The sequence below is a fragment of the Bradyrhizobium sp. SSBR45G genome (assembly GCF_030159255.1).
Lineage (GTDB): Bacteria > Pseudomonadota > Alphaproteobacteria > Rhizobiales > Xanthobacteraceae > Bradyrhizobium.
Window position 1 is genome coordinate 113,220 of sequence record NZ_BSCT01000008.1, and the last position, 55,970, is coordinate 169,189.

A 55,970-nucleotide genomic window follows, 5' to 3' on the forward strand; every position below is an offset into this window, starting at 1 on the left:
CTACGAGTGGCGCATCGACAAGATCGAGGTCCAGACCGCGCCCTATGTGGAAATCAGCCCTCGCAAGTTCGCGCTCGACGCCACTAAGCTCGGCTGGCGCGAGGTTGCCGAGACCAAAGCGTTTGAGGACCCCGCCGGGGAGTATCTCCTCCATTGCACGCGCCTGAATGGCCCTCGCTGGCCGCGGAGCAAGCGTCTTCCATAGAGGCGACGCGCCGGGTCCAGACGACGGGAAGCCATGAACGTCTCGCCTCCGTTCTTCTCGTAGCGAAGGATGATTCTCGGGCCTCCGATTTCATCAGTTCGGATCATCGGAGACCACCGTCCTCCGGGCGATCATCTCGTGAAGATTCGTCCTGACCTCCTCGATCACTTCGGCCCAATCGCGTCTTTCGCGCTGCCGGAAAAGGCGCATCGTCGGGTACCAGACGCTGTCGTCACGCTCCAGCAGCCAGCGATAGTCCGGCGTGTACGACAGCAGCGTCCAGGTCGGACGACCAAGCGCGCCGGCGAGATGGGCGACACTGGTATCGACCGTGATCACGAGATCGAGGCAGGAGATCAGCGCGGCGGTGTCCACGAAATCGGTGAGCTGGCTGGTCAGGTCCAAGATCCGGCTCGCGTCCTGCAGCGCAGTCTGGTCCTCGGCCTTGGGCTCTTTCTGCAGACTGACGAACACCGCGTCTTCGTCAAGCAGACGGAGAACCGTGCGCAACTGGATGGAGCGATTGTGGTCGTCCAGGTGATTTGGATTGCCAGACCAGACCAGGCCGACACGCAGCTTTTCATGCGCGCCGAGACGCTCCTCCCAGAGTTGGATCCGCTCCGGATCAGGCGCCGGCAAATAAGAGACGGGTGCAGGAATAGTTTCCAGCGTCGTTCGAAACGCGAAAGGAAGGCTCATGATCGGGCAATGGACATCGACTGCTGCCAGGTCGGCCGCCTCCGACACCGGAATACACTGCGAAATCCCGGGCGTATTCGACAGGAGAGGAAGCAACGACTTCTGAACCGCAAGAATGACGCGGGCGCCCAGCGCGGCGACCATCGGCACGTAGCGGGCAAACTGGATCGTATCGCCCAGCCCTTCGTCGGCGGCGATGACGATGGTTTTTCCCGCGATATCGGGGTGCCCCTGCCACATCGGCTGCTGGAACCGGGGATAGGAACTCGGCAAATGCCAGCGAGCCTCTCGCCCCGCCCAGCCCGCATCAAAATTCCCCAGCAGGAGGTTCAAATGCGCCGCTCCCAGATCGGCCAGAGCGTCACTCGGATCGCTGTCCTTCAAACGCCTGTAGATCTCGAACGCCTCGTCGAAGCGACGAAGCTTCGTCAGGACGGCAGCCCTGTCGTGCAGCGCATCCCTGGAGCCAGGCTGCAGAGCCAGAGCTCGCTCGAACCATTCCAGCGCCTCTTCGTCTCTGCGCATCGTGCGCAAGACAATGCCGGTCTTGACGCAGATGTCGGAGTTGCCCGGTTCGATCTCGTGGGCTCGCCGGCAGAGCACAAGGGCCTCGTCGAAGCGCTTCAGCGCGTTCAGAAGCGCACCACGCATCAAGAGAGTCGGCACGTCATTGGGCCGCAAAGCGTCGCTCAGGTCGAGACAGGCGAGCGCTTCGTCGATCCGCCCCAACCGTTGAAGCGTGATGCCGCACTGGTTTGCGGCCTCCCAGTTCTGCGGATTCAGCTCCAGCACGCGCTGGAAGCTCGAGACGGCGTCGGCCAGCTGCTGCAGACGAACCAGGGCGTTGCCCCTCAGCATCCACAGATCGGGGCTTTCAAGACCGAGCGCCCTCGCCTTGTCGCAGACTTTGATCACCTCGTCTGGGCGCCCCTGGACCTGGAGCACCGTGCCGAGACTCAGGAAGTATTGCGGCTGAATGTCCTGCTGGATCGCACGGGATACCCACTGGAGTGCAGCATCGTATTGCCCTGCCTGCAGCGCGAGGATGCCCAGCAAGTTGAGCGTCGGCGCGTGTCCTCCATCGATCGCAAGCGCCAGGTGGCAACACCCTTCGGCGTCTGCGTGGCGGCCATTCGCGATTTCACGCAAAGCTGACTCATAGAGGATCGCAGCACCATCAGGCTGAACAGGTTTGGGCTTCGCCTTCGTATGCGAGGCCCGATGCTCTCGACGATTCATTGTAGCAAGTTGCTCCCGCTGCAAACTCAAACTACGTGATTCTCAGAGTGGCTGAAACTCAAATTCTACCTCTGAATGTGGCTATGCTCGCAATGGTTGTGCATCCGGCGTTGGACGTCATGACAGGCCGGATCATCAATCGCGATGAGATATGGAGGACATCTGCGGTCAGCCGACGTCGCTCCGTGATCGTGCGCCAGCCCGGGCTGGTAGCCGACCGGCGCGGCGTCCTTGACGCGGAGTCTCATTTTGTTTTTTGCACGTGCGATCCGTCAGCATGACTGACAAATCGACGGGAAGCCGCAGGCTTCGCGGCAACGCCGCGGGACAGCGGCGCAAATGCGAGCAATTACATCGATCCCGCTGTCGTTGCGCGGCGTTGCGTGGCACGCGGTGGCCTGTGCTGGCGCGATCGGGCTTGCTGCATTGCCGATGCGACGCAGGACGCATGCCCTAGGTCGTCGGGAGAACTTCCCTTCCGGTGCATTCCCCCCGTCAAGATTCGACGTTAGGTTGAGCCGTCCCTCGTCCCGTCGACACACGGCGCATCACACGAGCTCGGGGTAGCGGCAGACGATCCGGCAAGGCAGCCGCGACAACGCGGTGGCCATCAATCAAAAACGTAGCGGAGGAAGTGCCATGATGAAGCAACGGAAACGTCTGGCTGCGCCGGTCGCGCTTGCCATCACCACGATGCTCGCCGCGTCGGCGGCGTCGGCGCAAGCGGTGGATACGGCGCGCATCGAGGCCGGCGGTCAGAACGACTGGCTGACCTACCACGGCTCCTACAAGTCCTATCACTACAGCCCGCTCGCCCAGATCAACGCCAATAACGTCGCCAATCTCGGCGTTGCCTGGATGCACATTCCCGGACGCTCCACCCGCGGCCTGCAGTCGATGCCGCTGGCCGCCGACGGCGTGCTCTACTACACCGGTTCCTACAGCCGCGTGTTCGCGCTGAACGGCGCCACCGGCGAGGTGATCTGGTCCTACTTCCCGGAGCTGGATGAAGCACTGGTCGCGCGCCAGACCCACTCGCCCTACAATCGCGGCGTCGCGATCGGCGAGGGCAAGGTGTTCGTCGGCACCATGGACGGGCGGCTGATCGCGCTCGACATGAAGACCGGCAAGCTGGCCTGGGAAACCAAGCTGATCGACTCGCAGAAGCTGACGGTCGGCTTCACCGGCGCTCCGCTTTACGCCAACGGCAACGTCGTGATCGGCGCGCAGGGCGGCGAATGGCCCGGCCGTGGTCCGATCTTCGGCGTCAACGCCGCGACCGGCGCCAAGAAATGGGAGTTCCTGACGGTGGCGGGCACCGAGGAGGCCCAGAAGACATGGGGCAATGATTCCTGGCGCACCGGCGGTGGCGGCGGCTGGATGCCCGGCACGTATGATTCCGAGACCAGCACGATCTGGTGGGGAACCGCCAATCCGGCGCCGCTCTACGACTGGTCGGGCGGCGACTGGAAGACGCAAGGCGCCCGCCCAGGCGACAATCTCTATACGTCGTCGGTGATCGGCCTCGACGTCGACAGCGGCAAGCTGAAATTCCATCACCAGGAGCTGCCGCACGACGCCTGGGACTTCGACAGCGCGGTCGGCGAATTCCTGATGCTCGATCGCGACGGCAAGAAGCTGACGGTGCATCCCAACAAGAGCGGCTACATCTTCGTCTATGACCGCGAAGCCAAGGTGCAGAACGTCTGGCGCATCACCGAGAACAGCAACTTCGTCAAGAATATCGACCCCAAGACCGGCGAGCTGATCGGGCGCCGCGACTTCACGGCCGGCAAGGTCAGCGAGCCGCTCTGCCCGCACATCTCCGGCGGCGTCAGCTGGAACGCCGGCTCCTACAATCCGAAGACCGGCCTGTACTACAAGCTCGGCCAGGAATGGTGCATGACGCTCGACATCGTCAAGACGACGCCGGTGGTGGCACCGCAGGCGCAGCTCAACATCGGCGCCAACTTCGCGATCGCGAAGCCGCCGAGCGGTGAGATCTACGGCCATCTCGACGCCCGCGACCCCGTCACCGGCGCCAAGAAATGGGAGGTCCGCTTCCCCGAGCCGCCGCTCGCCAGCGTGCTCTCGACCGGCGGCAATCTCGTGTTCGTGCCGGATTCGCGCGGCACCGTGCATGCCTATGATGCCGAGAACGGCACCGAGCTGTGGAACCACTCCGACGGCACCGGCCACCAGGGCGGCATCATCAGCTACGCGGTCAACGGCAAGCAATACATCGCCATCACCGCCGGCTTCGGCGGCATGGCGGCCGACGACTACGCGCCGACCTTCGGCGGCGTCTACAAGAGCATGCCCAGGGATGACGGCGCGCTCATCGTCTACAGCCTGAAATAGGCTTGAGATCACGGGGGCCGGCGATGCCGGCTCCCGTGCCTCTCAGCGGCTATTGGCGGTATGGTGAAGCGCTGTCGCGACGAACAACCCTGGCAATTAGTTACTCCGTCATGCCCGGGCTCGTCCCGGGCATCCACGTGCTTCTCAGCGTGCTGAACAACGTGGATGGCCGGGACAAGCCCGGCCATGACGATGCGGAGGTGGGCGAGGGCACCGCTGCGATCGTCACATGCGATAGCCGTGGTGCCACTAGCCCTGCACGTCGGGGCGCAAAGGAAGCGGGATCTGCTTGATGAGACTTGGCTCGATGAGGTTCGAGTTGATCGGAATGGTGTTGACGACATCAGCTTGGACGATGATTGAAATACTGCGGCGAGCTGCTACGATCGGGCGGTTGCGGCCATTGATCATGGCTGCCGCGTTGACCGGCGCTGCACCGGCCTTCGCGCAGTCGGCCGCGCCCGCGCAGCAAGCCGAGCCGCTCGACGTCCAGCAATTGTTCGCATCGACCTGCGGCTGGTGCCACTCCGACGCCGGCCGTGTCGCCGGCAAGGGCCCGCAGCTGATGGATTCGCCGCGCAGCGACGACTTCATCCGCAATCGCATCAAGGTCGGCAAGCCCGGCGCGATGCCGGCATTCGGCGAGGTCTTCACCGACGCGCAGATCGACGCGATCATCGTCTACATTCGCGCGCTGAAACCCGATTAGGAGGTCGGCGTGCCGCGCGCGAAGCTGCCCACCGGACCGAGCGTCATCCTTTGAGGACCACGACATGACACGATTGCTCGCGCTGCTCGCCGCCATGGCTGTCCTGATCGGCCCGGCCGAGGCGCGCTCGCTCGACGCCATCCGCTCGCTCGGCCAGATCGGGCTGTGCGCCCATCCCAATTCGCTGCCCTTCGCCAGCAAGGCCGGCGACCCGCCGGGTTTCCAGGTCGAGATGGGCCAGGCGGTGGCGCGCGAGCTCGGCGTCGCGCTGCGGCTCGACTGGATCATCACCATGTTCCAGCTCCGCGCCGCCGGCTGCGACATCGTGATGGACGTCATCGCCGATCCGCAGGCGCTGGAGGAAACCCGGCTGAAGACCACCGGGCCCTATTATCACACGGGCGTGGCGCTGGCGGTGCCCCAGGCAAGCCAGCTCACCTCGGCCGCCGGCCTCGATGCGACGACCAAGGTCGGCGTGCAGGTCGGCTCGGTCGCGGCGATGCTGATCAGCCAGCGTCACGTACCGACATCGACCTTCGGCTTCGAGATCGACAGCCTTGACGCGCTGGCCAACCACGAGATCGCTGCCGCGGCGGTGACGCCGGCCAACGCCGCCTATTACAACCAGACCCATCCCGACAAGCGGCTCCGCATCATGGCCCTCGACGAGGGCGAAGCGAACCTCAACTGGAACGTGGCCATCGGCATGGTCCGCCCCGACGACGCCCTGCGCGAGGCCATCGAGGCGGCGCTGGCCCGCCTGCGCGCCGACGGCACCGTCGCGCGCATCTACGGCCGCTACGGCGTGACGCTGCAGCCGCCGAAATAGCCGGCGTGTTGCACGACCGCCGGGCGGATCGCGGATTGTGCTGGCCTGTTTCGTCGACGGCGCAGGGCAGGGGCCCGGCGCGTGCCGGGCGTCGCTTGCGATCTTTGATTGTCGGCGGTAGCATCCTTCCGTCTGAGCCCCGATCCCTGCCTTGGCGCCTCACGGCCATTTCCTTCCTCTCCCTCGTCCGTCATTGCGAATACAGCCCATGTCTTTGATGTCGTTCATGCCAGGCGCCTGCATCGAAGCTCGCGCCGCGACCGGTCGTCGTATGGCCGGGCTTTTGAGCATTCTCCTCGCCGTCGCTGTTGCATTGCTGTGTGAGCCGCCCGCGGCGGCCGAGGAGATGTTCAACTACGATGCGTCCAAGCCGATGCATTTCTTCAGGGCTGGCGATGGCGGCAATTGCAACGGCTGCTCGTGGATCGCGGCCGAGGGCACGATTCAGCGCGATACGCCGGAGGTGTTTCGGCAATTCCTCGCGAAGGGCTGGAGTGGCTATGAGATCGCGTTCAATTCGCCCGGCGGCGATCCCGCGGCGGCGATGCGGCTTGGTGAGATCATCCGCGAGCAGAACCTCCACACCTCCGTCGGCAAGACCATCGGACGGCTTGATCCCGAGGATGATCGCATCAACACCGTCGACGGCGGCCAGGACCCGGGCCATTGCGCCTCGGCCTGCGTCTGGGCGTTCCTCGGCGGCGTCAGGCGCGCCGCCAAGGAGGGTGAGCTCGGCGTGCAGCAGTTTCACGATCCCGAGGCGATCAAGGAGCCGAAGGCCAAGACCGCCAGCGCGATCGACCGCGCCGCCGATCAGTCCATGATAGGCGCGCTGATCACCTACGTCATGCGCATGGACGCCAACCCGAAGCTCATCGGCCTCGCCGCCGCGGAGACGCCGTGGCGCGAAGTCAGATGGCTGAAGCTGCAGGAGATCGTCGATCTCGGCATCGACACCAGCAAGGACTATTCCAGCCCGATGACGATCGAGCCGTTCGGCGCGGGCGGCTCATACGTCGAGATCATCAGCCGCACGACGTTCGCAAGCTTCCGCCATCGCCTGTATTGCCGGGGTGACGCCTCCAACGTCTACCTGGCGATGATCCCGAACTCGAAATACGACAGCAGAACGTTCGAGGCGACGATGCGCGGCATCATGGCGGAGCGGTCGGTCGACCTGATCAGTGACTCCGGCAAGCGCAGCTTCCCGCTCAAGCTGGCTGCCATCGAGTCTGCACCGCTCGGCATCCAGACCTCCGTTCAGATCGTCGGCGCGACGATGGCGGACCTGCAGACGGCCAAGCGCATCGAGATCGCCTACGACGGGCTCGGCAAAGTCGATTCCGAGATGGTGATGGGGCTGCAATTCGACCTCGCCGGCGACCGCCGCAAGATCGGGATCGTCGCGCGCTCCTGCGTGAAGTGAGGGGCGGCAACGAAGTCTGGGGCAGACGAGCCGTCTGTGCATGGGAGCAAGCCGGCAACTCCACCGTCATTGCGAGCGAAGCGAAGCAATCCAGGGCTCCGCGTGTGATCCTGGATTGCTTCGTCGCTTCGCTCCTCGCAATGACGGTGCGGACCCCTGGGCAAACGGGATGCCGCTCGAGGTTGCAGCCACGGTGAGCAGGCAGGCTTCGCCGGCCGAAGCCGGCGACGCCACGACGGCTATCCCTTGTAGCCCATCAGCAGGCGCGGCAGCCACAGCGAGAAGGCGGGGACGTAGGTCACGAACATCAGTGCGGCGATCAGCGCGGCGTAGAACGGCAGGATGGTGCGCATGACCGCGCCGACCGAGATGCCGCCGATGGCGCAGCCGACGAACTGTGTGGTGCCGACCGGCGGGGTGTTGAGGCCGAGCGCGCAGTTGATCAGCATCAGCATGCCGAACTGCACCGGGTCCATGCCGGCCTTCATGGCGATCGGCAGGAAGATCGGGGTGCAGATCAGGATCGTCGCCGCCATGTCCATGAAGGTGCCGAGCAGGAACAGGATGATGTTGATGAGCAGGAAGATCATCCAGGGCTGCGACGAGACCTTGCTCATCAGGTCGCCGGCGAAATCGGCCACCTCGTAGAGCCCCATCAGGTACTGGAACATGGTGGAGACGCCGATCAGCAGCAGCACCACGCCGGTCGTCTTGACCGCCTTGGCCGCGGCCCGCAGGAAGTTCGGCAAGGTCATGGTGCGGTAGATGAAGAACGTCAGCATGATCGTGTAGGTGACCGCGACCGCCGCCGATTCGGTGGCCGTGAACACGCCGGACAGGATGCCCGCCAGGATGATGCCGACGATCAGAAGGCCGGGCAGCGCCGCCGCGAACGAGCGGGCCACCTCCGCCCAGCCGGGAAACTTGCCGGCGGGATAGCCGCGCTTCACGGCGACCGCGTAGGCCGCGACCAGCATGCAGATCATCAGCACCAGCGCCGGCAGCAGGCCTGCGGCAATCAGCGCGCCGATCGACACCTTGCCGCCGGCGGCCAGCGCATAGATGATCATGTTGTGACTGGTCGGCATCAAGGCTCCGACCAGCGAGGCGTGGGTGGTGACGTTGACGGCGTAGTCGGTGTCGAACCCTTCCTTCTTCATCATCGGGATCATCACCGCGCCCATCGCCGAGACGTCGGCGACGGGAGAACCGGAGACGCCGCCGAACAGCGTGCAGGCGACGACGTTCGACATGCCGAGCCCGCCGCGGATGTGGCCGACCAGGTTCTTGGCGAGCTGCACGATCTTGTCGGCGACGCCGCCATGCAGCATCAGCTCGCCGCTGAAGACGAAGAACGGGATGGCGAGGAACGAGAAGATGTTCATCCCCGACATCATCTGCTGGAAGATCACCGCGACCGGCAGGCCTTCATAGAGAATGGTGCAGATGGCGGAGAGGCCGATCGCGAAGGCGACGGGGACGCCGAGGACCAGGAAGCCGAAGAAGGTGGCGCCGAGAATGATCAGTTCCATGAGGGGACGACCTCTTCACCGCGCAGGAGAGCGATGATGTGCTCGATTGAAAAGGAGACGATCAGCACCCCGGAGGCGACCAGCGGGATGTAGCGGACGACTTCGGGCAGGCCGAGATTGGGGATCTTCACGGTGCCGACGGAGGCGCCGAGGATCCAGCCGTTGTAGGCCATCGCCAGGCCGAACAAGGCGACCAGCACATGAATGACGAGCTCGATCTTCTCGCGCGTCGAGTCCGGCAGCATCACCAGAAGACTGTCCATGCCGATATGTCCGGCATCGCGAACGCCGACGGCGGCGCCGATCAGGGTGACGTAGAGGATCAGGACCAGTGCCAGGTTCTCGGTCCAGGTCGGGCTGGAGTTGAGCACGTAGCGTCCGAACACCTGGTAGAACACGATGGTGACGATGACGAGCAGGCCGGTGACGGACAGATACATGCCCAGCCGCGCGATGATGGCGTTGATCCGCGTCAGCGGGCCGCGCGACGGGCGCCCCTCCGGCGTCTCGTGGTCTGCGACATGTGGGTCCGTCATTCCTGCCCCTCCCCGTGCCGATGTCCGGTGCCGCCGTGCGGCGACACCGGATCCGGCCACTCTGTTGTCAGTTGGCGTCTGTTACTTCGTGTCCTGGATGCGCTTGACGAGGCTCGAAAGCTTCTCGTCGCCGGCGAACTTCTGGTACACCGGCTTCATCGCGTCGACGAACTCCTGCTTGTTGGCGATCGTCACGACCTGGGCGCCGGCGGCCTCGACGGCCTTGCGGGCGGTCTGCTCGCGCTCGTCCCAGAGCTTGCGCATGACCGGCACGGAGTCCTTAGCCGCCTTGCGGACCAGCGCCTGGTCCTCCTTGCTCAACGTATCCCAGACCTTCTTGGACATGACGAGGACTTCGGGCGCCAGCGAGTGCTCGGTGATGTTGTAGAACTTGGCGGCCTCGAAATGGCGGGAGGACTCGTAGGACGGCCAGTTGTTCTCGGCGGCGTCGACCAGGCCGGTCTTGAGCGCGGTGTAGACCTCGCCATACGGCATCGGCGTCGGGTTGGCGCCGAGGCTCTGGATCATGCCGACCCAGAGGTCGGACTGCTGGACGCGGATCTTCAGGCCCTTGACGTCCGCGAACGACTTGATCGGCGCCTTGACCGTGTAGATCGAGCGCGCGCCGCTGTCATAATAAGCGAGGCCGACCAGGCCGGCGGGCTCCATGGCGGCGAGGATCTCGTCGCCGATCGGCCCGTCCAGGACGTTGCGCATATGCTGCGTGTCGCGGAACACGAAGGGCAGGCACAGCGCGACGGTCTCGGGCACGAAATTGTTGAGCGGCGAGGAGTTGATGCGCATCATGTCGAGCGCGCCGATCTTGAGCTGCTCGATGGTGTCCTTCTCGGAGCCGAGGGCGCCGTTCGGAAACACCTTGACGCCGAGCTTGCCGCCGCTCGCCGCGGCGAGCTCCTTGCCCATGAACTTGACGGCTTCGACGGTCGGATAATCGGCGGGGTGCACGTCGGCGGAGCGGAAATCGCGCGCGCTCGCCAAGGGCGCCGAGACCGCCAGCACAGCGGCTGCGATGATACCTGTGAGTGTCTTCATCTGGGCTTCCTCCTGAGTTGATTATGTCTTCGTTGGGCAGATGCCGTGGGCCGTCTTGGGTCGCTCCACTGCAGATGCGAAGTCAAGCGCCAATCTCGTGCCTAGGGCGGGCGGCATTCTCTGTCAAAGCCAATTGCCGTATCGATCAATGCTAGAGTTGCATCGATCCAGGGGACGCGATTTGCTGCGATGCAAACAGAGGCCGGCCGCCCTCACCGGCACCATGACGCGGCGATGATAGGCCTCGCAAGATGTTCGAGACATCGGACAGGTCGGGAAGTGCCATTCCCGCGGAAGTTGATCGATATCTCGGCTCGCTTGAAATGACGTGCCGATGAGGCTTTCGCTGGTGACCGCCGCCAGATCGGCATCGTCGCGCGGTCGTATGTGATGTAGCCAGCTAACGGCGCACCGCGCCGCTCTTGCGCTGACGCGCCAACACGAGAAACTCGGCCTTGATGCGGGCGAACAGCCCTGGCGGGATGAAGCCGTAGCTGAATGTTGCGGGCTTGCCCGGAATCGGCGTCACTCCGGCATTTGGCCATTCATCGACGTTGTATTCGGAGACGATGACCCAGCTTGGGGCATTGTCGAGCCCGATCGCCTGCTTGACCTTGGACGGAATTTCGATGCCGACCGTCGTGTCGTCCGGGGGCGTGTGTGTGATCGGAAGCAGCACCACGTAGCGGGGCGTCGTCAGGCTGTCGGTCGCGGCGACAAGGCAGGTGGGGCGGTCCTTGCCCTGGTGGCGTCCTTGAGCTGCCTCGCGCGACCAGAGATAATCGTAGCGCACGACGAGGCCCGGCTTAGGCTCGGGGAATGCCATGCGACGATGTCACTTGAGCAAGTCGTCAAGCGACGCGTGTTCCGGGTCCATCTCGGACCGCTCGACCGCATTGATGACCACGGCTGCGGCGTCCATCGTCCGACGGCTGCGTTGAGCCGCGGCAACCAGCCAGTCATAGTGCTCTGCCGACATCAGGACGAACTCGCGCCGCCCATGTCGCGTGATCTCGACGGGTTCCCGTTGTGCTTGATGCTGGAATTCGCCGAACTTGCGCTGGAATTCGAGGGCCGAGGTTTGGACCATGAGCAGGACCTCCTAAGGGTGTCCAGATTATACGTATAATACGTAAATGATCAATCTCCCGTTCCGCCAGCTCGTTCTACTTCCCGTCTCGACGGGCCCTCGGACTAACCGGCGACACGATGGCCGCCCGCGCGGGATGAAGCGCGCAAGCCGCGCGGCCGTCGGCGTGGCTCTCAGGTCGGGGCACCGATCAATAGCCATCGATCGGCTTCGCGACGGCTATCGGCGGAGGCGTTGCGAGGTTGCGTACCTATTGCACGTTCGGGACAGATCCCGACGGATGCCCCCCCCCGCGCGTCGGTCTGAGGACTGGCCACGAGGTGTCGTCTTTGCGGGCGTTCATGGAAACGCGTCGCATCGCTGCTTGGCATCATAGTGATGAAGCAACAGGTAGTCGTCCCAGCCCGATTGACCCTGACAGGTGACGATCGACGAAGCAGACAAGAGTTGCCCCAGCGCGCCCGCTCCTGAGAGTCGTTCACTCAGGAGATGCCAGAGAAACTTTGGACAACCGGTCTCGAACGCCAGATTGAGATAGGCATGTTGGTCGAATCCGTCGTTGTGCCAGAAGCGACTTATCAGCCGGCTTTCGACCGATAGCCGCTCGCATTCCGAAATCAATGCGGGAATATCGAGCTCGGGCGATCGATGTGGATGGACCTGGAGACAAAGCTCCGTCATCGGGGTGCTTCTCCCTTGCGCTTTTGCAGATAGCCCCAGGCCTGCTCCGGATCATCGTCGCAGTATTCGCTGGTGTCGATCGAGCAGGCGACCCTGCCCCGCATTTCCAGCGACGCCGACCTCGTCGCCGAGCCTTGCAAGCTGTCCGTCAGGGGTGCGCAACTGGTTTGTTCTTTCTTTGTGAGCCGTCTGAGTCGTCGCTGCGATAGGGATAAACGGTGATGCCGATGTTCGCGCCGAGCCTGGCGATCCGGAGCAGCAGGTCGGCGGGGATCGTGGTGTCGAGCGCGCGGAATTTGCAGCCGCCCTCGAAGCCGTAGGAGAAGGTGCGTGACGTGCAGCCGTTCCAGAGCTCGGTTGCGGTCGAGGGCAATGACTCGACCAAGGTCAGGAATTGCTGCGTGCATCTGATCGGATCGGGCGCCTCCGTGCCATTCGTCTCCAGCACCAGCAGAAACTGCTGCTCGTGTTGCTGATGATGCAGCACATAGACGCTCTGATCGAGATGCGCGATCAGCGCAGTGAAGTCGGCAGGCGATCTCAGGACAAGATCAAGATTGAGGAAGTGGGACAATGCGGCCATGCGTGTTCACGTGGGTCGTGGCGCGGCCGTCGCGCAGCGTGGTTTGCGGATGATCATCATCGAAGCCCCCAGACGGCGTCGAGTCCGTCGAACAGCTGTTGCTCGACCGGGCCTGCCGCCGCGCCGAGCATCACGCGCACGCCTTTCAGATAGCAGCGAATCGTGTCCCGCTGCGTCCCCGAGAAGCCGTCCCAGAACGCCACCCAGTCCGGCCGGTCGGTGCGGCGCTTTCGCCCCGCCGGCAGCAGCAGTTCGAGCGCCCAATCGACGTAGCCGGTGTCGTGCAGCACGCCGACGAGCAGCGATGGCAAGGAGTAGCGGAGCGCATCGGGATGCAGATAGGACAAGACGGACACCGGCGGGCCGATCATCTGCCAGTCGTGGAGCGTGACGTCGACCCAGCGTCGCTGCGCCAGCCGCCGGCCGAGCTCATCGGGAATGTCGCCGGCGGGTCGGCCGGCGCCGCGCCAGAACGTCGTGGGCAGCGGCTCGGCCGGAAAGCTGGCCCGCAGCAGGGCGGACAGCTCCGCGATGGTGGTCTCTGGCGCCGGCTGCTGTGTCATGGGCTGCGAAACGGCCTCGAATTCATCCTGCTTGAAAAGCCTACACCCGGCCGATACACAACATCATACCGGACAGCCGAAAATCCGAGCCATTCTGGTGCTTCGGGGCCGGCGCTTCTCGACATGACGCTGGTTGTCCATTTGCCGAATCGTTACCACTTCGGGCGTAATGCGCCCGGCGCTCGCATCCCGCGCTGCTTTCGCCGCCGATTTCAATGTCGACCAGGATTCTGAACCCGATGACCGTCCGCCTGCACCGTGGCGACCTGCCCGATCTCTCCCGCTACACCTCGTCGGTTGCGATCGACACCGAGACCATGGGGCTCAATCCGCACCGCGACCGGCTGTGCGTGGTGCAGCTGTCGCCCGGCGACGGTTCGGCCGACGTGGTGCAGATCCCGAAGGGGCACACCGACGCGCCGAACCTGAAGGCGCTGCTCGGCAATCCTGATGTCACCAAGATCTTCCACTTCGCGCGTTTCGACGTCGCGACGCTGTTTCATACCTTCGGCGTGATGCCGCAGCCGGTCTACTGCACCAAGATCGCCTCGCGCCTGGCGCGCACCTATACTGACCGCCACGGCCTCAAGGATCTCGTGCGCGAGCTGCTCAATGTCGATCTCTCCAAGCAGCAGCAGTCGAGCGACTGGGGCGCCGACGCCTTGAGCGAGCCGCAGCTCGCCTACGCCGCCTCCGATGTGCTGCATCTGCATGCGCTGCGCGAGAAGCTCGACGTGATGCTGGCGCGCGAGGGCCGGCTGGCGCTGGCGCAGGCCTGCTTCGCGTTCCTGCCGCACCGGGCGACCCTCGATCTGGGCGGATTCGAGGCCGAGGACATTTTTGCGCATTCGTGAGGCGCACCGGCGGCCGGCCGTTCACGATCATTAATCTCTCTTAATGATCGCGCGCGCCCTGCGTCGCGATTTCGCGCCAGTTCCAGGCTGCAATGGCGAGGCCGCCCATGGTAGAGTGGTCGCTGTCGTGAGATCCGCCTCGCGTCGCGTCCCTGTCCCGGAGCTCTCGTGAACTCGGTCCATAACCCCGCCTACGAACACGGAATGGAGGCGCGCTTCAGGGTCGCTGCGCGCCACAGCCGCTTCGTGCGTGCGCTGCGGATCGCGGTGCCGGCGGCGGTCGGGCTAGCCATGGCCGGGGTGATCGGGATCGCGCTGCTGAACCCGTTCCACATGAAGGTCGATACCGGGAATCTCACGGGGAACCTCGTCATCTCCGGACGCAAGATCACGATGGAGACGCCGCATCTGACCGGCTTCACGCCGGACCAGCGGCCCTATGATCTCGTCGCCAACAGCGCGGTCCAGGACCTCACCGATCCCGATCACGTCGAGCTCAACATCCTCCGCGCCAAGGTGCTGATGGAGGATCAGTCGACGATGACGCTGAAGGCCAACACCGGCGTGTTCGACACCAAGCAGCAGCAGCTGGAATTGAAGAAGGACATCCTGCTGACGACCTCGACCGGCTATGAGGCGCGGCTCAGCCGGGCCTCGGTCGACATGGCCAAGGGGACCGTCAGCTCGGATGAGCGCGTCGACGTCAAGCTCACCAATGGCACGTTGTCGGCGGACCGGCTGCGCATCATCGACAATGGCGATGTGGTGCGCTTCGAAGGCAACGTCGTGATGAACCTCGACAACATGACTCCCCCGCCGGCCACGACGGCGACCGTCGATCCGGGCCGTCAGGCCCGCAACGTGAAGTGATCTCATGACGACGTGTCGTTTCATTCCCGCGGCGGTGTGCTGCGCCGTCGCAGGTGCGTTGGCGCTGCTCGCGCTGGCCGGTCCGTTGCACGCGCAGAGCGCGACTACGGGCGTGCCGAATGCGCTGCAGGGCTTCTCGCAGAACCGCGACCAGCCGATCCAGATCGAGGCGGCCTCGCTGGAGATGCGCGACAAGAAGAAGGAGGCGACCTTCACCGGCAACGTCAAGGTCGTGCAGGGCGATACCACCATGACCTCGAAGTCGCTGGTCGTGTTCTATGACGGCGGCCCCCAGAGCGGTGCTCAAGGCGGCGCGAAGCCGGCCAAGCCCGCGCAGGCGGCGACGCCGGGGCCGGACGGCAGCTCGGCGATCCGCCGGCTGGAGGCGCGCGGCGACGTCAAGGTGACGCAGAAGGACCAGGTCGTGACCGGCGAGACCGCGGTCTACGACACCAAGACCAACATGATCACGATGCAGGGCGGCGTGGTGCTGACCCAGTGCAAGAACGTGATGCGCGGCGATCGCCTGACGGTCGACATGACCACCGGCGTGTCGCGGGTCGAATCCGACGGCGGCCGCGGCGTCCAGGTGCTGCTGCCGCAGGCAGGTGCGGGCGCGGGAGCAGGCGGCGGCTGCGGAGCGTCACCGACCTCCACCTCTGCGCCCGGGCCGTCGCCCGGCCTCGGCGCACCGCTCTCGCTGGGCGCCAACAAATCGAAGTGACTTCAATTATTTAGCAAAAGGCTGCAGGCGCCCGTTGAACCGCGTCGCACCTGCCTCTATGTAGCGGAACGGGCGGTTCTGTCGCAGACCGGCGCAGCAGGGGCCGTCGACCCGGCGGCACGGCTGCGAAGGACGTATCCCGGACACGATTGCGATCTTGAACTCGGTCGCTGGCCTTGCGACCGCGACTTCGCCGTCAGACGACAAACTCCGGAGCGCGGGTCCGCCGCGCTTTGGTCAGCCTCGCGACCAGCGTGATCCGCGCGGCAGGTGAGATGCGTTCGCTCGCGGTGAGCGGGCGAGCCAGCGCTGCGGTCGGTGACGGGCAGCTTCGAAGGGCGTAAGCGAAGCGGGGATGGTGGATCTACTCGGCATGTTTCGTGGGCGTCCCGCCAAGCGCGGCCAGCGCGGCTCTGCGCGCCGGCGCGACGACATCACGTCCATGGACGACCCGTTCGGCAATTCGTTCAATGATGATCCGCTCGCCGCGCTCGCCGATTCCGTGCGCGACGACACGACGCCGCGGATCAATCCGCGCTCGCCGCAGAACACCGAGCAGATCCAGCGCAAGCGGCCAGCCTCGCAGCCGATGCCCGCCAAGCCGCGCAGCAACGGCAGCGGCGGACCGCAGCTGCTGCGCCGGCCGGGCTTCCTCGCAGTGCATTCGATCGAGAAGAGCTTTGGCAGCCGCCAGGTGGTGCGCGGCGTGTCCATCTATGTCCGCCGCGGCGAGGCCGTCGGCCTGCTCGGGCCGAACGGCGCCGGCAAGACCACCGTGTTCTACATGATCACCGGCCTGATCAAGGCCGACCGCGGCGCCATCGAGCTCGACGGCCACGACGTCACGCGGCTGCCGATGTATCAGCGCGCGCGGCTCGGTATCGGCTACCTGCCGCAGGAGGCTTCGATCTTCCGCGGCCTCACCGTGGAGCAGAACATCCGCGCCGTGCTCGAGGTCGTCGAGCCGTCGCGCAAGAAGCGCGAGCGCGAGCTCGATGCGCTGCTCGAGGAGTTCACCATCACCCGGCTGCGCAAGTCGCCGTCGATCGCGCTGTCGGGTGGCGAGCGGCGCCGCGTCGAGATCGCGCGCGCGCTGGCGACGCGGCCGAACTACATGCTGCTCGACGAGCCGTTCGCGGGCATCGACCCGATCGCGGTCGGCGACATTCAGCAGCTGGTGCGCCATCTCACCAATCGCGGCATCGGCGTGCTGATCACCGACCATAACGTCCGCGAGACGCTCGGCCTCACTGACCGTGCCTACATCGTCTATGCCGGACAGATCTTGACCGAAGGCAGCCCCGAGGAGATCGTCGCCGACCCTGACGTGCGCAGGCTCTATCTCGGCGAGGAATTCCGGCTGTAGGATTGCGGACGCAGTGTTTGTCGGGTTTGTCGCGGCTGTGACAGGCGACGGAGATGCTACGTTTGACGCGATCTGCGAAGGCCTCGCGAAGGCCGGTAATCTCGTCTTCTTCGGCGCGCCATACTCCGTTTTTCTTATTCGTCAAGCCGTGTACATCGCCCGCAGATTAGGATAAGCAAGAATTGGACCAGTAAGGGAATGTTCTTGCTCCCATGGCGTTGACGCAGAGATTAGAATTCCGCCAGTCACAGTCGCTGGTGATGACGCCGCAGCTGATGCAAGCCATCAAGCTGCTGCAGCTGTCCAATCTCGACCTCTCCACGTTCGTTGAAGAAGAGCTGGAGCGCAATCCGCTGCTGGAGCGCGCCAGCGATGGCCCGGAGGCGCCTGTCGCGGGTGAGCAGCAGATGTCCGAGCGCGCCGAATTCCCGGAAGGTGGCGAGGGCGGCGGCGAGGATTTCAGCGACGGCGGCGCCTCGGGCGACAGCTATGAGAGCGCGCCTGAAGACTGGATGAGCCGCGATCTCGGCACCCGTACGGAGATCGAACAGACGCTCGACACCGGGCTCGACAACGTGTTCTCCGAAGAGCCCGCGGAAGCCGCGGCGCGCACTGCGCAGGACGCCATCCCCACGACCTACACCGAATGGGGCGGCGGCGCCTCGGGCGACGAGGACTACAATCTCGAGGCTTTCGTCGCTGCCGAGACGACGCTATCGGATCATCTCGCGGAGCAGGCCGCGGTGGCCTTCACCGCGCCGGCCGACCGCATGATCGGCCAGTATCTGATCGATCTCGTCGATGAGGCCGGCTACCTGCCGGCCGATCTCGGCCAGGCCGCCGAGCGTCTCGGTGCCGAGCAGGCCGATGTCGATGCGGTGCTGGGCGTGCTGCAGACGTTTGATCCGCCCGGCATCTGTGCGCGCAACTTAAGCGAATGCCTGGCGATCCAGCTGCGCGAGCTCGACCGCTACGATCCGGCGATGCAGGCGCTGATCGAGCACCTCGACGTCCTTGCCAAGCGCGATTTCGGCAGCTTGCGCAAGCTGTGCGGCGTCGACGACGAGGATCTCGTCGACATGATCGGCGAGATCCGCCGGCTCGATCCCAAGCCTGGCCTGAAGTTCGGCACCACGCGCACGCAGACCATGGTGCCCGATGTCTATGTGCGTCCGGGTCCCGATGGCGGCTGGCTGGTCGAGCTCAATAGCGACACGCTGCCGCGCGTCCTGGTGAACCAGGTCTATTACTCCGAGCTGTCGAAGACGATCCGCAAGGACGGCGACAAGTCCTACTTCACCGACTGTCTGCAGAACGCGACGTGGCTGGTGCGGGCGCTCGACCAGCGCGCGCGGACGATCCTGAAGGTTGCGACCGAGATCGTGCGCCAGCAGGACGGCTTCTTCACCCATGGTGTCGCGCATCTGCGTCCGCTGAACCTCAAGGCCGTTGCGGATGCGATCCAGATGCACGAATCGACAGTGTCGCGTGTCACCGCCAACAAATACATGGCGACCAATCGCGGCACTTTCGAGTTGAAATATTTCTTCACCGCCTCGATCGCATCGGCCGATGGCGGCGAGGCGCATTCGGCCGAAGCGGTGCGCCACCACATCAAGCAGCTGATCGATGCGGAAGATCCCTCCGCAATTCTCTCCGACGACACGATCGTGGAGAAGCTGCGCGCGGCCGGCATCGACATCGCCCGCCGCACGGTCGCGAAATACCGGGAAGCGATGCGGATACCGTCCTCGGTGCAGCGCCGCCGCGACAAGCAGAGCATGCTGGCGCACGCGATGTCGTCGCCCACCAGCGCCGACCGCACCCGGGATACCGCGTCAGTTTGACCGCACCTCAAGATTGCGCCTTAACCAAATAGGCTTAGTGTCATCTCCGGTTCACATGAATCGAGGCGACACATGACCCTGCGGATTTCCGGAAAAAGCATCAGCGTCAGCGAAGCGCTGCGTGGGCGCGTCAGCGAGCGCACCGACGAGGTCTTACGCAAATATTTCGACGGCAACTATTCCGGCCATGTCACGCTCTCCAAGGACGGCTTCGGGTTCAAGACCGATTGCGCACTGCACCTTGATTCGGGCATCACCCTGGAAGCCGAATCGAACGCGCCGGACGCCTATGCCAGCGCCGACCAGGCGCTGCTGATGATCGAGAAGCGGCTCCGCCGCTACAAGAGCCGGCTGAAGGACCGTTCGGCGCGCAAATCCCATGCGGCCAATGCCGCGCTCGCCGGCTTCGATGGGGCGGTGCTGGATGCACCGAGCTATGTGATCGAGGCGCCGGCCGAAGGCGACGAGGAACTCACCGGCTACAACCCCGTCATCATCGCCGAGAACACGACCGCGCTGAAGCGCCTGTCGGTGTCCGAAGCGGTGCTCGAGCTGGATCTTTCCGGGGCGCCCTGCATGGTTTTCCAGCACGGCTCCAGCGGCCGGGTGAACATCATCTATCGCCGCGCCGACGGCAATATCGGCTGGGTCGATCCGCCGGCGGTGAAGCCGTAGTTGCCCGGGGAGAGGTTCCGGCTGGCTGCCGGCGTCCAGGAAAAGGGTTCCTGATCAGGCGGTTGGCCTGATCATTGCGACGTCACGCCACGGCAATACAGCGATGCGATGAAGGACCCGGGGCGTTGGCGCCTTCAGGCTGCCATGCTCCGACGATCTTAAGGATAGGCAGCGGGAACATGCTTGCGGGAGTTGGCACGGCCGTTGCGTTGGGGTAGAAGCCCCTCGCATCGGACACGGGTTAAGCCCGCCTGCCGCCTCAGCTTCTTGACGCCGGTCTGTCCCGACCTATTTCGCACCCTGACGGTTCAATCACCTCGGAACGCCCAATGCCGATTACCGATCTGGTCGCACCCGAGGCGATCCTTCCCGCTTTGAAGGTCATCAGTAAGAAGCAGGCGCTGCAGGAGCTTGCGGCGCGTGCCGCCGCGCTGACCGGACAGAACGAGCGCAACGTGTTCGAGGTCCTGCTGCAGCGGGAGAAGCTCGGCACGACCGCCGTCGGCTACGGTGTGGCCATTCCCCACGGCAAGCTGCCGAAGCTGGAGAAGCTGTTCGGCCTGTTCGCCCGGCTGGAGCGGCCGATCGATTTCGAGGCCATGGACGGCCAGCCGGTCGATCTGGTGTTCCTGCTGCTCGCTCCGGAAGGCGCTGGTGCGGACCATCTGAAGGCTCTGGCGCGAATCGCCCGCCTGCTGCGCGACCAGGACGTCGCCAAGAAGCTGCGCGCCTCGCGCGACGCCCAGGCGATCTATTCGGTGCTGGCGCTGCCGCCGGCGTCTGCGGCCTGAGCCGGCAAAGCCCGTCCTCTTTCGTCTACCGCACCGGCCTGACCATGTAGCGCACGGTCTTGGCGCCGCCATGGATGCTGGCGGCCTCGAGCGCCGTGAAGCCGAGCGCCGCATGGAACGCGTCGGATTGCGGATTGGGCGGGTCGAGATTGACCTCGCAGACGACGCGTTCGTAGCCTGCCGCCGTGGCCTCTCGAATCAGCTGCTCATAGAGCCGGCGCGCCAGGCCCCGGCCGCGCGCCGACGGCGCCACCACGATGCGGTCGACATAGACGAAGCGATCGTAGCGGGCGCGGAACCAGCGATGATTCGGATTGTCGTACGCGGCGCGCTCGTCCAGCGTGATCATCAGTGCGTCGGCATGGCCGATCCGCCATGCCTTCCAGGCCAGACCGACGAGATTGGCGAAGCCCTCGGCGGTCAGCAGAGACAGCTCGCTGGCGTGGGCGTTGTTGAGGTCGAGCAGGGCCGTCAACAGAGAACGGTCGCCGGTCAGCTCGGCAGGCGTCAGCTCGATCACATGCACGCATCCCCTCGAAAAAAGCCGACCCTCTTTCGAGGGCCGGCCCGCGTACTACACGATGTTCATCAGCTTGGCATCTTTCAGCCCGGCAAACGCATGTCGGGCGACGACGCCGTGGTGCGTGACCGCTGCCTCAGTGCACGCTGACGGCCTGGAGCTCCTGGCTCCATGCGTTGGCGATCGCCGCCTCGCGGCTGTCGGTGAGCATGATCGGCGTGCCGTCGGCGGCATGCAGAGCGAACAGCTTCAATCCCGGCGCGATGCGCGGTGCCTGCGGAAACAGGCCCGGCACGTCCTCGGAGCGGATCTGCTTCACATAGGCGATGTGACCTTCGCCCAAGGTCGCCAGCGACTCCAGGGAGACGCTGGATTCAAACGCAACATTACCCTCAGTCATGGTCTCGACTCCTTCTGAGACTCAAGCGGTCGAGTCCGCTACTCGTTCCATTCAATCCATTATTCGTGTTCATTGATCGCTATTGTCTTAACGATCCGCTCAGGCTCCGGCCTGGCCAGATCGACCGACAACAACCCGTTCTTCAGATCCGCACCGAGCACATGCATGCCCTCCGCCAGCACGAAGGTGCGCTGGAAGTGGCGCGCGGCGATGCCGCGATGAATGTATTGCCGGGTCTTGTCGTCCTGCTGACGTCCGCGGATGACGAGCTGGTTTTCCTCAATGGTGACATCGAGTTGGTCACGGGTGAAACCCGCCACCGCCAGCGTGATCCGGAGACGTTCGGGCTGGCCATTGGTGCGTTCGAACCGCTCGATATTGTACGGCGGATATCCGTCGGCACCTTTGACGACGCGGTCGAGCACACGCTCGATCTCGTCGAAGCCCAAAAGGAACGGGCTGGAGAGCGAAGGAACACGAGACATGGTTTACAAAGTCCTCTCGAAGCGACTTTGACGTTTCAGGGCCCTGACGGCACCCCTTGAGCAGCAATATGGGCACGATGCGAGACGCGTTCAAGCACCCCGTTCGGCCGGAACACCCCGTCTGTGGAAGGGCTTAAACCGACAGCCTTTGCCGGCCGTCCGCCGAGAACAGATGCAGCTTGGCGCGCGCGGCGACCGCCCGGATCCGGGTGCCGATCTGCGGGGACGCGACGCCCGGCAGCCGTACGATGACGTCGTTGGCGGTGGCGCTGAGGCTGTCGGTGTGGCCCACGTCCTGGCGGGCGCCATAGACGTAGGTCTCGGCACCGACGTGCTCGATCGCATCGACCCGGAGGTCGAGACCGATCCCGCCGGCCGGCACTGTGTCTCCGAGCTCGAAATCCTCGGGCCGGATGCCGAGCTGGCCGGCCGCCGCGGGAACCGCGTCCGCGCCCAGCAGCTGCGCGCGAACCCCTTCGATCGGCATCAGGTTCATCGGCGGGGCGCCGATGAAGGATGCCACGAAGGTCGTTGCCGGCTTCTGGTAGATCTCGAGCGGATTGCCGATCTGCTCGACCCTGCCGCCGTTCATCACCACGAGAATGTCGGCCAGCGTCATCGCCTCGAGCTGATCGTGCGTGACGTAGATCGCCGTGGTGTTGAGGCGGCGCTGCAGCTTGCGGATCTCGACCCGCATCGCGATGCGCAGCTTGGCGTCGAGGTTGGACAGTGGCTCGTCGAACAGGAACACCTTCGGCTGGCGGACGATGGCGCGGCCCATCGCGACGCGCTGGCGCTGGCCGCCGGAGAGCTGGCGGGGCTTTCGCTCCAGCATGGTGCCGAGCTCGAGGATGCGTGCCGCGTCCTCGACGCGCGTCTTGATCTCGCTCTCCGGGATGCGCCGGTTGCGCAGACCGTAGGCCATGTTGTTGTAGACGCTCATATGCGGATAGAGCGCGTAGTTCTGGAACACCATCGCGATGTCGCGCTCCGCCGGCTCGATCGCGTTGACGATACGGCCGCCGATGTCGATCTCCCCCGAGGAGATCGTCTCAAGCCCCGCGACCATGCGCAGCAGCGTGGACTTGCCGCAGCCGGAGGGACCGACGAGCACGCAGAACTGGCCGTCTCCGACCTCGATATCGATGCCTTTGATGGCCTCGAAGCCGCCGGGATAGACCTTGCGGACGTTGCGGAGGGTGACGTTGGCCATGCGTGGTTACCGGTGATGCGTGACGAGCGAGTGGTTGCTGGCGAATGGCGAATAGGGAGTAGCGAATAGGGAAGGAGAGCGTGGACGTGCAGGCGACATCGCGACCCTATTCGCTACTCGCCATTCGCTATTCGCCCTCCTCACTTTTCCGTCTCCACGAGGCCCTTCACGAACAGACGCTGCATGAAGACGACGACGGCGACCGGCGGCAGCATCGCCAGCACGGCGGTGGCCATCGCAAGCTGCCACTCGGCGAGCTCGTCGGTCGTCGTCAGCATCTTCTTGATGCCGATCACGATGGTCTGCATGGAATCCTTCGTCGTGATCAGCAGCGGCCAGAGATACTGGTTCCAGCCGTAGATGAACTGGATCACGAACAGCGCGGCCACGGTGGTCATCGACAGCGGCAGCAGCGTGTCCCAGAAGAACCGCAGCGGTCCGGCGCCGTCGATGCGCGAGGCCTCCAGCAGCTCGTCGGGGACAGTCATGAAGAACTGGCGGAACAGCAGCGTGCCGGTCGCGGAGGCGATCAGCGGCAGGATCAGGCCGGCATAGGTATCCAGCATGCGCAGATCGGCGACGATCTTGTAGGTCGGATAGATGCGAACCTCGACCGGCAGCATCAGGGTGATGAAGATGATCCAGAACGCGGTCTTGCGGAACGGAAAGCGGAAATACACGATCGCGAAGGCCGACAGGATCGAGATGAAGATCTTGCCGACCGCGATCCCGATCGCGGTCACGAAAGAGTTGAGCAGCAGCACGCCGACCGGCTCGTTCATGAAGCGCGAGCCGCCCACGAAGACCGCGCGGTAGTAGTTCTCCAGCATTCGTCCGCCGGGAACGAGCGGCAGGTTGCCGCTGACCACGGTTGCGGCGTCATAGGTGGAGGCCACGAAGGCGACATAGACCGGGAAGGCGAAGATCAGGATGCCGAGCGACAGCACGGCGTAGGCGACGAGATCCCGCAGCGGGCGATGCTCGACCATCAGTACTGCACCTTGCGCTCGACATAGCGGAACTGGATCGCGGTCAGCGCGATCACGATCACCATCAGCACCACCGACTGCGCGGCCGAGCCGCCGAGATCGCCGCCGAGCCGGCCGTCGGCAAACACCTTGTAGACCATCGTGGTGGTCGAGCCGGCCGGGCCGCCCGACGTCACGGCGTCGATGATGCCGAAGGTCTCGAAGAACACGTAGACGATGTTGACGACCAGCAGGAAGAAGGTGGTCGGCGACAGCAGCGGGAAGATGATGGTCCAGAACCGCCGCAGCGGACCGGCACCGTCGATCGCGCCGGCCTCGATGACGCTCTTCGGGATCGCCTGCAGTCCGGCGAGGAAGAACAGGAAGTTGTAGGCGACCTGCTTCCAGACCGCGGCCATCACCACGAGGATCATCGCGTGGGTGCCGTTCAACATCGGATTCCAGTCGAAGCCCATCGCGCGCAGCGGGCGCGCCAGCGTGCCCAGGGTCGGATGGAAGATGAAGAACCACAGCACGCCGGCGATCGCGGGCGCGACCGCATAGGGCCAGATCATGAGGGTCTTGTAGACCGAGCCGCCCTTGAGGTTCTTGTCGGCCTGGGTCGCGAACAGCAGGGCCACGCCGAGCGACAGCACCGTCACCAGCGACGAGAACACCACGGTGATGCCGATGGCAGTGTAATATTCCGGCTGGGCGAACAGGGCCTGATAGTTCTCGAGGCCGACGAATTCCGAATTGAGGCCGAAGGCGTCCTCGCGAAGGAAGGACTGCCAGATCGCCTGGCTGGCCGGCCAGTAGAAGAAGATCAGCGTGATCGCGAGCTGCGGCGCCAGCAGCAGGTAAGGCAACAGCTTGCCGTTGAAGACGACCGACTTTTCCATGGATGCGCCGCGGGAGGGACTGAGGCGAGGCTTCCCCTCCGGCTGGAGGGGAAGCTTCAGGCTGGACCTTACTTGGCCGTTTTCTCGAAGGTGCGCAACATCGCATTGCCGCGGGCGACGGCCGAATCGAGCGCCTCCTTGGGCGTCTTCTTCCCGGCCAGCGCCGCCTCGATCTCCTCGGACCAGACGTCGCGCATCTGCACCATGTTGCCGAAGCGCAGGCCGCGCGAGTTCTCGGTCGGCTCCTTGTTGGTCAACTCCTTCAGCGGCGTCTGCAGGGTCGGATTCTTGTCGTAGAAGCCATCCGCCTTGGTCTTCTCATAGGCCGCCTTGGTGATCGGCAGATAGCCGGATTCCTGGTGCAGCTTGGCCTGGCGGTTCGTATCCGACAGGAACGTGAAGAACCTGGCGACGCCCTTGTATTCGTCGGCCGTCTTGCCGCCCATCACCCACAGCGAGGCGCCGCCGATGATCGAGTTCTGCGGGGCGCCCTGCGCGTCTGGGTAATAGGGCATCGGCGCCGAGGTGAAATCGAACTTCGCGGTGCTCTTGGCGGTAGCGTAGTAGCCCGACGAGGTCAGGAAGATCGCGCATTCGCCCGAGCCGAAGCGGCTCTCGCTGCGATTGTCGCGGCCGGAATAGTCGTAGGTCTTGTCCTTCTGCAGCTCGACGAGGTTCTGCAGGTGCTTGACGTGCAGCGGGGTGTTGAACTCCAGCACGGTGTCGAAGCCGTCGAGGCCATTGGCCTTGGTGCCGATCGGCACGTTGTGCCAGGCGGAGAACTGCTCGATATTGGCCCAGGACGCCCACGCATTGGAGAAGCCGCAGGTCTCGTGCCCGGCCGCCTTCAGCTTCTTCGCCGCGTCGAACACTTCGGGCCAGGTCTTCGGAATCTCGGCGACGCCGGCCTTCTTCAGTTCGTCCTTGTTGATCCACATCACCATCGACGACGAGTTGAAGGGGAACGACAGCATGTCGCCCTTCGACGTCGAGTAGTAGCCGGTGATCGCCGGGAGATAGGCCTTCGGATCGAACGGCTCGCCGGCGTCCTTCATCAGCTCATAGACCGGCTTGATCGCGCCCTTGGCGCTCATCATGGTCGCGGTGCCGACCTCGAACACCTGCAAGATGTGCGGCGCGGTGCCCGCGCGGAACGCGGCGATGCCGGCGTTCAGCGTATCGGGATAGCCGCCCTTGAAGGTCGGGACGACCTTGTAGTCGCTCTGCGACGCGTTGAATTCCTCGGCGAGCTTGTTGACGATGTCGTTGTTGCCGCCGGTCATGGCGTGCCACCACTGAATCTCAGTCACAGCGTGTGCAGGCGAGACAGCAAAACCAAAGATCGCCGTCATGGCAGCGGCGGCAGCGAATTGTCGAAGTGACATCAAAAAAGTCCTCCCAGGAACGTCATCGTCGTTGCGGCCGTTAACAGCGCCAGATGACAGTTATGTGAATGTATAGACGGCTGACCCAGCATGGGAAAGCATTGACGCGTGCGGCGATCAAACGCGGTGAATCAGGCAAGAGAGATCGCTGCGCTGCGAAGGTGCAGCGCGGCGATCGCATAAGGTGTGAGGTGATCAGCGCTTGCGTTCGGCGCAGACGGTTCCTTGCGCGAACAGCGTATCGATCTCGCCGTCCGAGTAGCCGAACTCCGCGAGAACGTCGCGCGCGTGCTGGCTGAACTTGGGCGGCGTCGCGCGCAGGCTCGGCTTGGTGCGGTCGAGCCGGATCGGTGACGCCACCCCCTTGTACCAGTCCTTCTCGATGACATCGCCGCGGTGGATCGTGTGCGGATTGGTCAGCGCCTGATCGATCTTCTGCACCGGTCCCGCAGGCAATCCGGCGGCGAGCAGCCGGTCGCACAGCGGTTCGGCCTCGAACTGGCTGAATACGGCGGCGAGCTCCGCGCGCAGCGCTTCGCGATTGGCGACGCGATCCTTGTTGCGCGCGAAGCGCGGATCGGTGCCGAGCTCCGGGCGGCCGATCTCCTTGGCGAGCTTGCGGAAGGTGCCGTCATTGCCGACGCCAATGAAGATGTCGTCGGTCCTGGTCGGAAAGATCGCGTAGGGAACCAGGTTCGGGTGCTCGTTGCCGGTCAGCGACGGCGGCTTGCCGTGCATGAAGTAGTTGGCGGTGTGCGGATGCATGATCGCAAGGCCGGTCTCGTACAGCGTGACCTCGAGGAACTGGCCGATGCCGGAGCGCTGCCGCTCCGACAGCGCCATCAGGATGCCGATCGCGGCATACAATCCCGTGGTGATGTCGACCAGCGGCACGCCGATCCGCATCGGGCCGCTCTCGGGCGAGCCGGTCGCCGCGATCATGCCGGTCATCGCCTGGATGATCGCATCATAGCCGGGGTTGCCGCCGCGCGGCCCATCGGCGCCGAAGCCGCAAATGCGGCAGTGCACGAGCTTCGGGAATTTCTCGCGAAGGATGTCGCCGCCGATGCCCCACTTCTCCAAAGTGCCGGGCTTGAAGTTCTCGATCAGCACGTCGGCCGTCTCGAGCATTTTCAGCAGCACGACGCGGCCGCCCTCGGAGGCGAGATCGAGGCCGATCGAGCGCTTGTTGCGGTTGATCCCGACGAAATAGGCGGCGTCCTCGTCGTGGAACGGGGGGCCCCAGTCGCGCACCTCGTCGCCGGCCGGCGGCTCGACCTTGATCACGTCGGCGCCGTGATCGGCGAGGATCTGCGTGCAATAGGGGCCGCCGAGCACGCGCGTCAGATCGATCACGCGCAGCCCGGCCATGGCGCCGGGAGCAAAGGGAGGTGTCATTGGATGCCGCGAGGTTGGTTCAACTCGCGGTCATTAAACACTGCGCCAGCGCCGGCGCAAACGCGGGCTGCCATGCGGCGGGACCACGGAGGGTATCCTGCCGCATGGCGGAATTCGGACTCAGACCACCGTCAGCTTGACGTCGACATTGCCGCGGGTGGCGTTGGAATATGGGCAGACCTCATGGGCCTTGGCGACCAGCGCCTCGGCGTCGGCCTTGGCGAGGCCCGGCAGCGACACCGCGAGCTCGACGGTGATGCCGAAGCCGCCTTCGGAACGCGGGCCGATGCCGACCGTTGACGTCACCGAGGCATCGGCGGGGACCTTGGGTCCGCCCTGCGAGCCGACGAACTTCATCGCGCCGATGAAGCAGGCGGCGTAGCCGGCCGCGAACAGCTGCTCCGGATTGTTGCCCGCACCGCCACCGCCGCCGAGCTCCTTCGGGGTCGAGAGCTTGACGCTCAGCGTCCCGTCGAGGGTCGCGGCTTCGCCGTCGCGGCCGCCGGTGGCCTTGGCGCTGGTCTTGTAGAGCACGTTCACGGACATGGGGTTTCTCCCGTTTGGATGGACGAATTCAGCGAGGCGATATTGCACACAATTTGATTGTGCACAATATGATTGTTCGGTAGAAAATTCGTGATCGTCATGCCGCCCGCATTGTCGACGGCGGAACCGCGGGACAAAGATGCCGGTCAGGATCGATCTGTGGTGACCTTGATGCGAAAGAAGTCCGCGGCGGACGCGCCGCTCCAACTCGGCAACCAGCTGTGCTTTGCGGTCTATTCGACCGCGCATGCCTTCAACCGGGTCTACAAGCCGCTGCTCGACCGCCTGGGACTGACCTATCCGCAATATCTGGTCATGCTGGTGCTGTGGGAGCGCGACGGCCTGCCGGTGAAGGAGATCGGCGAGCGTCTGTTCCTGGATTCCGGCACGCTGACGCCGCTGCTGAAGCGGATGGAAACAGCGCATCTGATCAGGCGGACGCGATCGGCCGAGGACGAGCGCCGGGTGCTCGTGACCCTGACCGCCCAGGGCGCCAGCCTGCGCGACAAGGCCAGGGCGATCGTGCCGCCCGCGATCCTCGATGCGACGGGCTGCTCGCTCGCGGAGCTCGCCGATCTGCACGGCAGGCTGGTGCGGCTGCGGGAGCAGCTGAATGCGGCGGCGGAGGGGTGAGGCAGTGGTGCTTCAGGGCGGAGCGAGCAGTCGCTTCTTCGAGAAAGCGCGTCCTGAATGTGATTTCAAATAGGCCTCGAACGCCAACGCCCGCTGCTTGTCGGGGAAGGCGCAATACCAGACCAATGTCCAAGGCATGAATTTGGAGGTGTGGGCCGAGCGGCCGCCGTTGTGGTCCTTGAGGCGCTGCCGGATGTCGGCGGTCGCGCCGACGTATTCCTGATCGGGAAAGGTCACGCTACGGAGGATGTAGACGTACCACATGCGAAGGTGCTCGCCGGGCTAGTAGAAACTCCCGAGCATTCTGCCGCGGAAACGTGCCTTCGTCAGCGGTCCTCAACGGAGCGATTGCCCGGGCTGCGACTCAAGCTATGGCGCGCGATCGCGATATAGCTCAGCAGCGCGTGGGGCCCGACGACCGGAATGTGTGAGGACTTTTCAGCCCGGCTTCGCCAAGTGGCTACGCCGGGCACCACGCTTCGCCCTTTGGGCTCCGTCGTGGCTGCGCCACGCATAGCCCGAAGGGCGAAGCGTGGTGGAGCCAGGCGGGATCGAACCGCCGACCTCTTGCATGCCATGCAAGCGCTCTCCCAGCTGAGCTATGGCCCCGAACCGAACCGGCGGTCTGGGTGACCGCCGGGGAGCACCGTGAACCACAGTTCGCGGATGATCTCAAGTACCTTCAGAGATTATTCTTCGTCGCCGCCGACATCGCCGATGATGTCGGTGACATCCTCGTCGCCTTCTTCCTCGTCGGCGATGAAGGTGGAGTCGTCGTCCTCGTCGTCGTCGAGGGTCTCGTCGATCTCGATGTCATCCTCGGTCTCGGGAACGACGGCCTTGACCTTGCCGGAGTTCTCCTCGGCATCGGCCTCCTCGAGCGGCACCAGCTCCTCGGCCTCCGCGGGCTCGACCACGTCGGCAGCCGCGGCAGCACGCGCAGCCTCGCCGCGCATGGCGCGGGAGGGCGCGACCGGCGCAATCGGCACGACCTCGCCGGTGTAGGGCGAAATCACCGGGTTCTTGTTGAGGTCGTAGAACTTTTTGCCCGTGGTCGGGCAAATGCGTTTGGTTCCGAGCTCGGATTTGGCCACGTGCAGGCGTCCTGGCAATGTCTGAAAAGCGGTGTCTCACTTGGCTAGTTGCCGCGCCGCTGTCAATAGCGCTGTCAACGGGAAAATCACCGCTCGTGACGGCAGGCAGGGGCTGTGATACCTGCCGCCTCCAGAACACGAGGACCTCGCCGTGAGCACGTCAACAGCCCCGACTCCACTCGAATCGAGCGCCTCAGGGCCCCTTTCGGGCACGATTCGCGTGCCCGGCGACAAGTCGATCTCGCACCGGGCCCTGATCCTTGGCGCGCTGTCGGTCGGTGAAACCCGGATTTCCGGCCTGCTCGAGGGCGAGGACGTCCTCAACACCGCCAAATCGATGCGTGCGCTGGGCGCGAAAGTGGAGCGGACCGGGGCGTTTGCCTGGATCGTGAAAGGGGTCGGCGTCGGCGGCTTCGCCCAGCCGAGTGAAACCCTCGATTTCGGCAACTCCGGCACCGGCTGCCGGCTGGTGATGGGTGCCGTGGCCGGCTGTCCGATCAGCGCCGTGTTCGAGGGCGATGCCTCGCTGCGCAGCCGTCCGATGCGCCGGATCCTCGATCCGCTGGCGCTGATGGGCGCCAAGGTGACCGCCAGCGCCGAGGGCGGCAAGCTGCCCTTGACCCTGCAGGGCGCCAGCAACCCGGTGCCGATCGAGTACCGCACGCCGGTCGCCTCCGCCCAGATCAAGTCGGCGGTGCTGCTCGCGGGGCTTGCCGCGCCCGGCGTCACCACCGTGATCGAGCAGGAGGCCAGCCGCGACCATACCGAGCTGATGCTGAAGCATTTCGGCGCCGCGATCGTGACCACGCCGGAGGGCACCCATGGCCGCCGTATCGCGCTGACCGGCCAGCCGGAGCTGGCCGGCGCGCCGGTGATCGTGCCGGCAGATCCGTCGTCGGCCGCCTTCCCGCTGGTCGCCGCCCTGATCGTCGACGGCTCGGATCTGGTGCTGTCCGACGTCATGACCAATCCGCTGCGCACCGGCCTGTTCACGACCTTGCGCGAGATGGGCGCCTCGATCGAAGAGGACGACGTCCGCGGCGACGCCGGCGAGCCGATGGCCCGCCTGCGCGTGCGCGCCTCGAAGCTGCGCGGCGTGGTGGTGCCACCCGAGCGGGCTCCGTCGATGATCGACGAGTATCTCGTCTTGGCCGTGGCCGCCGCCTATGCGGAGGGAACGACGGTCATGCGCGGCCTGCATGAGCTCAGGGTCAAGGAATCCGACCGGCTGGAGGCCACCGCGGCGATGCTGCGCGTCAATGGCGTCAAGGTCGAGATCTCCGGCGACGATCTGATCGTCGAAGGCCGCGGCCATGTGCCGGGCGGCGGACTGGTCGCGACCCACATGGACCACCGCATCGCGATGTCGGCGCTGGTGATGGGGCTGGCCTCCGACAAGCCGGTCACCGTCGACGACACCGCCTTCATCGCCACCAGCTTCCCCGACTTCATCCCGTTGATGCGGGGCGCGGGCGCGGATTTCGCTTAAGGTACGCCATGGCCACCGCCTTCGACCGTGAAGCGCTGCTTGCCGCGTTTGACACGATCGGCCGGGCCGCGGCGCAAGCCGGGGCCAAGCTACACATTGCGGTCTATGGTGGGTCGGCACTGATGCTAGCGAGCAACTTCCGTCTTGCGACCGAGGACGTCGACGTCTCGGAGCTTCCAAAGCCGTTGCCCGAATGGCTGGCGAAGACATTGGGCGACATCGGCCGGGAGAACGGCTGGTCGGACGACTGGTTCAATGATGGGGTTGTCTTCCACTTGAGCCCGCTGGCCGATCAGGCCGCGGATCATCTCGAATTCGGGACGTTTCCCCGTGACGGATCTCCGCCCGGACTGGTGGTCTCGGTGCCCTCCGCCGAATATATGCTCGCCTTGAAACTGAAAGCGGCAAGGATCCTCGATCCGGCGCGTGGCGAGTCAGAACGGCTCGACATCCTCAATCTGATGAAGGTCGTCGGCGTTTCCGGCGCGGATGACGCGATCGCGCTGCTGCGAAGATACTTTCCGGCTAGTGGGGCCTCCGCTGAGAAGCAACGCTTTTTGCTGAAGCACATGAGCCCCGAGGGAGCGGTTGATGCGCCCAAATACCCTGGCTGAGGCAGTCGCCCGAATTGGACGCGGCGAGCCCCAGGACGTCATGCTTGCCGAGTTCGTCGATGCGTTCGACCTCGCTCCGTCGGATGCCGCGCGGTTCGCCGCAATCGAGCGCGAACCCGCTCTGACCGGTGACGCCAAACTAGATGCCCTCGTTGGGGCCATCGCCGAGTATCTTGCGAAGCAACGTCGGCTCGGGCGCGTCCCCCCTTGGACGGGTGGACCGGCGCGGCGCCTGCCGGAGCCCTGGTTTACGACCAGTTCGCCGTCACCCGCGCTGCGGGAGTACTTGACCTTCGCCAGCCCGGGAGAGTTCTCCTCCCGCAACATCTTTACCGATGAGCGGCCGCTGCGGCGGCCGCACGGGATTTCAGGACAAGGATTGGGATGATCATCGCCATCGACGGCCCGGCCGCCTCCGGCAAAGGCACCATGGCCAAGCGCCTCGCGGCGCATTATGGACTTAGGCATTTAGATACCGGCGTGATCTACCGCGCCGTTGCTCATGCCCTGCTGACTGCCGGCATCGACCTCACGGACGAGGCGAGGGCGGCTGACGTCGCCATGACGCTGGATCCCTCGACCTTCGACAATCCTGCGCTCAGGTCGCACGATGTCGGTTCCGCCGCCTCCGTCGTGTCGGCGCTGCCCCGAGTGCGCGAGGCGCTGGTGGCATTCCAGCGTCAGTTCGCCAGCCAGCCGCCCGGCGCCGTGCTCGACGGCCGCGACATTGGAACCGTGATCTGCCCGGAGGCCGACGTGAAGATCTATGTCGTCGCCGACCCCAGGATCCGGGCGCAGCGCCGCACCCTGGAGGCGCAGGCGCGGGGGGAGCCGGCCGACGAGGCGGCCATTCTGGCCGACATCCTGGCACGCGACGCGCGCGACCAGAACCGCGCGATCGCCCCTTTGAAACAAGCCTCGGATGCTATCTTGCTTGATAACTCCCATTTGGATATAGAAAGCGGCGTCCGGGCCGCCATCGATATCGTCGAGGCCGTTCGAGCGGGCCGCCAGCGGGTTTGATTTCCGCCGGCGTCATTGGAGGAACTGCCCGCTCCCGCCCAAGACCGTCGATAGCTCGATTGCGGTTCAATCGAGTCCGATCATCCGGACGCACTTCATACGTATCGCATGTGCAGGCATTGCCGGCCCGCGTCGTTTGCGCTTTCGCGCATCGCGCGGACGTCTGGGGATTTGTGGACCTCCAGGCACTGTGCATTCGATGCGCCGATCAACCCAAAGCTGGCGAGAATGTCCGCATCTGGAGAACCAATGGCTTCGAGTATCTCTGCTAATTCCTACAATCCCAGCCGCGATGATTTCGCCGCGATGCTGGACGAGTCCTTCACGAAGGGCAACCTTCAGGAAAGCTCCGTCGTTAAGGGCAAGGTCGTTGCGATCGAGAAGGACATGGCCGTCATCGACGTCGGCCTGAAGACCGAAGGCCGCGTGGCGCTGCGTGAATTTTCCGGTCCCGGCCGCGACAGCGAGCTGAAGGTCGGCGACGAGGTCGAAGTGTTCCTCGACCGCATCGAGAACGCGCTCGGCGAAGCCGTGCTGTCGCGCGACAAGGCCCGTCGCGAAGAGAGCTGGGGCAAGCTCGAGAAGGCGTTCCAGAACAACGAAAAGGTCAACGGCGTCATCTTCAACCAGGTCAAGGGCGGCTTCACCGTCGACCTGGATGGCGCAGTCGCCTTCCTGCCGCGCTCGCAGGTTGACATCCGTCCGATCCGCGACGTCGCGCCGCTGATGAACAACTCGCAGCCGTTCCAGATTCTCAAGATGGACCGTCGCCGCGGCAACATCGTCGTGTCGCGGCGCACCGTGCTGGAAGAGACCCGCGCCGAGCAGCGCCAGGAGCTGGTGCAGAACCTCGAAGAGGGTCAGGTCATCGACGGTGTCGTCAAGAACATCACCGATTACGGTGCGTTCGTCGACCTCGGCGGCATCGACGGCCTGCTGCACGTCACCGACATTGCCTGGCGGCGTGTCAACCATCCGACCGAGGTGCTCTCGATCGGTCAGACCGTCAAGGTCAAGATCATCAAGATCAACCACGAGACGCACCGCATCTCGCTGGGCATGAAGCAGCTGCTCGACGATCCGTGGCAGGGCATCGAGGCGAAGTATCCGCTGCAGGCCCGCTTCCACGGTCGCGTCACCAACATCACCGACTACGGCGCGTTCGTCGAGCTCGAGCCGGGCATCGAAGGCCTGATCCACGTCTCCGAGATGTCGTGGACCAAGAAGAACATGCACCCCGGCAAGATCGTGTCGACCTCGCAGGAGGTCGAAGTGCAGGTGCTCGAGGTCGACAGCGTCAAGCGCCGCATCTCGCTCGGCCTCAAGCAGACCATGCGCAATCCGTGGGAGGTCTTCGTCGAGAAGCATCCGACCGGTTCGGTGGTCGAGGGCGAGGTCAAGAACAAGACCGAGTTCGGCCTGTTCCTGGGTCTCGAAGGCGACGTCGACGGCATGGTCCATCTGTCGGATCTCGACTGGAAGCAGCCGGGCGAGCAGGTCATCGACAACTACAAGAAGGGCGACATGGTCAAGGCCGTGGTGCTCGACGTCGACGTGGAGAAGGAGCGCATCTCGCTCGGCATCAAGCAGCTCGAAGGCGATCCCTTCGCCGAGCCGGGCGATGTCAAGAAGGGCGCGGTCGTCACCTGCGAAGTGCTCGACGTCAAGGACGGCGGCATCGACGTCAAGATCGTCGGCACCGACTTCTCCACCTTCATCAAGCGCTCCGAGCTGGCGCGCGATCGCAACGATCAGCGCTCCGAGCGGTTCGCCGTCGGTGAGAAGGTCGATGCCCGCGTGATCCAGTTCGACAAGAAGGCCCGCAAGGTCCAGGTGTCGATCAAGGCGCTGGAAGTCGCGGAAGAGAAGGAAGCCATCGCGCAGTACGGCTCGTCCGATTCGGGCGCGACGCTGGGCGACATTCTTGGCACCGCGCTCAAGAACCGCGACTCGAAGTAAGCCTTCGCAATCGCGCGACGAGATCAAAGCCCCGGCGCTCAGCGCCGGGGCTTTTTTTCCACCGGGGCATTTCGACCCGGCCTGCGCCCTGGCTTATGAGGATACGGAGCTGTCACGGCGAACGAATCTGGAGCTTAGTTACTCCGTCATGCCCGGGCTCGTCCCGGGCATCCACGTCGTTCTCAGCGCGCCGAACGACGTGGATGGCCGGGGCAAGGCCCGGCCATGACGACGTGGAGAGAGACGAGAGTAAAACTTCGATCGTCAAATGCGATGACCCTGCGGCCCGAGTCGGGCCCATCCTATTCGCGGCTTCATGGCGAGCCTTGCTTTCTTCAAATTGCGCCGCGATTGATGTAATCAGATAACGAGATATTCAGGCTGCGCAGGCAAAACGCGCCGAGGTTTTCAGGAGCTGTCCATGTCGCTTGATTCCGATGTGATCGTCGATCGCCGCAGGCTGCGCCGCAAGCTGACGTTCTGGCGGGTCGTGGCGGTGCTGATCGCGATCGGCGCGTTATCCGCGATCGGTGTGGCGATGTCGCCGCGCGGCCGCACCGCGCTGTCGACCTCCGGCTCGATCGCCCGCGTCAACATCGAGGGCCTGATCCGCAGCGATCAGGAGCGCGTCGAGGCGCTGGAGCGGCTGGAGAACTCCTCTGCCGAGGCCGTCATCGTCCATATCAATTCGCCCGGCGGCACCACCGCCGGCTCCGAGCAGCTCTATGACGCGCTGGTGCGTCTGAAAGCCAAGAAGCCGCTCGTCGTCGTGGTCGAAGGGCTGGCCGCGTCCGGCGGCTATATCGGCGCGATCGCCGCCGATCACATCGTCGCCCAGCAGAGCTCGCTGGTCGGCTCGATCGGCGTGCTGTTCCAGTATCCCAATGTCAGCGAGCTGTTGAAGACGATTGGTGTCAAGGTCGAGGAGGTGAAATCCTCGCCGCTGAAGGCCGCGCCCAACGGCTTCGAGCCGACCAGCCCGGAGGCGCGCGCGGCGCTCGATGACCTCGTGAAGGACTCCTATGCCTGGTTCCGCGGTCTCGTGAAGAACCGCCGCAGCATGGACGACGCGCAGTTGGAGAAGGTCGCCGACGGCCGGGTGTTCACCGGCCGCCAGGCGGTCGAGCTGAAGCTGATCGACGAGCTCGGCGACGAAAAGACCGCGGTCGCCTGGCTCGTGGCCAACAAGAACGTCAAGAAGGACCTGCCGGTGCGCGACTACAAGCTGGTGCCGCAGTTTGGTGACCTCACCTTCCTGCGCACGGCGACCTCGGTGGCGCTCGACGCGGTCGGTCTGTCCGGGATCGCCCGCCAGATCGAGCGCACCGGCGTCGTCCAGGCGGTCGACCGGATCGGGCTGGATGGCATGCTGGCCCTGTGGCAGCCCGCATCGGGGACTTGAAGCTCGTCCAGACCATCCTCCTGACGATCTTCCCGCAAAGCGTGTGCTCCGGCGCGGCCCGATCGCGGGTCGCGCAAGGCGATTCACGGGCGCGATGAATGATTTAGCGTCTTGACAGTCCTGCATATTTTCACGGAAATGGGACTGTCTCCCCGGGTACATTTTCTCGATGATCAAATCCGAGCTTGTTCAGCGTATCGCCGAGCACAACCCGCATCTCTACCAGCGGGATGTCGAGAACATCGTCAATGCGATCCTCGATGAGATCGTGGCCGCGCTCGCGCGTGGCGATCGCGTCGAGCTACGTGGCTTCGGAGCGTTTTCGGTCAAGCATCGGCCTGCCCGTGCCGGCCGCAACCCTCGGACCGGCGCTCATGTCCCCGTGGACCAGAAAAGCGTGCCGTTCTTCAAGACGGGCAAGGAAATGCGCGAGCGGCTGAACCGGGACCATCCCGGCGGCGCCGACGCCGACAACGACGTTGATGACACGGACGAGTGACGCGTCGCGCGCCGGACGGGCTGGCGGCTGATTTCAAGGCGAATCCGGTCAGACTGATACGAGCGAACGCATGCGAAAATTCCTGACGATCGTGATCGTGCTACCGCTGCTGGTGCTGTTCGTGATCTTTGCGGTCGCTAACCGGCATTTCGTTACCGTATCATTTGATCCGTTCAATGCCACCGACCCGGCCGTCGCGGTGACGACGCCGCTGTTCGCCTTGATCATCGCGGTGGCGATCCTCGGCGTGATCGCGGGTGGTTGCGCCACCTGGATCGGCCAGCGCCACTGGCGCCGCGCGGCGCGCCGCCATCTGGCCGATGCCGACGCGGCACGGGCGCAAGTGGCCCAGCTGACCGCCGCGGCGCGCGCCAACCAGGGCTCGTCACAATCCCTGGTTCCAGTCGCGCCGGCCCGGCTTTTCGCCCCTTATGGGCGAGACAAGCAGGGCGCCGCGTTGTAGAAGGCGGCCGAGGCTGAGCGGCGATCGGAAACCGTCGGCCCAGGTCATCCTTTCCGTCCGGACGCGCGTTCTTTGCTGATGCCTCTGCTCGTCAAAATCTGCGGCCTGACCACGCCCGAGACCCTCGGTGCCGCGCTCGACGCGGGTGCCGAGATGGTCGGCTTCGTGTTCTTTCCGCCGTCACCGCGCCACGTCGGGCTCACGGCGGCCAGAGAGCTCGGGCAGCAGGCCAAAGGGCGCGCGCTCAAGGTCGCGCTGACCGTCGATGCCGATGACGCGACCTTCGAGAACATCGTCGAGACCCTGCGCCCGGATCTCCTGCAGCTGCATGGCCGCGAGATCGTCGCGCGCATCCGCGATCTCAAGCAGCGTTTCGGCCTGCCGGTCATGAAGGCGATTCCGGTCGCGACCGCGGCCGATCTCGCGCCATTGGCCGGCTATGCCGATGTCTGCGACCGCATCCTGTTCGATGCGCGGGCGCCGAAGGATGCGACGCGTCCCGGTGGCCTCGGCGCGACGTTCGACTGGCATGTCCTCGATGCGCTCAAGCTGGATCGCCCGTTCATGGTCTCCGGAGGCTTGAGTGCCGATAACGTCGCCGAGGCGGTGCGGATCACACGCGCCGGCGGCGTCGACGTCTCCTCTGGCGTCGAGCGGGCGCCGGGCGTGAAGGATTGCGACATGATCCGGAATTTCATCCGTGCGGCGCGTGCCGCTGAAGAGTTGAGCGTTCAATGACGACAGCACGTCCAAATTCCTACCGCAGCGGTCCTGACGAGCGCGGCCATTTCGGCATCTTCGGTGGTCGCTTCGTGGCCGAAACGCTGATGCCGCTGATCCTGGATCTGGAAAAGGCCTATGCCGACGCCAAGGCCGATCCGGCATTCCATGCGGAGATGAACAGCTATCGGACGCATTACGTCGGCCGCCCGTCGCCGCTGTACTTCGCCGAGCGCCTCACCCAGCATCTCGGCGGCGCCAAGATCTATTTCAAGCGTGACGAGCTCAATCACACCGGCTCGCACAAGGTCAACAACGTGCTCGGCCAGATCATGCTGGCGCGGCGCATGGGCAAGCAGCGCATCATCGCCGAGACCGGCGCCGGCCAGCATGGCGTGGCCACCGCGACGCTGTGCGCCCGCTTCGGGCTGGATTGCGTCGTCTACATGGGCGCGGTCGACGTCGAGCGGCAGCAGCCGAACGTGCTCCGCATGGAGATGCTGGGCGCCAAGGTGGTGCCGGTGCAGTCCGGCGCCAAGACCTTGAAGGACGCCATGAACGAGGCGTTGCGTGACTGGGTCACCAATGTCCATGACACGTTCTACTGCATCGGCACGGTCGCCGGCCCGCATCCCTATCCGATGATGGTGCGCGACTTCCAGTCGGTGATCGGCGACGAGACCCGGGTGCAGATGCAGGAGGCCGAAGGCCGGCTGCCGGACTCGCTGGTCGCCTGCATCGGCGGCGGCTCCAATGCGATGGGCCTGTTCCATCCGTTCCTCGACGATCCCTCGGTGGAGATCTTCGGCGTCGAGGCTGCGGGCCACGGCCTGACCCAGCTGCATGCCGCGTCGATCGCGGGCGGCCGTCCCGGCGTGCTGCATGGCAATCGCACCTATCTCCTGATGGACGAGGACGGTCAGATCGCCGAGGCGCATTCGATCTCGGCCGGGCTCGACTATCCCGGCATCGGGCCTGAGCATTCCTGGCTGTTCGAGGCCAAGCGGGTGAACTATCTCTCGGCGACCGACGACGAGGCGCTGGCGGCATTCCAGCTGCTGTCGCGGCTGGAAGGCATCATCCCGGCGCTCGAGCCGGCGCATGCCATCGCCAAGGTGATGGAGCTCGCGCCGAAGAAGCCGAAAGACCACCTGATGGTCGTCAATCTGTGCGGCCGCGGCGACAAGGACGTGCCGCAGGTCGGCGAAATCCTGCGTAAGAGGGCGAAAGCGTCGTGACCAGCCGAATGGATGCGCGCTTCGCGCAGTTGAAGACCGAAGGCCACTCGGCGTTCGTCACCTTCGTGATGTCAGGCGATCCCGACCCGGAGACCTCGCTGGCGATCGTCAAGGCGCTGCCGCAAGCGGGCGCCGACATCATCGAGATCGGCATGCCGTTCACCGATCCGATGGCCGACGGTCCGTCGATCCAGGCGGCGGGCCTGCGCGCCCTCAAGGCCGGCATGACCCTGAAGAAGACGCTGCAGCTGGTGCGCAGCTTCCGCGAGAGCGATGCCGCGACGCCGGTCGTGCTGATGGGTTACTACAACCCGATCTACATCTACGGCGTCGACAAGTTTCTCGATGACGCGAAGAGCGCTGGCGTCGACGGCCTGATCATCGTCGACCTGCCGCCGGAGGAAGACAGCGAGCTGTGCCTTCCGGCGCTGAAGGCCGGGCTGAACTTCATCCGGCTGGCGACCCCGACGACCGATGACAAGCGGCTGCCGGCCGTGCTCGCGAACACCTCGGGCTTCGTCTACTACGTCTCGATCACCGGCATCACCGGCGCGGCTGCCGCGGATTCCTCCGCAGTGGGCGCCGCGGTCGCGCGGATCAAGCGCCACACGGCATTGCCCGTCTGCGTCGGCTTCGGCATCCGGACACCGGAGACCGCCCGCGCCATTGCCGCCCATGCCGATGGCGCCGTGGTCGGCACCGCCCTGGTTGATGCGTTGCGCGCCAGCCTCGATTCCGAGGGGCGGGCGACCTCCAAGACCGTCAGCGCGGTGGCTGATCTGGCCGCGGCCCTGGCGCGGGGCGTGCGCGGGGCGCAACAGGCGGCGGAATAGATCGTCAACCAATCCCCGAGGAGTGTCGCGGCCGGCTTGCCGTGACGCTGCCGTCCCGCCATATATCCCGGCGACCGCAACACGGAGCTTCTCATGAACTGGCTTACCAATGTGGTCCGGCCGAAGATCCGCAACATCCTGCGCCGCGAGACGCCGGAGAACCTCTGGATCAAGTGCCCGGATTCCGGACAGCTCGTGTTCTACAAGGACGTCGAGGCCAACCAGTTCGTCATCCCCGGCTCCAACTACCACATGCGCATGGGCGCGGTGGCGCGGCTGAAGTCGATGTTCGACAACGAGACCTGGTTTGACGTCGCGCTGCCCGAGGTCACGCCCGACCCCCTGAAATTCCGTGACGAGCGCCGCTACGCCGACCGCATCAAGGATGCGCGGGCGCGGACCGGGATGAACGATGCCGTCAAGGTCGGCTTCGGCAAGCTCGAAGGCATGGGCGTCGTGATCGCCGTGCAGGATTTCGATTTCATGGGCGGCTCGCTCGGCATGGCCGCGGGCGAAGCGATCGTGCGGGGTCTGGAGCTCGCCCTCGAGAAGAAGTCTCCCTTCATCGTGTTCGCGGCCTCCGGCGGCGCCCGCATGCAGGAAGGCATCCTGTCGCTGATGCAGATGCCGCGCACCACGGTTGCGGTGCAGATGCTGCGCGAAGCGAAGCTGCCCTACATCGTCGTGCAGACCAACCCGACCACCGGCGGCGTCACCGCGTCCTATGCGATGCTCGGCGACGTCCACATTGCGGAGCCCGGCGCGCTGATCGGCTTCGCCGGCGCGCGCGTCATCGAGCAGACCATCCGCGAGAAGCTGCCGGAAGGCTTCCAGCGCGCTGAGTATCTGCTCGACCATGGCATGGTCGACATGGTCGTGCATCGTCATGATCTGCGCCCGACTTTGGCGCGGCTTTGCCGGCTGCTGACCAAATCGCCGGCTGTCGAACATGCGAAGCCCGCGCCACAGCTGCCGCCGCCAGCCAAGTCCGTCGAGGCGGCGGATGCGCCCGCGGTCGCTCCGACCGCGTGAACGACAGCGCTGCCCAGATACGGCCTTCGCTCGATGAGCTGATCGCGCGGCTGTCTGCGCTGCATCCGAGCAAGATCTCGCTCGGGCTGGAGCGCATGCACCGGCTGCTGGCGCAGCTCGATCATCCCGAGCGCAAGCTGCCGCCGGTGATCCATGTCGCCGGCACCAACGGCAAGGGCTCCACTGTCGCCTATCTGCGCGCGATGCTCGAAGCGGCGGGCTTGCGCGTCCACGTCTTCACCTCGCCCTGGCTGGTGCGCATCAACGAGAGCTACCGCCTCGGCCAGGTCGGCGGCGGCGTGCTCGTCGACGATGACGAATTGATCGACGCGCTGCTGGAGTGCGAGCGGGTCAATGCCGGCGCGCCGATCACCTTCTTCGAGGTCAAGACGGTTGCGGCGTTCGTCTTGTTCGCCAGGCGTCCTGCCGATGTGGTTCTGCTCGAGGTCGGCCTCGGCGGCCGGCTCGATTCCACCAACGTGCTCGACCAGGTCGCCGCCTCCGTGCTGACGCCGATCAGCATGGACCACATGGAGTTCCTCGGCGACACGCGTGCGCTGATCGCGGCCGAGAAGGCCGCCATCATCAAGCGCGGCTGCCCCGTGATCTCGGCGGCGCAAGAGCCTGATGCGCTTGCCGTGATCGAGCGCGAGGCCAGGCGCCAACGCGCGCCGCTGTTCGCGGCCGGCGAGAGCTGGCACGTCAATGTCGAGCGCAATCGTCTGGTGTATCAGGACGATCGTGGTCTGCTCGACCTCCCGGCGCCAAAGCTGTTCGGGCGGCATCAGTTCGACAATGCCGGACTTGCGATCGCGACACTGCGCGCGATCGATCAGTTCAGGCTGACCACCAAGGCGTTCGAGGACGGCATCGTCGGCGCCGAATGGCCGGCGCGCATGCAGCGGCTGTCGAGCGGTGCGCTCACCGCGATTGCTCCGCAGGGCGCGGAGATCTGGCTCGACGGCGGTCACAATGCCGAAGGCGGCCGCGTCGTGGCGGCGGCGATCGGCGATCTCGAAGAACGCGTGTCGCGGCAGCTCGTCGTGATCGTCGGCATGATGGGCAACAAGGATGCGGCCGCGTTCCTCGCCAATTTTGCGGGGCTGACGCGCCATATCATCGTTGTGCCGATTCCGAACGAGAGCAAGGCGATGGCGCCGGCCGACCTCGCCGCCGCCGCGCGCATGCTCGGCATGCGCGTCGAGATCGCCGATGGCGTGGCCTCGGCGCTGGCCGGCATCGCCCAGCTTGCCTATGAGGTGCCGCCGCGTATCCTGATTACGGGGTCGCTCTATCTCGCCGGGCACGTGCTCGACCTCAACGGCACGCCGCCGACCTGAGGGGAATGACCCATGCGCTTCGCCGCCATCGCCGACGTTCACGGCAACCATCTCGCGCTCGAAGCCGTGCTGGCTGACATCCATGCGCAAGCCGTGACCGAGATCGTCAATCTCGGCGACATGGCGAGCGGTCCGCTCGACGCGCGGCGCACCATGGACAGGCTGATGGCGCTCGACGCCGTGCATGTGCGCGGCAACCACGACCGCTGGCTGATCGACCGGCCGCGCGAGAAGATGGGCGCGTGGGAGCGTCCGGCCATCGCCCAGCTCGAATCCGGTCATCTCGATTGGCTGCGCACGATTCCCGCGACGGCCGTGTATCGCGACCAGGTCTTTCTCTGTCATGCGACGCCTGATGACGACAACGTCTACTGGCTGGAGAGTGTGGCGCCGGATGGGGCTGTCACCTGCGCGCCGCTTGATGAGATCGAGAGGATCGCCGCAGGCATTTCGCAATCGCTGATTCTTTGCGGCCATACTCACACGGCCCGCGCGGTGCGCCTGCGCGACGCGCGCCTCATCGTGAACCCGGGCAGCGTCGGCAGCCCCGGTTTCTCCTACAACGTGCCGCATCCGCATGTGATCGAAGCCGGCACGCCCGACGCCCGCTATGCGATCCTCGAGCTGACGTCGGCCGGCTGGAGCGTCAGCTTCCGCCATGTGCCCTACGACCATCAAGCCATGGCTGCGCTCGCGCGCACCAACGGCGATGCGGAGTTCGCATCGGCGCTGGCGACCGGCTGGGTCCGCTGACATCACGCGAGCAGCTTCATCGGATCGGCGACCTTCTGCCTGAGCTGATCGAAGGTGCACTGCCTCGGCGATTTGTCGGGACGCCAGCGCAGGATCGCTGTCCCGTGCCGGAAGCGCTCGCCGGAGAAGTGGTCATAACAGACCTCGATCACCAGCTTCGGCTTCAGCGGACACCATTCCGCCGAGCGCTCGGTCGACCAGCGGCTCGGCCCGCCCGGCGCATTGCCGGTGAAGCCGGGTGACGAGATCAGCGGTTCGAGCCTGTCGGTCAAGGCGGGCTTTTCATCCTTCTTGAGCGCCGAGGTGAAACCGACGTGATGCAGCAGGCCGGCGTCGTCATAGAGGCCGAGCAGCAGTGAGCCGACCAGCTTCCGTCCGTTCGCGCCCTTGTTGGTGGCGTAGCGGAAGCCGCCGATCACGCAGTCGGCCGAGCGATGGCGCTTGATCTTCTGCATCCCCTCGCGGTTGCCGGCCTGATAGGGCAGGTCGGTGCGCTTGGCGATCACGCCGTCCGAGCCGCCGCCGGACTGCGCCAGCCAGTTTTGCGCGGTCGCAAAGCGCGTTGTTGCGGGCGACAGCCGGAAGGTCGGATGATCAGTGAAGGTCGCCTTGGCAAAGGCCTCCAGCATGGGGCGCCGCTGATGCAGCGGCTGCGTCATCAGCGCCTTGTCCTTTGCCGTCGCCAGCAGGTCGAAGGCGAGGAACAGCGCGGGCGTCCCGGCGGAGAGCTTCTTGACCCGGCTCGCTGCGGGATGAATCCGCTGCAGCAGTGCATCGAACGAGAAGCTCTTGCCCTGCGGCACTACCAGCTCGCCGTCGAGCGTGAAGCTGTTTGCCTTCAGCTCACGCGCAGCGGTGACCACCTCGGGGAAGTAGCGCGTCAGATCCTCCCCGGCCTTCGATTGCATCGTCACAGCAGCGCCATCGCGCGCCAGCAGGCAGCGGAAGCCGTCCCATTTCGGCTCGTACTGCCATTTCCCGCCGCGCGGGATCGCATCCACGGAGCGCGCCTCCATGGCCGAAAGACCGGGCTTGCGGGAGGAGGCGCGGCTGATGCGGGAGGGCATGGCAAAATCCGGAAAACGCGACAAACACCCCCTCTCAACGCGAACGGCCGGCGATGGCGCCGGCCGTTCGACAAAAATGCTAGTCTTTCGCGCCGTCAGACCGCGGACGAAATCCACTGCTGCAGCTTCGCCTTCGGCGCGGCGCCGACCTGGCGGGAGGCCATCTCGCCGCCCTTGAACACCATCAGGGTCGGGATCGACATCACGCCGTACTTGGAGGCCGTCTTCGGGCTCTCGTCGACGTTCAGCTTCACGATCTTGACCTTGTCGCCCAGCGCGCTTGAGATCTCGTCGAGGGCAGGCGCGATCATGCGGCACGGGCCGCACCACTCGGCCCAGAAGTCGACCACGACCGGACCGTCTGCCTTGAGCACTTCGCTTTCGAAATCGGCGTCGGAAACCTTGCCAACGGCCATGGGATTACCTCGTTCGGTTGGAGGGAGCGGCGCTGATGTCGCGCCGCCTCTGCGTGGGTGTCAAAGTAGGAATGGCGTGATGCCGGGTCAAGCGCGCTCACTCAGTCGGGACCGGATGGCAGCATGGCGTCCAGCGCGGAGGGTAAAAGCTCCATGAATTCAGGTGCTTCGGTCCACAGCAGGGCGGCCCGCACGGCTCTCCCGGGATACAATTGGCCGAGCACGGCGCGGTAAAGCGCGAGCTGGCGGACATAGGCCGGCGGCACGTCGGCGATTTCAGAGGGCGGCTGCTGGTTGGTCTTGAAGTCGACGATCAGCACCTCGGCCTCGGTCACGACGAGCCGGTCGATCTGGCCGGACACCAGCGCGCGGGGCTGTCCGGGCAGCGCCAGGCGGCCGACGATCGAGACCTCGGCGCGGCTGCCGGGCGCGAACACGGCGGCAAAGCGGGAGTCCCCGATGACGGTCAACACGCGCTCGGCCAGTTCCGCCCGCTCGTCCTCCGGCCAGTCGGCGGCATTGCGCACCAGATAGCGCAGCGCCGCGTCGCGCCGCCGCTCCGGCATCACGTCGGGCAGCGATTGCAGCAGGCGGTGGACCAAGGTGCCGCGCTGCATCGCGAGGCTGCGCGCGGCCAACGATTCGCCCGTGCGCACCGGCCGTTCGTCGCCGGACGGATCGGACGGCCGGAGCACGGCGACCTCGCCGGGCGCCTCCACGGCCGCCGTGCGCAGCCAGGCCGGCAGTTCAACGGCGGTCCCGGCCGGCCGTCGCGCCTCGTCCCTGGCCGTCTCCGCGATGTCCTCGGGCCTCGCGTAACGCTTCACCGGCCCGTCCTCGGTCTCGATCACCTCGACCTGCAAGCCCGCCGCATCGAGCCCGCGGGCCATCAGGTCGTACCAGCTGCCGCCGCGGACGTTGGTCATGTTGCCCGGCATGCAGCCGCCGATCACCAGCCGGTCGGCGGCCCTTGTCATCGCCACATAGAGCAGCCGGCGATATTCGTCCTCGGTCTCCTTCAGCATCGCCACGCGCGCCGCGGCGACGGGGTGCGGATCGTCGGCCTTGCGGCCGGCCCAGACCACGACCTCGTGCTCGCCATGCGGCACGTGAATCAGCCGCAGCCGCTGCGAATCCGCCGGCGACGAGGTCGTATCGACCAGGAACACCACGGAGGCCTCGAGACCCTTGGCGCCATGGACGGTCATCACCCGAACCTCGTCGCGCGAGATCTCCATGTCGCGCTTGACCTCGGTGTCGGCGGCGCGCAGCCACGCGATGAAGCCCTGCAAGGAGGCTGGCGCCTTGCGCTCGTAGGACAAGGCGAGCTCCAGGAATTCGTCGAGCGCGTCATTGGCCTCGTGGCCGAGACGCGCCAGGATGCGGCGCCGGCCGCCGTCGCCGCCGAGCAGCCAGGCATAGAACGCGAACGGCGTATCCTCGGCGGCGCGACGCTCGCATTGCTGCAGCCGGCGCAGCACCGCCTGCAGCCGCTCGTCATCGGCGGCATGCGCGGCGAGCGCCTCGCGCAATGACCCGCGGCGCTGCCAGGCGAGCCTGAACAGATCATCGTCATTCAGTCCGAACAGCGGGCTCTTCAGCGCGGTGGCCAGCGCCAGATCGTCCTGTGGCAGCAGCAGCGCATCGGCGAGGTTCATCAGGTCGATGATGGCGATGTGCTCGGTCAGCTTGAGCCGGTCGGCGCCCGCGACGGGAATGCCGGCATGCTTGAGCGCCTGGATCACGGCGTCGAACGCGTTGCCGCGCCGGCGCACCAGGATCAGCATGTCGCCATAGCTGAGCCGCCGCCGCGCGCCGTCATGGCCGGTCATCGTGCCCGTCGAGATGAGCCGCTTGATCTCGGCCTGGATGCGCCTGGACAGCTTGACCTCGGGGCTGGTCACCGAGACGCCGTCGAACGGCGCGCGCCAGCCCTCGATCTCCTTGCGGTCGTCGCGCTCGCACAGGCTCCACAGCTCGACCAGGCTCGGCCCGGCGTCGGTGAGCGAGTTGTGCATGGGGTAGCCGATGTCAGGCGAATGGATGCTGCTGTAGACCTCGCGCTCGCGGAACACGTGGTCGACGGCATGCAGCACGGTGGCGCCGGAGCGGAACGAGTAGGTGAAGGACACCGGATCGAACAGCAGGCCGGCGTCGGTGAAGCGCTTCTGCAGCTGCCGCCTGCGCGCATCGAACTCGTGCGGGTCGGCGCCCTGGAACGAGAAGATCGACTGCTTCTCGTCGCCGACCGCGAAGATCGTACGCGTCAGCCCGTCGCGCGCGCCGGCGCCGGCCGTGAATTCCTCGATGATATGGGCGACGATGTCCCACTGCCTGGGGCTGGTGTCCTGGGCCTCGTCGATCAGCACGTGATCGACGCCGCGGTCGAGCTTGTAGTGCACCCAGCCGGCGGAGACGCGGTTGAGCATGACAAGCGTCTTGTCGATCAGGTCGTCATAGTCGAGCAGGCCGCGCTCCTGCTTCTCTCGGCGATAGTTGGCGGCGGCCGCGGTCGCGATCTGCAGCAGCGCCTCGGTGCGGTCGCGCACCACAGCGGCGCGGCGCTTTTCGATCAGGCGGTCGAGCCGGCGTGCTTCCGACTCGAACAGGCCGGCGAGGCCAGGATTGGCGTCGGCGAATTTCTTGGTGAGCAGCGTCTTGCGCGGCTCCTTGTCCTCGGTGAGGAAGACGCGAAGATATTCGTCGACCTGATCGGCGCCCGAAAACGCCAGCGCGGCGCGCAGCTGCTCCGCCTGCTTCTGGTCGGTCTTGGCGCCGCCGTCGAGCCGGGCCGCGATATCGGTCCAATCAGCATGCGGCAGATTGGGGCCATCGACGATCTCGCGCTCGATCGCCTCCAAGGTCTCATCGGCGCCGATGCCGAGCACCTGCCCGAGTTGTTGCGCCGCGACCTCGACGCGCCCGGCGCCATCGGTCCAGGCCATGAAGTGATCGCGGCTGAGACAGGCGTCGCGCACGACCTCCTTGAAGGTCGAATCCGCCGCATTGGCCATCGCCACCTGCAGGGCGCGGCCGACCGCGCTGTCCGGCGCGCGCGCCGCGTCGAGCAACACCTTGAGATTGGCACGCTCCATCATCTCGGTCTGGTCGCGCTCGTCGAGCACCGCGAACCGCGCCGGCACGTTGGCCTCGAACGGAAACTGCTGCAGCAACCGCGTGCACAGCGCGTGGATGGTCTGCACCTTCAGCCCGCCCGGCGTCTCCAGCGCGCTGGCGAACAGCTTTCGCGCCGACGCGCGCAGCTTCTTGTCCGGCGTGGGAATGCCGGTGGATTTGATCGCGTTGTCGAGCGCGTCGTCGTCGAGCGTCACCCAATGGCCGAGCGTCGAGAACACGCGCTCGGCCATGTTGGCGGCGGCGGCCTTGGTGAAGGTGATGCACAGGATCTTCTCCGGCGGCACGCCGTCGAGCAGCAGCCGGATCACGCGCTGCACCAGCACATGCGTCTTGCCCGAGCCGGCATTGGCCGACACGAAGGCGGACGCCGCCGGATTGGAGGCGCGCGTCTGCGCGTCGCTGACGGCCTGCGGAATGGGGCGGGGCGCCTTCACCATTCCTCGACTCCCAATCCGCCGGCCGCCGACCATTCCTTGATGCGGGCGAGATCGTCGTAGCTGCCGTAGCGGTTCGACCACATCGACAGGTTCAGCGAGGTGTAGCCCTGGTTGGGGTCCTCGAAGCTGCGGATCAGCTCTTCCAGCTTGGCGCGCGCCTCCTGCGCGGCCTGGTCCGGATGTTGCGGCGGGTCGCTCTTGTTGATCTTCAGTTCGAGGATGCGCTCCTCGCCCGGCGGATTGTTGCCGGACAGCCTGACATAGACGAGCTGGCTGATCAGGCTGCCGGCCGGGATGCCCTCGAAGCCGCCCTCGCGCAGGATCGCGGCCTCTAACGTGAGCTGCGGCGACAGGCCCATGCGGACCTGCTTGGCGGTGGGCGGCTGACCGGTCTTGTAGTCGAGGATGGCGTAGGTGCCCTCGGCGCGGCGCTCGATGCGGTCGGCGCGCGCGGACAGCATGAAGGTGCGGTCCTTGTCGAGCGGGATGCCGATCTCGCCGCGGATCTCCGCGGCGATGGCGCCGATCTGCTCGCGCCGCGCGCTCTCCCACGCCGCGAACCAGCCGGCGATGCGCTGGAAACGCGGCCACCACAGCGCGCGCGCCTCGGGGCGCTCCATCAGCGGCCCGAAATGCTTCTCGCCGATCACGCGCAGCGCATGCGCCGGATGCAGCGGCAGCGCATCGGCATAAACTTGTGTGAACTCGCCGATCGCCTCGTGGATCGCCGAGCCGCGATCGGCCGCCGACAGCGGCATGTCGACGGGATCGAGCGGATCGAGCCGCAGGATGTAGCGCGCGAAGATGGTGTAGGGATCGCGCAGCCAGTCTTCGATCGCGGTGACCGACATCCGCAGCGGTCGCGCCGAGAGCGGCGGTTTCGGCGCCGGCTGCTCGATCGGCTTCACGGATGCGGGCTGGTCGAGCACCTCGGCATAACGGACATAGGCGTCGCCGCGCGCGGTCGCAGCCTTCCAGCGCTCGGCGCCGGCCACGGCTTCGAGCCGGTGCAGGAAGCGCGACGCCACGGCCGGCGCACCGCCGGACTTGGCGGCGTGGGTGAGGATCACTTCGGGCGCGCCGAGCAACTGCGCGAAGTCGTGCGCCGACAGGCCGATGCGGCGCTCCGGCAGGTCGAGTCCGAGCTGATGGCGCATCGGGCGGCTCAGCCAGGGATCGATGCGCGACGCCGGTGGCCACACGCCCTCGATCAACCCGCCGATGATCATGCGGTCGGTCTGCATCAGGCGCGCTTCGAGCGGACCGTAGATCTGTAATTGCGCGCCGTGGCGCTCGGGGCGGCGCACCGCGCGGTCGGAGAAGGCGGTGTAGAACAGGTCGGGATAGTCCGACAGCGGCGCCATCAGGCCGCAGCGCTCGCCCGAGCCCAGCAGATCGTCGAAGCAGCGCGACAGCGCCGTGCCGTCGCGGTCGGCGAACCCCGTGCTGAGACCGACATCGTCGGTCGATAGCGCGATCAGCACCTCGCGGTGCCGCGCGGCCAGCTCGGCGAAATCCTGCGGCCGCGGCGAGGCGAGGTTTTCCAGCGGCGCCAGCGCGGTCTGCAATTGCGCGATCAGCGCGCCGGCGCGATCGAGCTGCTCGTTGCTCAGCCGCGCGCGCGGCTCGGCCCGGTGCAGCGATGAGGCTTCGCCCTGATGCAGCTTGGTGTGCTCGTCGCGGAAGCGCGCGAAGTCGCGCGCCAGCCCGCTTGTGCCGGCTTGCGGCCGCGTGCCCCGGAGCATGGCGAGCTCCAGCGTCTCGATCGCATTCTTCCAGCCGCCGGCAGCGCGGCCGAGGCGGCACAGCGGGTGCTTGAGCAGCGCCAGCAATGTCGGCGGCTCCAGCCCGCGGGCCGCGGCTTCGGCGGCGAGGCGCGCGAAGATGCCGGCTTGCGTCTCCAGCAGCGCGTCGCCACCGGAATCGTCGAAGGTCAGGTGCCAGCGCGTCAGCGCCGCCATCACCCGCCGCGCGAGCGCGCGGTCCGGCGTCACCAGCGCCGCCGATTTGCCGAGATGGCGCGCTTCGCGCATCGCAATCGCGATGGCCAGCGCCTCCATCTCCGGATTGGGCGCGGCGAGCACGGCGAGATTGTCCATCGCTTCGGCAATGTTGGCGGCGATGTCGAACTGGCGCAGGCGCTCGTGCCAGACGGCGGTGGCTTCCGACGGCCGCATCGCCTCTGAGATCAGCACCTCGCGGCCACCGCGGCCGGGCGGCACGAGCCGGACCACGTCGCGCCGCTCGAGGCCGAAGCGCTTGAGCAGCAGATGCATCGCATATTGCGGATGGTTGACCGCAGGCGGCGTGAGCACCCGTCCGCCGCGATCCTTGGCGCCGCCGATCGAGCTCCAGGCGGACTCGTCGAGATCGGTGTCGAGCCCCGGCAGCACCACGGCGCCGTGCGGCAGCTTCGCCACCGCCAGCAGGAATTTTGCGGTCGCCGGCATCGAGCCGGTCGAGCCCGCGGCGATCACGGGACCTTCGGGATGCGCCGACAGCCGCGCGGCTTCGGCGGCAATCAGCAGATCGCGCCGCGCCGCCGGCTCGATGCGCTCGATCTCCTGCAGATAGGCCGGCCACGCGGTGCGCGCGATGCGCAGGAACTCGAGCGAATACTGCCAGTATTTGTCGAGCTGGTCCGGCACCAGCGCGTCGAGCGCGTCCCACGACACGCCGCGGGTCACCATGTCGTCGATCAGCCGCGCGAGGTCGCCGGCCAGTGCGAGCGTCGAGGCGGGACCGCCGATCACCAGCGGCGCCGATACCGGCGTCTTGGCCCAGGCCGCCACCAGCCGCGCCAGGGTGAGCCTCCGTTGCAGATCGTCGAGCCGCTCCGGAATCTCCAGCGGCGCGGGCCCGAGGAACGCGTCGCGGTCTTCCGCGAAGGCCAGTTCGTCCTCGTCGATGTCGCCGAGCGCGACGAGGCGCGGCAGCACCGCCGCGTCGGTCTTCAGCTCGTCCAGGAACATTTCGCGCGCGACACGGAGCGAGCGCCGCGTCGGCAGATATAGCGTCGCAGTCGCGAGCCTGGCCGGATCGCTGCGCGCCTCGAAGCCGTCGACCAGCCGGCCGTCCACCAGCGCCGCGATCACGCTGCGCAGGAACGGGGCCGGGATCGGAACGGTGAAGACGCGCATGGCCTGCGATTCGCGGGTTGCTCAGGGCGTCTATATAGGGAGCGATCGGGCGCAGGTCATATCCGGGGTGTGGATGGGTGTTGATAGGGGCAGCCGCGCGTACGGCTGCCCGGAGCGTGCTCGCGGGTGGAGCCAGCTCTTCGTGGCGTCGATGGGCAGTTCCGGATGACGCTTGCACGTCGGACGACATGAGGTGATCACGCGATTTCCGCATCATCAGTGTCGTCCCGGGCCAGCCTTCGGCAGCGCGCCAGCGCTGTCGGAAGCGCCGACCCGGGATCCATAGCCACCGGCCGTCGTGTGTTGCGCGATCGTCATGACCAGTCTTCGTCACGCATCCGCCTGTGGCCATGGGTCCCGGCTCTGCGCCATGGCCTCGCTGCGCGATGCCATGGCTTGGCCGGGACAACACCGAGGGGTGAGGAGGCGGCTGCGCGCCATATGCCGTCTGTGGGCAGGCGACCCTCAGTGCCTCATGCGTTCTCATTCCCGCGACGCCGTCGCGCCCGAGTGATGCAAATCGTTCGCCCTCGTCGGAAGCAAGGGCGCAGGGAAGGCCGGGCCTCGGCTGAGGCCCGTGGCCCCCGTGCGGAAAAGAGTGCACGGGGCAGGAACCACAGGTTCAGCCGGAACGACCCGGCCCTCCCTGCGCGATGGGTTGACGGCTTATACGTCCTCTCCTCGGTGTGCCGGCTTGTAGCCACCGTCGCCGCGCGGTTCATCCGCCGCACGGCTTGGCATCAGCGTCGGGATGCCGGGACCTTACGATTTCGCCGTCCTGCCCGAACCGTTCGTCGGCGCGCTATGAGCACGCTGCGGTCCTGACAGGCCATCGCATCCCACACTCCACGTTCGTGACGATCGCGAAACGCCCCTCGCAGCGAGGCGGGATGGCATGAGAGAACATGAATTTCTGAAAAGGCGCAATAGGAATTTGCGCGCGACGCATGCAACGTGAGCGAACGGATTGAACGTCCGCACAAAATCAGTTTTTCGGCGCAGCGGATTTCGAGCGGTTCCGCTACGTTGGTTCAGAGATGCGAGCGCAAATCGCGCAGCGGCAGCAGGTGAGTCGCCCGACGGGCAGTCCTCTATGCCGCGCTCTCCATCAGTGCCTCTTCCGCCTCGCTCACGGCGTCCGGCGTGCCGACATGCATCCAGACGCCTTCGAGGCGGAGGCCGAACAGGCGGTCCTGCTCGCCTGCCTTGTCGAACATCTTCGTCAGCGAGAACTCGCCCTTCGGGGCGCCGTCGAAGATCGCGGGCGAGATGATCGCAGCGCCGGCATAGACGAACGGGACGACCTGGTGCTCCCTGCGCTTGCGCAAGGTGCCGTCGGCGAGCATGGCGTAGTCGCCGAGGCCGGAGTAGCCGATCGAGGTCGCGGTCGGGGCCATCAGCAGCATGATGTCCATGCGCTCCGGATCGAACGCGTCGGCGAGCCGTGACAGGTTCTGGCGCACGCCTTCGATCCACATCGTGTCGGAATTGACGTGGAAGAACGGCTCGTGGCCGAGCAGCGGCAGCGCCTTGACGACGCCGCCGCCGGTGCCGAGCACCTCGTCGCGCTCGTCGGAGATGATCACGCGGGGAGTGGAGCGTGTGGCCGTGTGTTCGATGATCTGGTCCGGCAGATAGTGCACGTTGACGACGGCCTCGGCGACGCCGGCGTCGGCCAGGCGGTCGAGCACGTGGTCGAGCAGGGGACGTCCGGCGACGCGCACCAGCGGCTTCGGCATCGTCTCGGTCAGAGGGCGCATGCGCAATCCGAGACCGGCGGCGAGGACCATGGCTTTGTGCGGCTTGACGGGCATTTTCGGACAATCTCGATCAGAAGTGGCGCGAGCGAATCATAGCACGTGAAAAAGTGCAACGTCTCGATCGGCTGCGATAGCCCGGCCCGATGACGAATATGCGACGGCGGCGGCGCTGTCGCGACGCAAGATGCCGCAGGGGGGCCAGCGTGCGCTTGCGCCGGTCAGGCCTCGGCGGGGGCGCGCTTGTTGTTCTTTCTCTTACCGGTCTTCAGGAAGGTCACGCCGATCTGGTCGCCATTGACCCAGGCGAGCTCGCAACGCCGATAGGCGAGACCGGTCGACGACAGCAGCAGGAAGAATTCCTTCAGATGCAGTCCCTCGACCGAGCCATCGATCGTCAGCTTGGCACCGGTCTCCGACACGTCCTCGATGGTGCAGTTGCGCCGCCAGGTGCCGTCGATGCCCATCATGAAAGCCGGGATGCCGCGCTCGAAGACGACGCGCTCGCCCTTCATCCGCTCTGCCATCACAACCTCCGCTCACGCATGCGGACGCGCAGGGGCGCCGCGAGGGGCAAGGTAAAGGGGGATGGCTAAGAACCGGTAAAGCTACGGGGGAAGAGCAATGGTGTAGACTCTCTCCACGGCGGCGGTCGGCTCCCCTCCCCCTCTTGCGGGGAGGGGTTGGGGGTGGGGGTCCGCGCACGCGGACTGTCGTTGGGTTACTCGGTCTGCCAGCGGGCAGCTGTCATGGATTGCGGCTGATAGTAAGGCGTTCGCTCATCACTGAAAGTATCGCCCGGGGACCCCCACCCCCGACCCCTCCCCGCAAGGGGGAGGGGAGCGCACCGCCGTTGCGGTGAGAGCGTCTTTACGCCATGCCCGCCGGCGGCGGCACATTCGCGGCGTACCAGTCGCGGATCGGGTCGAGCGCCGTGTGCGCCAGCGACCGGTGCAGATAGTCCCAGATGCGCGGCTGGTGTTTGAGGTAGTGCGGCTTGCCGTCGCGGCGGTTGAGGCGGGCGAAGGTGCCGAGCAGGCGGGTGTTGCGCTGGGCCGACATGATGGCGTAGTGCGCGCCGAATTCGTCGGCGTCGAAGTTTGCGGACGCTGCCTGGCGCGCGGCGATGTAGCGGGCGAGCAGGGCCTGCTCGATGTCGGCGGGCACGTCAATGCGCGCGTCCTGCGCCAGCGAGACGACGTCGTAGGCGGGCGGGCCCATCACGGCGTCCTGGAAGTCGATCACGCCGACACGGGCGATGCCTGCGCGCGCCGGCAGCCAGAGCAGGTTCGGCGAGTGATAGTCGCGGATCACCCAGGTGGGCTTCGCCGCCAGCGGCCCGTCCAGCAGGTCGCGCCACAGCTCCAGGAATTCGGCGCGCAGGACTTGCGATGGTTCGGCGTCGCGGTCGGGCAGGTACCATTCGAGCATCAGTCCGATCTCGACCAGCATGGCATCGACGTCGAACGTGGGGACCTTGTAGGTGACCTGCGGCGCCAGCGGCAGCACCGACGGCACGTCCTGGGCGTGCAGCGCGGCCAGGAGATCCGTCGCGGCCTCGTAACGATCGACGATCGGGCGCGGCGGGTCGCCTTCGATCACGCCTTCGCGCCCGAGATCCTCGGTGACGAGAAAGCCGTTGTCGAGATCGGCGTCGTTGATCTTCGGCGCGGAGATGCCGCGCGCGCGCAGGGCCCCGGCCATCGCGACGAAGGGGCGGACGTCCTCGGCGAGATGCACGGCGCCGCTATAGGACTTGCCATCGTAGATCGCCGGACCATCGGGGCGCTTCGGCGAGTTCATCAGGATGGAGACGCGCTCGCCCTTGTGAAGCCGCGCGTAGGAGCGGGTCGAGGCATCGCCGGCCATGCGCTCGCGGCGCGATCTGGCGTGGCCGGCCTCGGCGAGGAATTCGCGCAAGGCTTTCAGCCGCGCGACAATGGTGGAGGCCTTGCCGGTGCCGGTGATCTCGGCGCTGCGCGCGCTGTCGCCCTGCGAGGCATCGTGGCGCAGCGCGATGTCGATGCGGTCGGAAGGCAGGGCGCCGCCGGCGCGCTCGGGCCATTCGATCAGCACCACGGTGGCGTCCGGGAGCGGCGACAGGCCGATCTCCTCGAGCTCGGAGGCGTCGCTGATGCGGTAGAGATCGGCATGCACGAGGGGGAAGCTCGGCAGGTCGTAGCTCTGCGCCAGGGTGAAGGTCGGGCTCGGTACTTCGAGCTCGGAATCATCGGCGAGATAGCGGATCATCGCCCGCGCCGCCGCCGTCTTGCCGGCGCCGAGATCGCCGGTGAGCGTGATCAGTGCGCCGGGGCCGATCAGCAGCGCGAGGTCGGCCATGAGAGCGGCGGTGGCGGCTTCGTCCGCGAGCGCAACGGTGAATGTCAGCTGGTCCGTCATTCCGCGGCGTTGCGTTGCGCGATGTGGTCGGTCGGGAAGTCACAGGTGACCGTGGTGCCCTTGCCGACCACCG

56 protein-coding genes and 1 tRNA gene (2 of these 57 cut by a window edge) are annotated in these 55,970 nt (G+C 65.8%); 27 read left to right on the top strand and 30 right to left on the bottom strand.

Annotation, left to right across the window (positions count from 1 at the left end):
* Positions 1-205: the 3' end of a hypothetical protein gene (locus QQL87_RS12945; RefSeq protein WP_284418528.1), read on the top strand. It extends 530 nt beyond the left edge of the window; only the last 205 of its 735 coding nucleotides appear in the window; its start codon lies beyond the left edge, outside the window; its stop codon occupies positions 203-205.
* Between the two features lie 93 nt (positions 206-298).
* Here QQL87_RS12945 and QQL87_RS12950 read toward each other — a convergent pair whose 3' ends face one another.
* On the bottom strand, positions 299-2,143 hold the full coding sequence (locus QQL87_RS12950) for a tetratricopeptide repeat-containing glycosyltransferase family protein (protein WP_502871163.1): 1,845 nt from the start codon (positions 2,141-2,143) through the stop codon (positions 299-301).
* Between the two features lie 639 nt (positions 2,144-2,782).
* Between QQL87_RS12950 and QQL87_RS12955 the strand changes: the two genes are divergently transcribed.
* Positions 2,783-4,504, top strand: coding sequence for a pyrroloquinoline quinone-dependent dehydrogenase (locus QQL87_RS12955; protein ID WP_284418530.1), 1,722 nt, complete (start codon positions 2,783-2,785; stop codon positions 4,502-4,504).
* Between the two features lie 249 nt (positions 4,505-4,753).
* Here the strand turns inward: QQL87_RS12955 and QQL87_RS12960 are convergent, their stop codons facing one another.
* A complete protein-coding gene (locus QQL87_RS12960; protein ID WP_284418532.1) occupies positions 4,754-4,915 on the bottom strand; it encodes a hypothetical protein in 162 nt (53 codons plus the stop codon).
* On the opposite strand from QQL87_RS12960, the gene QQL87_RS12965 reads away from it, so the two are divergent.
* The 3 genes from QQL87_RS12965 (at position 4,914) to QQL87_RS12975 (ending at position 7,468) form a co-directional block, all read left to right on the top strand.
* Positions 4,914-5,213, top strand: coding sequence for a c-type cytochrome (locus QQL87_RS12965; RefSeq protein WP_284418533.1), 300 nt, complete (start codon positions 4,914-4,916; stop codon positions 5,211-5,213). The genes QQL87_RS12960 and QQL87_RS12965 overlap by 2 nt on opposite strands.
* Before the next feature lie 64 nt (positions 5,214-5,277).
* Positions 5,278-6,042: a substrate-binding periplasmic protein gene (locus tag QQL87_RS12970; RefSeq protein ID WP_284418534.1), complete on the top strand. Its 765-nt coding sequence runs from the start codon at positions 5,278-5,280 to the stop codon at positions 6,040-6,042.
* Positions 6,043-6,313: 271 nt separating this feature from the next.
* Positions 6,314-7,468, top strand: a complete 1,155-nt coding sequence (locus tag QQL87_RS12975; protein ID WP_284418535.1) for a COG3904 family protein — start codon at positions 6,314-6,316, stop codon at positions 7,466-7,468.
* A gap of 239 nt (positions 7,469-7,707) precedes the next feature.
* On the opposite strand, the gene QQL87_RS12980 is transcribed toward QQL87_RS12975, so the two are convergent.
* The 8 genes from QQL87_RS12980 to QQL87_RS13015 form a co-directional block, all read right to left on the bottom strand.
* Entirely contained in the window at positions 7,708-9,000 is a 1,293-nt protein-coding gene (locus tag QQL87_RS12980; RefSeq protein ID WP_284418536.1) for a TRAP transporter large permease, read from the bottom strand.
* Positions 8,991-9,536 carry a TRAP transporter small permease gene (locus QQL87_RS12985; RefSeq protein WP_284418537.1) on the bottom strand — a complete coding sequence of 182 codons (546 nt, stop codon included), beginning with the start codon at positions 9,534-9,536 and terminating at the stop codon, positions 8,991-8,993. The genes QQL87_RS12980 and QQL87_RS12985 overlap by 10 nt, the downstream gene beginning before the upstream one ends.
* 81 nt (positions 9,537-9,617) lie before the next feature.
* On the bottom strand, positions 9,618-10,589 hold the full coding sequence (locus QQL87_RS12990) for a TRAP transporter substrate-binding protein (protein ID WP_284418538.1): 972 nt from the start codon (positions 10,587-10,589) through the stop codon (positions 9,618-9,620).
* A gap of 400 nt (positions 10,590-10,989) precedes the next feature.
* Positions 10,990-11,415: a hypothetical protein gene (locus tag QQL87_RS12995; protein WP_284418539.1), complete on the bottom strand. Its 426-nt coding sequence runs from the start codon at positions 11,413-11,415 to the stop codon at positions 10,990-10,992.
* Between the two features lie 9 nt (positions 11,416-11,424).
* Entirely contained in the window at positions 11,425-11,679 is a 255-nt protein-coding gene (locus QQL87_RS13000; RefSeq protein ID WP_284418541.1) for a type II toxin-antitoxin system prevent-host-death family antitoxin, read from the bottom strand.
* A 339-nt stretch (positions 11,680-12,018) separates the two neighbouring features.
* On the bottom strand, positions 12,019-12,360 hold the full coding sequence (locus tag QQL87_RS13005) for a hypothetical protein (RefSeq protein ID WP_284418542.1): 342 nt from the start codon (positions 12,358-12,360) through the stop codon (positions 12,019-12,021).
* Between the two features lie 148 nt (positions 12,361-12,508).
* Positions 12,509-12,943: a hypothetical protein gene (locus tag QQL87_RS13010; RefSeq protein ID WP_284418543.1), complete on the bottom strand. Its 435-nt coding sequence runs from the start codon at positions 12,941-12,943 to the stop codon at positions 12,509-12,511.
* A gap of 56 nt (positions 12,944-12,999) precedes the next feature.
* Entirely contained in the window at positions 13,000-13,506 is a 507-nt protein-coding gene (locus QQL87_RS13015; protein WP_284418544.1) for a hypothetical protein, read from the bottom strand.
* A 239-nt stretch (positions 13,507-13,745) separates the two neighbouring features.
* On the opposite strand from QQL87_RS13015, the gene QQL87_RS13020 reads away from it, so the two are divergent.
* The 7 genes from QQL87_RS13020 to ptsN all read left to right on the top strand — a co-directional run bounded on the left by QQL87_RS13020 (position 13,746) and on the right by ptsN (position 20,633).
* Complete coding sequence (locus QQL87_RS13020) at positions 13,746-14,360, top strand: ribonuclease D (protein WP_284418545.1); 615 nt, start codon at positions 13,746-13,748, stop codon at positions 14,358-14,360.
* Positions 14,361-14,528: 168 nt separating this feature from the next.
* Complete coding sequence (lptC, locus tag QQL87_RS13025; protein WP_284418547.1) at positions 14,529-15,230, top strand: LPS export ABC transporter periplasmic protein LptC; 702 nt, start codon at positions 14,529-14,531, stop codon at positions 15,228-15,230.
* Positions 15,231-15,234: 4 nt separating this feature from the next.
* Positions 15,235-15,954, top strand: a complete 720-nt coding sequence (locus QQL87_RS13030; protein ID WP_284418548.1) for an LptA/OstA family protein — start codon at positions 15,235-15,237, stop codon at positions 15,952-15,954.
* Between the two features lie 355 nt (positions 15,955-16,309).
* Positions 16,310-17,320: an LPS export ABC transporter ATP-binding protein gene (lptB, locus tag QQL87_RS13035; RefSeq protein WP_284418549.1), complete on the top strand. Its 1,011-nt coding sequence runs from the start codon at positions 16,310-16,312 to the stop codon at positions 17,318-17,320.
* Positions 17,321-17,532: 212 nt separating this feature from the next.
* On the top strand, positions 17,533-19,167 hold the full coding sequence (rpoN, locus tag QQL87_RS13040) for an RNA polymerase factor sigma-54 (protein ID WP_284418550.1): 1,635 nt from the start codon (positions 17,533-17,535) through the stop codon (positions 19,165-19,167).
* Between the two features lie 72 nt (positions 19,168-19,239).
* Positions 19,240-19,842: a ribosome hibernation-promoting factor, HPF/YfiA family gene (hpf, locus tag QQL87_RS13045; protein ID WP_284418552.1), complete on the top strand. Its 603-nt coding sequence runs from the start codon at positions 19,240-19,242 to the stop codon at positions 19,840-19,842.
* Positions 19,843-20,171: 329 nt separating this feature from the next.
* Complete coding sequence (gene ptsN / locus QQL87_RS13050; protein ID WP_008962742.1) at positions 20,172-20,633, top strand: PTS IIA-like nitrogen regulatory protein PtsN; 462 nt, start codon at positions 20,172-20,174, stop codon at positions 20,631-20,633.
* Between the two features lie 25 nt (positions 20,634-20,658).
* On the opposite strand, the gene QQL87_RS13055 is transcribed toward ptsN, so the two are convergent.
* The 9 genes from QQL87_RS13055 to QQL87_RS13095 form a co-directional block, all read right to left on the bottom strand.
* The gene (locus QQL87_RS13055; RefSeq protein WP_284418554.1) at positions 20,659-21,159 is read right to left on the bottom strand and encodes a GNAT family N-acetyltransferase; all 501 of its coding nucleotides are present in this window, start codon (positions 21,157-21,159) and stop codon (positions 20,659-20,661) included.
* Positions 21,160-21,289: 130 nt separating this feature from the next.
* The gene (locus QQL87_RS13060) at positions 21,290-21,553 is read right to left on the bottom strand and encodes a BQ00720 family protein (protein WP_284418555.1); all 264 of its coding nucleotides are present in this window, start codon (positions 21,551-21,553) and stop codon (positions 21,290-21,292) included.
* 59 nt (positions 21,554-21,612) lie between these two features.
* Complete coding sequence (locus QQL87_RS13065; RefSeq protein ID WP_006613108.1) at positions 21,613-22,038, bottom strand: Hsp20 family protein; 426 nt, start codon at positions 22,036-22,038, stop codon at positions 21,613-21,615.
* 133 nt (positions 22,039-22,171) lie between these two features.
* Positions 22,172-23,251: a sn-glycerol-3-phosphate import ATP-binding protein UgpC gene (locus tag QQL87_RS13070; RefSeq protein ID WP_284418557.1), complete on the bottom strand. Its 1,080-nt coding sequence runs from the start codon at positions 23,249-23,251 to the stop codon at positions 22,172-22,174.
* Positions 23,252-23,391: 140 nt separating this feature from the next.
* Positions 23,392-24,240, bottom strand: coding sequence for a sn-glycerol-3-phosphate ABC transporter permease UgpE (gene ugpE, locus QQL87_RS13075; RefSeq protein ID WP_284418558.1), 849 nt, complete (start codon positions 24,238-24,240; stop codon positions 23,392-23,394).
* Positions 24,240-25,121, bottom strand: a complete 882-nt coding sequence (ugpA, locus tag QQL87_RS13080; RefSeq protein WP_284418559.1) for a sn-glycerol-3-phosphate ABC transporter permease UgpA — start codon at positions 25,119-25,121, stop codon at positions 24,240-24,242. Before ugpA ends, ugpE begins: the two co-directional genes overlap by 1 nt.
* 68 nt (positions 25,122-25,189) lie before the next feature.
* Positions 25,190-26,506, bottom strand: a complete 1,317-nt coding sequence (gene ugpB, locus QQL87_RS13085) for a sn-glycerol-3-phosphate ABC transporter substrate-binding protein UgpB (protein ID WP_284418561.1) — start codon at positions 26,504-26,506, stop codon at positions 25,190-25,192.
* A gap of 195 nt (positions 26,507-26,701) precedes the next feature.
* Positions 26,702-27,904: a CaiB/BaiF CoA transferase family protein gene (locus tag QQL87_RS13090; protein ID WP_284418562.1), complete on the bottom strand. Its 1,203-nt coding sequence runs from the start codon at positions 27,902-27,904 to the stop codon at positions 26,702-26,704.
* Positions 27,905-28,024: 120 nt separating this feature from the next.
* Positions 28,025-28,450: an organic hydroperoxide resistance protein gene (locus QQL87_RS13095; RefSeq protein ID WP_284418563.1), complete on the bottom strand. Its 426-nt coding sequence runs from the start codon at positions 28,448-28,450 to the stop codon at positions 28,025-28,027.
* 171 nt (positions 28,451-28,621) lie between these two features.
* On the opposite strand from QQL87_RS13095, the gene QQL87_RS13100 reads away from it, so the two are divergent.
* A complete protein-coding gene (locus QQL87_RS13100) occupies positions 28,622-29,083 on the top strand; it encodes a MarR family winged helix-turn-helix transcriptional regulator (RefSeq protein WP_284418564.1) in 462 nt (153 codons plus the stop codon).
* Positions 29,084-29,095: 12 nt separating this feature from the next.
* On the opposite strand, the gene QQL87_RS13105 is transcribed toward QQL87_RS13100, so the two are convergent.
* The 3 genes from QQL87_RS13105 to QQL87_RS13115 form a co-directional block, all read right to left on the bottom strand.
* Positions 29,096-29,347 carry a GIY-YIG nuclease family protein gene (locus QQL87_RS13105; protein ID WP_284418565.1) on the bottom strand — a complete coding sequence of 84 codons (252 nt, stop codon included), beginning with the start codon at positions 29,345-29,347 and terminating at the stop codon, positions 29,096-29,098.
* A gap of 269 nt (positions 29,348-29,616) precedes the next feature.
* Positions 29,617-29,692, bottom strand: a tRNA-Ala gene (locus tag QQL87_RS13110).
* Positions 29,693-29,772: 80 nt separating this feature from the next.
* On the bottom strand, positions 29,773-30,177 hold the full coding sequence (locus QQL87_RS13115) for a TIGR02300 family protein (protein ID WP_284418566.1): 405 nt from the start codon (positions 30,175-30,177) through the stop codon (positions 29,773-29,775).
* 151 nt (positions 30,178-30,328) lie between these two features.
* Between QQL87_RS13115 and aroA the strand changes: the two genes are divergently transcribed.
* The 14 genes from aroA (at position 30,329) to QQL87_RS13185 (ending at position 43,542) form a co-directional block, all read left to right on the top strand.
* Complete coding sequence (gene aroA / locus QQL87_RS13120; RefSeq protein ID WP_284418567.1) at positions 30,329-31,666, top strand: 3-phosphoshikimate 1-carboxyvinyltransferase; 1,338 nt, start codon at positions 30,329-30,331, stop codon at positions 31,664-31,666.
* A gap of 8 nt (positions 31,667-31,674) precedes the next feature.
* A complete protein-coding gene (locus QQL87_RS13125) occupies positions 31,675-32,280 on the top strand; it encodes a hypothetical protein (RefSeq protein ID WP_284418568.1) in 606 nt (201 codons plus the stop codon).
* Positions 32,281-32,320: 40 nt separating this feature from the next.
* Positions 32,321-32,668, top strand: a complete 348-nt coding sequence (locus QQL87_RS13130; protein ID WP_284418569.1) for a hypothetical protein — start codon at positions 32,321-32,323, stop codon at positions 32,666-32,668.
* Positions 32,665-33,303, top strand: a complete 639-nt coding sequence (gene cmk, locus QQL87_RS13135; RefSeq protein WP_284418570.1) for a (d)CMP kinase — start codon at positions 32,665-32,667, stop codon at positions 33,301-33,303. The genes QQL87_RS13130 and cmk overlap by 4 nt, the downstream gene beginning before the upstream one ends.
* 249 nt (positions 33,304-33,552) lie before the next feature.
* A complete protein-coding gene (gene rpsA, locus QQL87_RS13140) occupies positions 33,553-35,262 on the top strand; it encodes a 30S ribosomal protein S1 (protein ID WP_284418571.1) in 1,710 nt (569 codons plus the stop codon).
* Positions 35,263-35,683: 421 nt separating this feature from the next.
* Positions 35,684-36,664 carry a signal peptide peptidase SppA gene (gene sppA, locus QQL87_RS13145; protein ID WP_284418572.1) on the top strand — a complete coding sequence of 327 codons (981 nt, stop codon included), beginning with the start codon at positions 35,684-35,686 and terminating at the stop codon, positions 36,662-36,664.
* A 169-nt stretch (positions 36,665-36,833) separates the two neighbouring features.
* Positions 36,834-37,163, top strand: a complete 330-nt coding sequence (locus QQL87_RS13150) for an integration host factor subunit beta (protein WP_284418573.1) — start codon at positions 36,834-36,836, stop codon at positions 37,161-37,163.
* A 70-nt stretch (positions 37,164-37,233) separates the two neighbouring features.
* Positions 37,234-37,626 carry a LapA family protein gene (locus QQL87_RS13155; protein ID WP_284418574.1) on the top strand — a complete coding sequence of 131 codons (393 nt, stop codon included), beginning with the start codon at positions 37,234-37,236 and terminating at the stop codon, positions 37,624-37,626.
* A gap of 78 nt (positions 37,627-37,704) precedes the next feature.
* Positions 37,705-38,364 carry a phosphoribosylanthranilate isomerase gene (locus tag QQL87_RS13160; protein ID WP_284418575.1) on the top strand — a complete coding sequence of 220 codons (660 nt, stop codon included), beginning with the start codon at positions 37,705-37,707 and terminating at the stop codon, positions 38,362-38,364.
* Positions 38,361-39,584: a tryptophan synthase subunit beta gene (gene trpB, locus QQL87_RS13165; protein ID WP_284418576.1), complete on the top strand. Its 1,224-nt coding sequence runs from the start codon at positions 38,361-38,363 to the stop codon at positions 39,582-39,584. The genes QQL87_RS13160 and trpB overlap by 4 nt, the downstream gene beginning before the upstream one ends.
* Positions 39,581-40,417 carry a tryptophan synthase subunit alpha gene (gene trpA / locus QQL87_RS13170; protein WP_284418577.1) on the top strand — a complete coding sequence of 279 codons (837 nt, stop codon included), beginning with the start codon at positions 39,581-39,583 and terminating at the stop codon, positions 40,415-40,417. Before trpB ends, trpA begins: the two co-directional genes overlap by 4 nt.
* A gap of 93 nt (positions 40,418-40,510) precedes the next feature.
* Complete coding sequence (accD, locus tag QQL87_RS13175; RefSeq protein ID WP_284418578.1) at positions 40,511-41,449, top strand: acetyl-CoA carboxylase, carboxyltransferase subunit beta; 939 nt, start codon at positions 40,511-40,513, stop codon at positions 41,447-41,449.
* Positions 41,446-42,789, top strand: coding sequence for a bifunctional folylpolyglutamate synthase/dihydrofolate synthase (locus QQL87_RS13180; protein ID WP_284418579.1), 1,344 nt, complete (start codon positions 41,446-41,448; stop codon positions 42,787-42,789). Before accD ends, QQL87_RS13180 begins: the two co-directional genes overlap by 4 nt.
* A gap of 12 nt (positions 42,790-42,801) precedes the next feature.
* On the top strand, positions 42,802-43,542 hold the full coding sequence (locus tag QQL87_RS13185) for a metallophosphoesterase family protein (RefSeq protein WP_284418580.1): 741 nt from the start codon (positions 42,802-42,804) through the stop codon (positions 43,540-43,542).
* A gap of 2 nt (positions 43,543-43,544) precedes the next feature.
* Here the strand turns inward: QQL87_RS13185 and QQL87_RS13190 are convergent, their stop codons facing one another.
* The 8 genes from QQL87_RS13190 to QQL87_RS13225 form a co-directional block, all read right to left on the bottom strand.
* Complete coding sequence (locus QQL87_RS13190) at positions 43,545-44,609, bottom strand: ATP-dependent DNA ligase (RefSeq protein WP_284418581.1); 1,065 nt, start codon at positions 44,607-44,609, stop codon at positions 43,545-43,547.
* A gap of 95 nt (positions 44,610-44,704) precedes the next feature.
* The gene (gene trxA, locus QQL87_RS13195; protein WP_284418582.1) at positions 44,705-45,025 is read right to left on the bottom strand and encodes a thioredoxin; all 321 of its coding nucleotides are present in this window, start codon (positions 45,023-45,025) and stop codon (positions 44,705-44,707) included.
* A gap of 101 nt (positions 45,026-45,126) precedes the next feature.
* Positions 45,127-48,600, bottom strand: coding sequence for a double-strand break repair helicase AddA (gene addA / locus QQL87_RS13200; protein WP_284418583.1), 3,474 nt, complete (start codon positions 48,598-48,600; stop codon positions 45,127-45,129).
* Entirely contained in the window at positions 48,594-51,740 is a 3,147-nt protein-coding gene (gene addB, locus QQL87_RS13205; RefSeq protein ID WP_284418584.1) for a double-strand break repair protein AddB, read from the bottom strand. Before addB ends, addA begins: the two co-directional genes overlap by 7 nt.
* A 1,091-nt stretch (positions 51,741-52,831) precedes the next feature.
* Complete coding sequence (locus QQL87_RS13210) at positions 52,832-53,554, bottom strand: nucleotidyltransferase family protein (RefSeq protein ID WP_284418585.1); 723 nt, start codon at positions 53,552-53,554, stop codon at positions 52,832-52,834.
* Positions 53,555-53,718: 164 nt separating this feature from the next.
* Positions 53,719-54,024, bottom strand: coding sequence for a PilZ domain-containing protein (locus QQL87_RS13215; protein WP_284418586.1), 306 nt, complete (start codon positions 54,022-54,024; stop codon positions 53,719-53,721).
* A 343-nt stretch (positions 54,025-54,367) separates the two neighbouring features.
* Positions 54,368-55,897, bottom strand: a complete 1,530-nt coding sequence (gene tsaE / locus QQL87_RS13220) for a tRNA (adenosine(37)-N6)-threonylcarbamoyltransferase complex ATPase subunit type 1 TsaE (RefSeq protein WP_284418587.1) — start codon at positions 55,895-55,897, stop codon at positions 54,368-54,370.
* Positions 55,894-55,970 carry the 3' end of a sensor histidine kinase gene (locus tag QQL87_RS13225; protein WP_284418588.1) on the bottom strand. It continues 2,431 nt past the right edge of the window, so the window shows 77 of its 2,508 coding nt (coding positions 2,432-2,508); its start codon lies off the right edge, out of view; the stop codon is at positions 55,894-55,896. Before QQL87_RS13225 ends, tsaE begins: the two co-directional genes overlap by 4 nt.

Coding starts and splice junctions, on each gene's coding strand:
- QQL87_RS13150 (WP_284418573.1), top strand. CDS start 36,834: ATGATCAAATCCGAGCTTGTTCAGCGTATCGCCGAGCACAACCCGCAT.
- rpoN (WP_284418550.1), top strand. CDS start 17,533: ATGGCGTTGACGCAGAGATTAGAATTCCGCCAGTCACAGTCGCTGGTG.
- QQL87_RS13015 (WP_284418544.1), bottom strand. CDS start 13,506: ATGACACAGCAGCCGGCGCCAGAGACCACCATCGCGGAGCTGTCCGCC.
- QQL87_RS13005 (WP_284418542.1), bottom strand. CDS start 12,360: ATGACGGAGCTTTGTCTCCAGGTCCATCCACATCGATCGCCCGAGCTC.
- QQL87_RS13210 (WP_284418585.1), bottom strand. CDS start 53,554: ATGCCCGTCAAGCCGCACAAAGCCATGGTCCTCGCCGCCGGTCTCGGA.
- QQL87_RS12950 (WP_502871163.1), bottom strand. CDS start 2,143: ATGAATCGTCGAGAGCATCGGGCCTCGCATACGAAGGCGAAGCCCAAA.
- QQL87_RS13090 (WP_284418562.1), bottom strand. CDS start 27,904: ATGACACCTCCCTTTGCTCCCGGCGCCATGGCCGGGCTGCGCGTGATC.
- QQL87_RS13030 (WP_284418548.1), top strand. CDS start 15,235: ATGACGACGTGTCGTTTCATTCCCGCGGCGGTGTGCTGCGCCGTCGCA.
- QQL87_RS13000 (WP_284418541.1), bottom strand. CDS start 11,679: ATGGTCCAAACCTCGGCCCTCGAATTCCAGCGCAAGTTCGGCGAATTC.
- QQL87_RS13185 (WP_284418580.1), top strand. CDS start 42,802: ATGCGCTTCGCCGCCATCGCCGACGTTCACGGCAACCATCTCGCGCTC.
- QQL87_RS12990 (WP_284418538.1), bottom strand. CDS start 10,589: ATGAAGACACTCACAGGTATCATCGCAGCCGCTGTGCTGGCGGTCTCG.
- hpf (WP_284418552.1), top strand. CDS start 19,240: ATGACCCTGCGGATTTCCGGAAAAAGCATCAGCGTCAGCGAAGCGCTG.
- QQL87_RS13010 (WP_284418543.1), bottom strand. CDS start 12,943: ATGGCCGCATTGTCCCACTTCCTCAATCTTGATCTTGTCCTGAGATCG.
- ugpB (WP_284418561.1), bottom strand. CDS start 26,506: ATGTCACTTCGACAATTCGCTGCCGCCGCTGCCATGACGGCGATCTTT.
- sppA (WP_284418572.1), top strand. CDS start 35,684: ATGTCGCTTGATTCCGATGTGATCGTCGATCGCCGCAGGCTGCGCCGC.
- QQL87_RS12955 (WP_284418530.1), top strand. CDS start 2,783: ATGATGAAGCAACGGAAACGTCTGGCTGCGCCGGTCGCGCTTGCCATC.
- QQL87_RS13060 (WP_284418555.1), bottom strand. CDS start 21,553: ATGACTGAGGGTAATGTTGCGTTTGAATCCAGCGTCTCCCTGGAGTCG.
- addB (WP_284418584.1), bottom strand. CDS start 51,740: ATGCGCGTCTTCACCGTTCCGATCCCGGCCCCGTTCCTGCGCAGCGTG.
- trpB (WP_284418576.1), top strand. CDS start 38,361: ATGACGACAGCACGTCCAAATTCCTACCGCAGCGGTCCTGACGAGCGC.
- QQL87_RS13065 (WP_006613108.1), bottom strand. CDS start 22,038: ATGTCTCGTGTTCCTTCGCTCTCCAGCCCGTTCCTTTTGGGCTTCGAC.
- QQL87_RS12970 (WP_284418534.1), top strand. CDS start 5,278: ATGACACGATTGCTCGCGCTGCTCGCCGCCATGGCTGTCCTGATCGGC.
- QQL87_RS12995 (WP_284418539.1), bottom strand. CDS start 11,415: ATGGCATTCCCCGAGCCTAAGCCGGGCCTCGTCGTGCGCTACGATTAT.
- tsaE (WP_284418587.1), bottom strand. CDS start 55,897: ATGACGGACCAGCTGACATTCACCGTTGCGCTCGCGGACGAAGCCGCC.
- trxA (WP_284418582.1), bottom strand. CDS start 45,025: ATGGCCGTTGGCAAGGTTTCCGACGCCGATTTCGAAAGCGAAGTGCTC.
- QQL87_RS13215 (WP_284418586.1), bottom strand. CDS start 54,024: ATGGCAGAGCGGATGAAGGGCGAGCGCGTCGTCTTCGAGCGCGGCATC.
- cmk (WP_284418570.1), top strand. CDS start 32,665: ATGATCATCGCCATCGACGGCCCGGCCGCCTCCGGCAAAGGCACCATG.
- ptsN (WP_008962742.1), top strand. CDS start 20,172: ATGCCGATTACCGATCTGGTCGCACCCGAGGCGATCCTTCCCGCTTTG.
- addA (WP_284418583.1), bottom strand. CDS start 48,600: ATGGTGAAGGCGCCCCGCCCCATTCCGCAGGCCGTCAGCGACGCGCAG.
- ugpA (WP_284418559.1), bottom strand. CDS start 25,121: ATGGAAAAGTCGGTCGTCTTCAACGGCAAGCTGTTGCCTTACCTGCTG.
- QQL87_RS13105 (WP_284418565.1), bottom strand. CDS start 29,347: ATGTGGTACGTCTACATCCTCCGTAGCGTGACCTTTCCCGATCAGGAA.
- QQL87_RS13100 (WP_284418564.1), top strand. CDS start 28,622: ATGCGAAAGAAGTCCGCGGCGGACGCGCCGCTCCAACTCGGCAACCAG.
- QQL87_RS13125 (WP_284418568.1), top strand. CDS start 31,675: ATGGCCACCGCCTTCGACCGTGAAGCGCTGCTTGCCGCGTTTGACACG.
- rpsA (WP_284418571.1), top strand. CDS start 33,553: ATGGCTTCGAGTATCTCTGCTAATTCCTACAATCCCAGCCGCGATGAT.
- QQL87_RS13020 (WP_284418545.1), top strand. CDS start 13,746: ATGACCGTCCGCCTGCACCGTGGCGACCTGCCCGATCTCTCCCGCTAC.
- ugpE (WP_284418558.1), bottom strand. CDS start 24,240: ATGGTCGAGCATCGCCCGCTGCGGGATCTCGTCGCCTACGCCGTGCTG.
- QQL87_RS13130 (WP_284418569.1), top strand. CDS start 32,321: ATGCTTGCCGAGTTCGTCGATGCGTTCGACCTCGCTCCGTCGGATGCC.
- QQL87_RS13070 (WP_284418557.1), bottom strand. CDS start 23,251: ATGGCCAACGTCACCCTCCGCAACGTCCGCAAGGTCTATCCCGGCGGC.
- accD (WP_284418578.1), top strand. CDS start 40,511: ATGAACTGGCTTACCAATGTGGTCCGGCCGAAGATCCGCAACATCCTG.
- QQL87_RS12965 (WP_284418533.1), top strand. CDS start 4,914: ATGGCTGCCGCGTTGACCGGCGCTGCACCGGCCTTCGCGCAGTCGGCC.
- QQL87_RS13155 (WP_284418574.1), top strand. CDS start 37,234: ATGCGAAAATTCCTGACGATCGTGATCGTGCTACCGCTGCTGGTGCTG.
- QQL87_RS13190 (WP_284418581.1), bottom strand. CDS start 44,609: ATGCCCTCCCGCATCAGCCGCGCCTCCTCCCGCAAGCCCGGTCTTTCG.
- QQL87_RS13095 (WP_284418563.1), bottom strand. CDS start 28,450: ATGTCCGTGAACGTGCTCTACAAGACCAGCGCCAAGGCCACCGGCGGC.
- QQL87_RS12985 (WP_284418537.1), bottom strand. CDS start 9,536: ATGACGGACCCACATGTCGCAGACCACGAGACGCCGGAGGGGCGCCCG.
- QQL87_RS12960 (WP_284418532.1), bottom strand. CDS start 4,915: ATGATCAATGGCCGCAACCGCCCGATCGTAGCAGCTCGCCGCAGTATT.
- QQL87_RS12975 (WP_284418535.1), top strand. CDS start 6,314: ATGGCCGGGCTTTTGAGCATTCTCCTCGCCGTCGCTGTTGCATTGCTG.
- QQL87_RS12980 (WP_284418536.1), bottom strand. CDS start 9,000: ATGGAACTGATCATTCTCGGCGCCACCTTCTTCGGCTTCCTGGTCCTC.
- lptB (WP_284418549.1), top strand. CDS start 16,310: ATGGTGGATCTACTCGGCATGTTTCGTGGGCGTCCCGCCAAGCGCGGC.
- QQL87_RS13160 (WP_284418575.1), top strand. CDS start 37,705: ATGCCTCTGCTCGTCAAAATCTGCGGCCTGACCACGCCCGAGACCCTC.